Origin of the sequence: Rhizobium aethiopicum (genome assembly GCF_014197535.1) — a bacterium.
Lineage (GTDB): Bacteria > Pseudomonadota > Alphaproteobacteria > Rhizobiales > Rhizobiaceae > Rhizobium > Rhizobium aethiopicum_A.
In genome coordinates this window covers 1-57,671 of the sequence record NZ_JACIFV010000002.1, presented here as the reverse complement: position 1 = coordinate 57,671, position 57,671 = coordinate 1, and the positions used below count along the sequence as shown (strand labels likewise).

General features: G+C 60.3%; 47 protein-coding genes, 1 tRNA gene and 2 rRNA genes (1 of these 50 running past the window's edge). 32 read left to right on the top strand and 18 right to left on the bottom strand.

Annotated features, from left to right (window positions below; translation table 11 throughout):
- From GGD53_RS03430 to GGD53_RS03410, 5 genes are all read right to left on the bottom strand, one after another.
- A protein-coding gene (locus tag GGD53_RS03430) for a sn-glycerol-3-phosphate ABC transporter ATP-binding protein UgpC (RefSeq protein WP_184453610.1) crosses the window boundary here: on the bottom strand, positions 1 to 392 show its start. Its footprint begins 718 nt before the window's first position; the window shows 392 of its 1,110 coding nt (coding positions 1-392); its start codon is at positions 390 to 392; the stop codon falls past the left edge of the window.
- A 12-nt stretch (positions 393 to 404) separates the two neighbouring features.
- Complete coding sequence (locus tag GGD53_RS03425; protein ID WP_184453608.1) at positions 405 to 1,319, bottom strand: ABC transporter permease subunit; 915 nt, start codon at positions 1,317 to 1,319, stop codon at positions 405 to 407.
- Positions 1,320 to 1,329: 10 nt separating this feature from the next.
- Complete coding sequence (locus tag GGD53_RS03420) at positions 1,330 to 2,214, bottom strand: carbohydrate ABC transporter permease (RefSeq protein WP_184453606.1); 885 nt, start codon at positions 2,212 to 2,214, stop codon at positions 1,330 to 1,332.
- A 124-nt stretch (positions 2,215 to 2,338) separates the two neighbouring features.
- On the bottom strand, positions 2,339 to 3,694 hold the full coding sequence (locus GGD53_RS03415) for an extracellular solute-binding protein (protein WP_184453604.1): 1,356 nt from the start codon (positions 3,692 to 3,694) through the stop codon (positions 2,339 to 2,341).
- A 362-nt stretch (positions 3,695 to 4,056) separates the two neighbouring features.
- Positions 4,057 to 5,262, bottom strand: coding sequence for an ROK family transcriptional regulator (locus GGD53_RS03410; protein WP_184453602.1), 1,206 nt, complete (start codon positions 5,260 to 5,262; stop codon positions 4,057 to 4,059).
- Positions 5,263 to 5,488: 226 nt separating this feature from the next.
- On the opposite strand from GGD53_RS03410, the gene GGD53_RS03405 reads away from it, so the two are divergent.
- From GGD53_RS03405 to GGD53_RS03380, 6 genes are all read left to right on the top strand, one after another.
- On the top strand, positions 5,489 to 6,727 hold the full coding sequence (locus GGD53_RS03405) for an extracellular solute-binding protein (RefSeq protein ID WP_184453600.1): 1,239 nt from the start codon (positions 5,489 to 5,491) through the stop codon (positions 6,725 to 6,727).
- A gap of 74 nt (positions 6,728 to 6,801) precedes the next feature.
- Positions 6,802 to 7,686: a carbohydrate ABC transporter permease gene (locus GGD53_RS03400; protein ID WP_184454299.1), complete on the top strand. Its 885-nt coding sequence runs from the start codon at positions 6,802 to 6,804 to the stop codon at positions 7,684 to 7,686.
- Positions 7,686 to 8,531: a carbohydrate ABC transporter permease gene (locus tag GGD53_RS03395; RefSeq protein WP_184453598.1), complete on the top strand. Its 846-nt coding sequence runs from the start codon at positions 7,686 to 7,688 to the stop codon at positions 8,529 to 8,531. The genes GGD53_RS03400 and GGD53_RS03395 overlap by 1 nt, the downstream gene beginning before the upstream one ends.
- On the top strand, positions 8,528 to 9,550 hold the full coding sequence (locus tag GGD53_RS03390; protein ID WP_184453596.1) for an SIS domain-containing protein: 1,023 nt from the start codon (positions 8,528 to 8,530) through the stop codon (positions 9,548 to 9,550). The genes GGD53_RS03395 and GGD53_RS03390 overlap by 4 nt, the downstream gene beginning before the upstream one ends.
- Positions 9,551 to 10,480, top strand: coding sequence for a PfkB family carbohydrate kinase (locus GGD53_RS03385; RefSeq protein WP_184453594.1), 930 nt, complete (start codon positions 9,551 to 9,553; stop codon positions 10,478 to 10,480).
- Entirely contained in the window at positions 10,477 to 11,556 is a 1,080-nt protein-coding gene (locus GGD53_RS03380; protein ID WP_184453592.1) for an ABC transporter ATP-binding protein, read from the top strand. Before GGD53_RS03385 ends, GGD53_RS03380 begins: the two co-directional genes overlap by 4 nt.
- A gap of 21 nt (positions 11,557 to 11,577) precedes the next feature.
- Here the strand turns inward: GGD53_RS03380 and GGD53_RS03375 are convergent, their stop codons facing one another.
- The 5 genes from GGD53_RS03375 to GGD53_RS03355 all read right to left on the bottom strand — a co-directional run bounded on the left by GGD53_RS03375 (position 11,578) and on the right by GGD53_RS03355 (position 17,333).
- Positions 11,578 to 12,405: a glycoside hydrolase family 16 protein gene (locus GGD53_RS03375; protein ID WP_184453590.1), complete on the bottom strand. Its 828-nt coding sequence runs from the start codon at positions 12,403 to 12,405 to the stop codon at positions 11,578 to 11,580.
- Positions 12,406 to 12,454: 49 nt separating this feature from the next.
- Positions 12,455 to 13,936: a lipopolysaccharide biosynthesis protein gene (locus tag GGD53_RS03370; protein WP_184453588.1), complete on the bottom strand. Its 1,482-nt coding sequence runs from the start codon at positions 13,934 to 13,936 to the stop codon at positions 12,455 to 12,457.
- 75 nt (positions 13,937 to 14,011) lie between these two features.
- Positions 14,012 to 15,256 (bottom strand): glycosyltransferase family 4 protein, encoded by a 1,245-nt coding sequence (locus GGD53_RS03365; protein ID WP_184453586.1) that lies wholly within the window; start codon positions 15,254 to 15,256, stop codon positions 14,012 to 14,014.
- The gene (locus GGD53_RS03360; protein ID WP_348647397.1) at positions 15,253 to 16,602 is read right to left on the bottom strand and encodes a glycosyltransferase family 4 protein; all 1,350 of its coding nucleotides are present in this window, start codon (positions 16,600 to 16,602) and stop codon (positions 15,253 to 15,255) included. The genes GGD53_RS03365 and GGD53_RS03360 overlap by 4 nt, the downstream gene beginning before the upstream one ends.
- On the bottom strand, positions 16,599 to 17,333 hold the full coding sequence (locus GGD53_RS03355; protein ID WP_184453582.1) for a Crp/Fnr family transcriptional regulator: 735 nt from the start codon (positions 17,331 to 17,333) through the stop codon (positions 16,599 to 16,601). Before GGD53_RS03355 ends, GGD53_RS03360 begins: the two co-directional genes overlap by 4 nt.
- Before the next feature lie 471 nt (positions 17,334 to 17,804).
- On the opposite strand from GGD53_RS03355, the gene GGD53_RS03350 reads away from it, so the two are divergent.
- From GGD53_RS03350 to GGD53_RS03330, 5 genes are all read left to right on the top strand, one after another.
- Entirely contained in the window at positions 17,805 to 18,506 is a 702-nt protein-coding gene (locus tag GGD53_RS03350; RefSeq protein ID WP_184453580.1) for a sugar transferase, read from the top strand.
- Positions 18,507 to 18,608: 102 nt separating this feature from the next.
- Positions 18,609 to 20,360 (top strand): polysaccharide biosynthesis tyrosine autokinase, encoded by a 1,752-nt coding sequence (locus tag GGD53_RS03345; RefSeq protein WP_184453578.1) that lies wholly within the window; start codon positions 18,609 to 18,611, stop codon positions 20,358 to 20,360.
- Entirely contained in the window at positions 20,357 to 21,373 is a 1,017-nt protein-coding gene (locus tag GGD53_RS03340; protein ID WP_184453575.1) for a glycosyltransferase family 2 protein, read from the top strand. The genes GGD53_RS03345 and GGD53_RS03340 overlap by 4 nt, the downstream gene beginning before the upstream one ends.
- 4 nt (positions 21,374 to 21,377) lie before the next feature.
- Positions 21,378 to 22,757 carry a polysaccharide biosynthesis/export family protein gene (locus tag GGD53_RS03335; protein ID WP_184454297.1) on the top strand — a complete coding sequence of 460 codons (1,380 nt, stop codon included), beginning with the start codon at positions 21,378 to 21,380 and terminating at the stop codon, positions 22,755 to 22,757.
- Positions 22,758 to 22,816: 59 nt separating this feature from the next.
- A complete protein-coding gene (locus tag GGD53_RS03330; protein WP_184453573.1) occupies positions 22,817 to 24,283 on the top strand; it encodes a hypothetical protein in 1,467 nt (488 codons plus the stop codon).
- Positions 24,284 to 24,471: 188 nt separating this feature from the next.
- Here the strand turns inward: GGD53_RS03330 and GGD53_RS03325 are convergent, their stop codons facing one another.
- Positions 24,472 to 24,771: a hypothetical protein gene (locus tag GGD53_RS03325; RefSeq protein WP_184453571.1), complete on the bottom strand. Its 300-nt coding sequence runs from the start codon at positions 24,769 to 24,771 to the stop codon at positions 24,472 to 24,474.
- Between the two features lie 308 nt (positions 24,772 to 25,079).
- Here GGD53_RS03325 and GGD53_RS03320 point away from each other — a divergent pair, with 308 nt between their 5' ends.
- Both GGD53_RS03320 and GGD53_RS03315 read left to right on the top strand, forming a co-directional pair.
- Positions 25,080 to 25,991 (top strand): glycosyltransferase family 8 protein, encoded by a 912-nt coding sequence (locus tag GGD53_RS03320; RefSeq protein ID WP_184453569.1) that lies wholly within the window; start codon positions 25,080 to 25,082, stop codon positions 25,989 to 25,991.
- Between the two features lie 190 nt (positions 25,992 to 26,181).
- The gene (locus GGD53_RS03315) at positions 26,182 to 27,204 is read left to right on the top strand and encodes a glycosyltransferase family 2 protein (RefSeq protein ID WP_184453567.1); all 1,023 of its coding nucleotides are present in this window, start codon (positions 26,182 to 26,184) and stop codon (positions 27,202 to 27,204) included.
- 82 nt (positions 27,205 to 27,286) lie between these two features.
- On the opposite strand, the gene GGD53_RS03310 is transcribed toward GGD53_RS03315, so the two are convergent.
- On the bottom strand, positions 27,287 to 28,471 hold the full coding sequence (locus GGD53_RS03310) for an acyltransferase family protein (RefSeq protein ID WP_246717697.1): 1,185 nt from the start codon (positions 28,469 to 28,471) through the stop codon (positions 27,287 to 27,289).
- A gap of 178 nt (positions 28,472 to 28,649) precedes the next feature.
- Here GGD53_RS03310 and GGD53_RS03305 point away from each other — a divergent pair, with 178 nt between their 5' ends.
- The 16 genes from GGD53_RS03305 (at position 28,650) to nuoG (ending at position 46,524) form a co-directional block, all read left to right on the top strand.
- On the top strand, positions 28,650 to 30,968 hold the full coding sequence (locus tag GGD53_RS03305; RefSeq protein ID WP_184453565.1) for a membrane-bound PQQ-dependent dehydrogenase, glucose/quinate/shikimate family: 2,319 nt from the start codon (positions 28,650 to 28,652) through the stop codon (positions 30,966 to 30,968).
- Positions 30,969 to 31,217: 249 nt separating this feature from the next.
- Positions 31,218 to 31,712 (top strand): DUF305 domain-containing protein, encoded by a 495-nt coding sequence (locus GGD53_RS03300; protein ID WP_184453564.1) that lies wholly within the window; start codon positions 31,218 to 31,220, stop codon positions 31,710 to 31,712.
- Positions 31,713 to 32,138: 426 nt separating this feature from the next.
- Positions 32,139 to 32,639 (top strand): NADH-quinone oxidoreductase subunit J family protein, encoded by a 501-nt coding sequence (locus GGD53_RS03295; protein WP_184453562.1) that lies wholly within the window; start codon positions 32,139 to 32,141, stop codon positions 32,637 to 32,639.
- Entirely contained in the window at positions 32,639 to 32,941 is a 303-nt protein-coding gene (gene nuoK / locus GGD53_RS03290) for an NADH-quinone oxidoreductase subunit NuoK (protein WP_064811214.1), read from the top strand. The genes GGD53_RS03295 and nuoK overlap by 1 nt, the downstream gene beginning before the upstream one ends.
- A 5-nt stretch (positions 32,942 to 32,946) precedes the next feature.
- Positions 32,947 to 34,413 carry a monovalent cation/H+ antiporter subunit D family protein gene (locus GGD53_RS03285; RefSeq protein WP_184453560.1) on the top strand — a complete coding sequence of 489 codons (1,467 nt, stop codon included), beginning with the start codon at positions 32,947 to 32,949 and terminating at the stop codon, positions 34,411 to 34,413.
- Positions 34,410 to 34,664 (top strand): hypothetical protein, encoded by a 255-nt coding sequence (locus tag GGD53_RS03280; protein WP_184453558.1) that lies wholly within the window; start codon positions 34,410 to 34,412, stop codon positions 34,662 to 34,664. The genes GGD53_RS03285 and GGD53_RS03280 overlap by 4 nt, the downstream gene beginning before the upstream one ends.
- Positions 34,657 to 36,432 carry a Na(+)/H(+) antiporter subunit D gene (locus GGD53_RS03275; protein WP_184453556.1) on the top strand — a complete coding sequence of 592 codons (1,776 nt, stop codon included), beginning with the start codon at positions 34,657 to 34,659 and terminating at the stop codon, positions 36,430 to 36,432. Before GGD53_RS03280 ends, GGD53_RS03275 begins: the two co-directional genes overlap by 8 nt.
- 8 nt (positions 36,433 to 36,440) lie before the next feature.
- On the top strand, positions 36,441 to 37,916 hold the full coding sequence (locus tag GGD53_RS03270; protein WP_184453554.1) for an NADH-quinone oxidoreductase subunit M: 1,476 nt from the start codon (positions 36,441 to 36,443) through the stop codon (positions 37,914 to 37,916).
- The gene (locus GGD53_RS03265) at positions 37,913 to 39,352 is read left to right on the top strand and encodes an NADH-quinone oxidoreductase subunit N (RefSeq protein WP_184453552.1); all 1,440 of its coding nucleotides are present in this window, start codon (positions 37,913 to 37,915) and stop codon (positions 39,350 to 39,352) included. Before GGD53_RS03270 ends, GGD53_RS03265 begins: the two co-directional genes overlap by 4 nt.
- 129 nt (positions 39,353 to 39,481) lie before the next feature.
- Positions 39,482 to 39,847, top strand: coding sequence for an NADH-quinone oxidoreductase subunit A (locus tag GGD53_RS03260; RefSeq protein ID WP_184453550.1), 366 nt, complete (start codon positions 39,482 to 39,484; stop codon positions 39,845 to 39,847).
- Positions 39,835 to 40,338 (top strand): NuoB/complex I 20 kDa subunit family protein, encoded by a 504-nt coding sequence (locus GGD53_RS03255; RefSeq protein WP_184453547.1) that lies wholly within the window; start codon positions 39,835 to 39,837, stop codon positions 40,336 to 40,338. The genes GGD53_RS03260 and GGD53_RS03255 overlap by 13 nt, the downstream gene beginning before the upstream one ends.
- Positions 40,335 to 40,871, top strand: a complete 537-nt coding sequence (locus GGD53_RS03250; RefSeq protein WP_184453545.1) for an NADH-quinone oxidoreductase subunit C — start codon at positions 40,335 to 40,337, stop codon at positions 40,869 to 40,871. Before GGD53_RS03255 ends, GGD53_RS03250 begins: the two co-directional genes overlap by 4 nt.
- 29 nt (positions 40,872 to 40,900) lie before the next feature.
- Entirely contained in the window at positions 40,901 to 42,115 is a 1,215-nt protein-coding gene (gene nuoD / locus GGD53_RS03245; protein WP_184453544.1) for an NADH dehydrogenase (quinone) subunit D, read from the top strand.
- A gap of 16 nt (positions 42,116 to 42,131) precedes the next feature.
- On the top strand, positions 42,132 to 42,641 hold the full coding sequence (gene nuoE / locus GGD53_RS03240; protein ID WP_184453542.1) for an NADH-quinone oxidoreductase subunit NuoE: 510 nt from the start codon (positions 42,132 to 42,134) through the stop codon (positions 42,639 to 42,641).
- Positions 42,642 to 42,645: 4 nt separating this feature from the next.
- Positions 42,646 to 43,911: an NADH-quinone oxidoreductase subunit NuoF gene (nuoF, locus tag GGD53_RS03235; protein ID WP_184453540.1), complete on the top strand. Its 1,266-nt coding sequence runs from the start codon at positions 42,646 to 42,648 to the stop codon at positions 43,909 to 43,911.
- A 33-nt stretch (positions 43,912 to 43,944) separates the two neighbouring features.
- The gene (gene nuoG, locus GGD53_RS03230) at positions 43,945 to 46,524 is read left to right on the top strand and encodes an NADH-quinone oxidoreductase subunit NuoG (RefSeq protein ID WP_184453537.1); all 2,580 of its coding nucleotides are present in this window, start codon (positions 43,945 to 43,947) and stop codon (positions 46,522 to 46,524) included.
- 178 nt (positions 46,525 to 46,702) lie between these two features.
- Here nuoG and GGD53_RS03225 read toward each other — a convergent pair whose 3' ends face one another.
- The 3 genes from GGD53_RS03225 to nuoH are packed head-to-tail and all read right to left on the bottom strand — an operon-like array spanning position 46,703 to position 48,767.
- Positions 46,703 to 47,143 (bottom strand): CBS domain-containing protein, encoded by a 441-nt coding sequence (locus GGD53_RS03225; RefSeq protein WP_184453535.1) that lies wholly within the window; start codon positions 47,141 to 47,143, stop codon positions 46,703 to 46,705.
- Positions 47,144 to 47,188: 45 nt separating this feature from the next.
- A complete protein-coding gene (locus tag GGD53_RS03220; protein ID WP_184453533.1) occupies positions 47,189 to 47,755 on the bottom strand; it encodes an NADH-quinone oxidoreductase subunit I in 567 nt (188 codons plus the stop codon).
- A gap of 10 nt (positions 47,756 to 47,765) precedes the next feature.
- Positions 47,766 to 48,767, bottom strand: coding sequence for an NADH-quinone oxidoreductase subunit NuoH (gene nuoH, locus GGD53_RS03215; protein ID WP_184453531.1), 1,002 nt, complete (start codon positions 48,765 to 48,767; stop codon positions 47,766 to 47,768).
- A 644-nt stretch (positions 48,768 to 49,411) separates the two neighbouring features.
- On the opposite strand from nuoH, the gene GGD53_RS03210 reads away from it, so the two are divergent.
- The 3 genes from GGD53_RS03210 to GGD53_RS03200 all read left to right on the top strand — a co-directional run bounded on the left by GGD53_RS03210 (position 49,412) and on the right by GGD53_RS03200 (position 56,525).
- A complete protein-coding gene (locus GGD53_RS03210) occupies positions 49,412 to 55,360 on the top strand; it encodes an AAA family ATPase (RefSeq protein ID WP_184453529.1) in 5,949 nt (1,982 codons plus the stop codon).
- A 51-nt stretch (positions 55,361 to 55,411) separates the two neighbouring features.
- Positions 55,412 to 56,038, top strand: a complete 627-nt coding sequence (locus tag GGD53_RS03205; RefSeq protein WP_184453527.1) for a response regulator transcription factor — start codon at positions 55,412 to 55,414, stop codon at positions 56,036 to 56,038.
- Between the two features lie 271 nt (positions 56,039 to 56,309).
- Positions 56,310 to 56,525, top strand: coding sequence for a hypothetical protein (locus GGD53_RS03200; RefSeq protein WP_184453526.1), 216 nt, complete (start codon positions 56,310 to 56,312; stop codon positions 56,523 to 56,525).
- Positions 56,526 to 57,080: 555 nt separating this feature from the next.
- Here GGD53_RS03200 and GGD53_RS03195 read toward each other — a convergent pair.
- From GGD53_RS03195 to GGD53_RS03185, 3 genes are all read right to left on the bottom strand, one after another.
- A tRNA-Met gene (locus GGD53_RS03195) sits at positions 57,081 to 57,157 on the bottom strand.
- 105 nt (positions 57,158 to 57,262) lie between these two features.
- Positions 57,263 to 57,377, bottom strand: a 5S ribosomal RNA gene (rrf, locus tag GGD53_RS03190).
- 219 nt (positions 57,378 to 57,596) lie between these two features.
- A 23S ribosomal RNA gene (locus GGD53_RS03185) occupies positions 57,597 to 57,671 on the bottom strand; the annotation flags it as partial.

The window sequence follows — 57,671 nt, the reverse complement described above, 5'->3', positions numbered from 1 at the left end:
GGGCGGCGATCGAGGAACGGCTCGAGGCTGAGCGCCTTGGCGACCTCGGAGATGCGCCGGCTACGCTCAGCCTTCGAGACACCTGCCACTTTCAAGGCATAGCCGATATTCTCAGCGACCGTCATATGCGGATAGAGCGCATAGTTCTGGAACACCATGGCGCAGCCGCGCTCGCGCGGCTCCAGCTGGTTGACGACGCGGCCATCGATGGCGATTTCGCCGCCGCTGATTTCCTCGAGGCCGGCGATCATGCGCAGCAGCGTGGACTTGCCGCAGCCGGAGGGGCCGAGGATGACGATGAATTCGCCGGACTGTATCTCCAGGTCGACGCCGTGAACGACGGGATGCTTGCCGTAGCTCTTCTTCACATCACGGATTGAGATCTGTGCCACAGGACTGTTCCTTCACTTCTCGGTGGAGATAAGGCCGCGCACGAACCAACGCTGCATCAGGATGACGAGCAGCAGCGGCGGCGACATGATGATCAGGGTTCCGGCCATGGCGACGTTCCAGTCGGGCAGGCCGAATTCGGACGGGATGAGGGTCTTGAGCTGCGTCACCGCAATGCCGAAATTCGGATCGGTGGTGACGAGCAGCGGCCAGAGATACTGGTTCCAGGCCCAGACGAACATGATGGTGAACAGCGCGATCATGTTCGACCGCGACAGCGGCAGCAATATATCGACGAAGAAGCGGACGGCGCCTGCCCCGTCCATCTTCGTGGCCTCGGCGAGCTCGTCGGGGACGGTCAGGTAGAACTGGCGATAGAGGAAGGTCCCGGTCGCGGTGGCGACGAGCGGCGCCACCAGGCCGGTGTAAGAATTCAGCAAGCCCCATTCGAGCTTGATCTGGATGCCGGACACCCAGGCGACAAGTGCGGTAATTCCCGTGACGTCGAGGATCGCCTGGAACGGCGCCAGCGCATTGGCCGCGATCGAATAGGTCGGCACGATGCGGACTTCGAGCGGCAGCATCAGCGTGATGAAGATGATCCAGAAGATCAGATGCCGGCCGCGGAAGCGGAAATAGACGATCGAGAAGGCCGCCATCGCAGAAAGGATGACCTTGCCGGTGGCGACCGACGTGGCGAAGATGATGCTATGGATCAGCTTGTTGCCGAGATCGGCGCGAATCCAAGCTTCTTTTGCGTTTTCCCAAAAATGTGAGCTCGGCATCAGCGGCAACGGCACACGATTGACCGTTTCCAGATCGAGCGTCGATGCGATGATGACGATGACGAAAGGCAGAAGCGCGATCACCATGCCGAGCGCCAGAAGCGTATAGCAGACGAAGTTGAATATCGGCGTGCGTTCGATCATGTCAGCGACCTCACTTGTAGTGCACCCGCCGCTCAATGAAGCGGAACTGGAAGACGGTGAGAAGGACGACGAGCGCCATCAGGATGATCGACTGGGCGGCGGCGCCCGAATAATCGAGCCCCCTGAAGCCGTCGAAATAGATCTTGTAGACCATGAGCTCCGTCGCCCGTGCCGGTCCGCCCTGCGTCATGACGTCAACGATACCGAAGGAATCCTGGAAGCTTTCGGTGATGTTGATGACGAGCAGGAAAAACAAGGTCGGCGTCAAGAGTGGCAGCTGGAGGTCCCACATGCGGCGCAGCGGCCCCGAGCCGTCCATGGCCGCGGCCTCGATCAGCGAACGCGGGATGCCTTGGAGAGCCGAGAGGAAGAAGATGAAATTATAGCCGATATATTTCCACGAAAAGGCGATGATGACAGCGATCATCGCGTCCTTGCCATCGAGCGCCGGGTTCCAGAGGCCGGGCCATACGTGATTGATAACAGACAGGAGGCCGGCCTCCGGCGCCAGAATGAAGCGGAAGGCGAGGCCGAGAGCGGGAGCAGCGATCGCATAGGGCCAGATGAAGACCGACCGATAGATTTTGTGGCCGCGCAGTTCACGATCCGTCAAAAGCGCCAGGATGAGCGCAAACCCCATGGCAATGATCGTCGAGCTAAAGGCGAAAACCATGCTGCGGCTGATCGATTCCCAATAGATCGGGTCGGTGAGCAATTGCTTGAAATTGTCGAAACCAACCCAGGCATTGCCGCCGCCCCATGGCTGTTCGAGCGTGAACGCCCAATAAAGCGCCTGCGCGCTCGGCCAATAGAAGAAGACGAAGATCAGCAGCAGCATCGGGAATGCGAAAAGGATGCCGATCGTCGTCGAGGAGAAAGTGACACGCTTTTCCATGGGTGGTCGTTTTCGCCCCGGTTTGGTTTAGGCGCGGGCGACGACTTCGCCTCCGCAGCCGGTATGAATGTATAAGGACGCCCCCGGTCCGCAAGGTGGACCGGGGGCGGCTCATATCGATTGATCAGGGAAGCTGAACGTTCTTGTAGGTCTGCTGGAAGCGGCGCAGCAGCTGGTTGCCGCGATCGGCAGCGCCGTCGAGCGAAGCCTGGACGTCGGCGTTGTTGACGAAGATCGCCTGCAGGCTGTTGGCGATCTCGGTGCGAACCTGCAGCAGGCCGCCGAGGCGGATGCCGTGCGGAGCCGTATCATCAGCTGGCGATGCGGTCAGGCTCTGGATGGCGAGCTCGCGGCCGACGTATGGAGCCTTGTCGTAGAAGCCCTGCTTCTTCAGATATTCGAAGCCGGAGTTACGAACCGGGATATAACCGGTGACGGTCGACCAGGTCAGAGCTTCTTCCGGCTTGGCGATGAAGTTAAAGAAGGCAGCGGCCGCCTTGTATTCGGCGTCGGTGTGACCCTTCAAGACCCAGAGCGAAGCACCGCCGACGAAGGAGCTGTGACGGGTTGCATTGCCGTAGGTCGGGAGCATCGAAACGCCCCAGTTCATGCCCTGCTTGGCGGTACGGCCGATATTGCCATGGTCGCCGACGGAGGTCAGGATGACCTGGCAGTCGCCGGCAGCAAAGGCTTCGACGAAGGTCTGGCCAACGGTCTTGTTCTTGATGACGGCGAGCTTGTTGTCGTACCAGGACTTGAGGTCCCTGATGTAGCTGACGAGAAGCGGGTTCTTGTTGAACACCAGCTCGGCGTCGAGACCTTCGAAACCGTTCTTCTTCGTCGCGATCGCTTCGCCGTTGACGGCTTCGAACTGCTCGATGTACTGCCAGACTTCGTTGTTGGAGATATCGAAGGCGAGCGGGCAAGCGTAGCCGGCGTCCTTCAGAGCCTTGAAATCTTCACCGGCTTCCTGCCAGGTGGCCGGTGCATGGTCCTTGCCGATCTTGGCGAAGGCGTCCTTGTTCCAATAGAGCAGAGCGGTCGACGAGTTGAAGGGGAAGGAGTACATCTCGCCCTTCGACGTCGCATAATAGTTTGCGATGCCGGAGAAATAGTCTTTCCAGTCGACCGTGTAGCCCATGTCGGTCATCAGCTGGTTTGCCGGGTAGAAGGCGCCGGAAAGCATGATGTCGAGCGTGCCGGCGTCGGAAACCTGGGCGATTGTCGGCTGCTTGCCGGCGCGGAAGGCGGCAATCGTGTTCTGCAGGGAGGCGTCATAGCTGCCCTGGCTGGTGCAGACGACTTCGTAATCGCCCTGTGACTGGTTGAAGCGATCGCACTGTTCCTGGACACGCTTGGCGATATCACCGGAATTGCCGAACCAGAAATCAATCTTGGTCTTTTCGGCGGCGGCAGCGGGCCCAGCAAGAAACGCTGTGGCGAGAAGGGCGCCAACGGCGCCGAGAAGCTTGGCTTGCATGAGAACCTCCAACGTAGAAAGGGGCGCGTTTTAAGCGCACGCCCATTTAGCTGGTTCAAATTGCCGCTGCCAATGAATATTACATGACATGAAATGTTGCAAATCTAGTCGTCACAAAAGTGACATGCAATCGTTATTCACGGCAGCCACAGAAATATTTAAAGATTATTTCCAACTTCCGCAAATATATTGCCGGACATACGCATTTATATTCGAATAACCGTCAATTTTGCGAGAATGTAACATTTATTTATACTATAGGAGAGCATCGTTATTCGTGCCAGCCAAAACAATGAAACTTGCAAAAACATACGCTTTTTTGCCGTTGCACTGCTGTGCAACGCCCAGTTTCAGCCCTAAAATTACTGGGAATCCTTCAAAATTGCAGCAAAGCGCGGATCGAATGCACGGCTGATCGGTCCGGCGGCCGCCCCGAGCGCCACCGACCAGGAATCGGCCATGCCGGGCTGCAGCCGTGGCAGCATCCGGCCGCGCCTTTCGGCGACCGAGGGCAGCAGTGGCCCGATCGCCGCAATCAGCCTGTTCACCAGCGCTTCTGGCGCGCTGCCGCAGAGGATCACCGTCTGCGGATCGAAAACCGTTTCGATGAGATGGATACTCCAGCGCAGATCGGCAGCCGCCGCCTTGATCCAGGCCTCGATGCTTGGATCCCCTCTGGAGGCGAGGTCGTTGATGCGCGCATGGAGATCGGGATCGGCCGGATCGGCCGATAGGTGCTGGTAGAGCGAGGCGAGCGAGGCGCGGTGTTCGAGCGGCGTCGTTTTGCCGTCGGCAAAGAGCAGCGCCATGCCGATCTCGCCGGCGTTGCCGTTGGCGCCGCGATAGAGCTCGCCGTTGAGGATCAGGCCGGCGCCGATGCCGTAGCCGACGAACAGACAGACGGCATGGTCGATGCCGTGGGCGGCTCCCACCATGCGCTCGGCGGTCGCAGCCGCCGCCGCATCGTTCTGAAGGCCGACATTGAGGCCGGTACCGTCGCTCAGCGTTTCCAGAAGCGGGAACTTCTGCCAAGCCTCCATCATCCAGGGATCGTCGCCGCTGCCTTCCATGCCGAACGGGCCAGGCATTGCGGCGCCGAGGCCGACCAGCCGTTTTTCCGACTGCTGCACGATACCGGCAAGCCTGGAACGAACGCCGGCGACGAGATTGAGAATGACCTTTGTTCCCGTCGACGGACCTCCGGGCGGCAGCCCGGTTTCTGCGCGTACCAAAACGCTGCCGACGAGGTCGACGGCGACCGCCCGCGTCACATGCCGGTCGATCTGCAGGCCGATCGCGAAAGCACCTTCGGGCACCAAGACATAAGGCGTCGAGGGCTGGCCCCTGCCCTTGCGCACAGCCTCCCGCGAACCGACGAGACCATCGCGCTCGAGTTCCTCGATGATATTCGACACCGTCTGCTTGGTCAGCCGCGTCGCCCGTGCCAGATCGGCGCGCGAGAGCGCACCGTTGATCCTCAAGGCATCGATCATCACACGCCGGTTATGGGCGCTGGTGCCTTCGTGATTGGTGCCGCTCTTGGCTCGGATCGGCCTGATGTCGTTCATGTGTCAATTGCCTCTTGACTCCAGTAGAATGTTGGCGAAGTAATAAGTCAATACATTTGACTTAATGAGGGACCGGAGAGTTCCAGGGAACGCAGGAGGCCACAAGGGCCTCCACCGACGCTCCGAGATGATAACCCGGCACGTTTTTTCACGCGTGCCTTCTCGAAAACCGATGGCGGCCAAACCGCCCTCGGCCATGCGTAAATTTCAAAAACTGGAGGCTGCAATGCTGAAATCTCTCAACAAGACGCTTCTGGGTGCGGCCTTGATCGGCGCATCCTTTGCTCCGCATGCTTTCGCCGAAACGATGCTGAACGCACTTTTCATGGCGCAGGCCGCTTACAGCGAAGCCGATGTGCGCGCTATGACCGATGCCTTCGTCAAGGCGAACCCCGATATCAAGGTCAATCTCGAATTCGTCCCCTATGAAGGCCTGCACGATAAGACGGTGCTGGCCCAGGGTTCCGGCGGCGGATATGACGTCGTCCTCTTCGACGTCATTTGGCCGGCCGAATACGCCACCAACAAGGTGCTGGTCGACGTCTCCTCGCGCATTACCGACGAGATGAAGAAGGGCGTATTGCCGGGCGCCTGGACCACTGTGCAGTATGACGGCAAATATTACGGCATGCCGTGGATCCTCGACACCAAATACCTGTTCTACAACAAGGAGATCCTGGAGAAGGCCGGCATCAAGGCGCCGCCGAAGACCTGGGACGAACTGGCCGAGCAGGCAAAGACCATCAAGGACAAGGGCCTGCTCGCCACGCCGATCTCCTGGAGCTGGTCGCAGGCCGAAGCCGCCATCTGCGACTACACCACGCTCGTCAGCGCCTATGGCGGCGATTTCCTGAAAGGCGGCAAGCCGGCCTTCCAGACCGGCGGCGGTCTCGACGCGCTGAAATACATGGTCGCGAGCTATACATCGGGCCTGACGAACCCGAACTCCAAGGAATTTCTGGAAGAAGACGTCCGTAAGGTCTTCCAGAACGGCGACGCCGCCTTCGCGCTGAACTGGACCTACATGTACAACATGGCCAACGATCCGAAGGACAGCAAGGTCGCTGGCAAGGTCGGCGTCGTGCCGGCACCGGGTGTTGCCGGCAAGAGCGAGGCTTCCGCCGTCAACGGCTCGATGGGCCTCGGCATCACCACCGCCAGCAAGCATCCCGACGAGGCCTGGAAGTACATCGCCTTCATGACCTCGCAGGCGACACAGAATGCCTATGCCAAGCTCAGCCTGCCGATCTGGGCATCCTCTTACGATGACCCGAATGTCACCAAAGGCCAGGAAGAGCTGATCTCCGCCGCCAAGGTCGGCCTTGCCGCCATGTATCCACGCCCGACGACCCCGAAATATCAGGAGCTGTCGACCGCGCTGCAGCAGGCGATCCAGGAATCGTTGCTTGGCCAGTCCACTCCCGAGGATGCATTGAAGTCCGCCGCCGAAAACAGCGGTCTCTGAGCCCGGCATGAAACCCCGGGCGGCGCCCGTCGTCGCCCGGCATCCAGAACCTATGAATGAAAAGGGTCGCCTCGATGTCGGGCACTTGGCTGACAACCCGCGCGTGGCTTCTGATGCTGCCGCTTCTCGTGGTGATGATCTCGGTGATCGGCTGGCCTCTGGTCGATACCGTCGGCCTCTCCTTCACCGATGCCAAGCTCGTCGGCACCGAGGGCAGCTTCGTCGGCATCGACAATTACGTGAAGATGCTTTCCGGCTCGAATTTCCAGCGCACCCTGATCACCACCGCATGGTTCGCGATCGTCTCGGTCGCCGCCGAAATGGTGATCGGCGTTCTTGCGGCTCTGCTGCTGAACCAGCAATTCCGTGGCCGCACCGCGTTGCGCGCCCTGATGATCCTACCCTGGGCGCTGCCGACCGTCGTCAACGCCACGCTGTGGCGGCTGATCTACAATCCCGAATATGGCGCGCTGAACGCCGCGCTGATGCAACTCGGCCTGCTCGACGCCTATCGCTCTTGGCTCGGCGAACCGGGCACGGCGCTCGCCGCCCTCATCGTCGCCGACTGCTGGAAGAATTTTCCCTTAGTGGCGCTGATCGCGCTCGCAGCACTCCAGGCCGTGCCGCGCGACATCACCGCCGCCTCGCTCGTCGACGGCGCCGGCCCTTTCGCCCGTTTCCGCTTCGTCATCCTGCCCTATCTCGCCGGCCCGCTGATGGTGGCACTGGTGCTGCGCACGATCGAAGCCTTCAAGGTATTCGACATCATCTGGGTCATGACCCGTGGCGGCCCGGCCAACAGCACACGCACGCTGTCGATCCTGGTCTATCAGGAGGCCTTCTCCTTCCAGCGCGCCGGCTCGGGCGCATCGCTCGCCCTGATCGTCACGCTGCTGGTGACGCTGCTGGCCGCAGGCTACGCGGCTCTTGTCCGCAAGACCGCCGGGAGTGCCGCCTGATGGAACGCCGGAGCCCGCTCTTCTCAGCCTTCATTCACCTCTGCGCCCTACTGCTTGCCGCCGTCATCCTGGCGCCGATCCTCTGGCTTTTCATCATGAGCATCGCGCCGGCTGCAGATCTCGCAGCAAAGCCGCTGCGCTGGTGGCCGCAGGCCGTCGATTTCTCGCGATACCAGCTTCTGCTGTCGACGCTTGAAAACAGCGCCGGCGCTGCCTTTACCTCATCGCTGCGCAACAGCATCGAGGTGGCGGGCATGGCGACGATCGCCGCCATCGCGCTCGCCATTCCGGCCGGTTGGGCCGTGTCGCGCACGCCTTCCGTCGGCTGGTCGCTGTCGATGGTGATCGCCACCTACATGCTGCCGCCGGTGGCGCTCGCCGTACCGCTCTATATGGGCCTCTCCCATCTCGGCATGCTGAACAACGTCTTCGGCCTCGCCCTCGTCTATTTGACGATCCTGGCCCCCTTCACCACCTGGCTGATGAAATCCGGCTTCGATTCCATCCCGCGCGAGATCGAATCGGCGGCGATGATCGACGGCGCCGGCCTGTTCCAGACGCTCCGGATCATCACGCTGCCGCTCGCCGCCCCCGTGGTCGCGACCTCGAGCCTCTTCGCATTCCTGCTGGCCTGGGATGAATTCTTCTATGCGCTGCTCTTCACCTCGGACCAGCGCGCCAAGACGCTGACCGTCGCCATCGCCGATCTCGCCGGCGGCCGCGTCTCCGATTACGGGCTGATCGCCACGGCAGGAGTGCTCGCCGCCCTGCCCCCGGTGCTGATCGGTCTCGTCATGCAACGCGCCCTGATTTCGGGGCTTACCAGCGGCGGCGTCAAGGGATGAACATGACCACAGAAAGAAACCGGCCGGCCGGGCTTGCGGCGATCGACCGCGAAATGGCCCGCCAGCATGCCGATGCGATCGCCTCCTATGAATCGGCGGGGCCGATGGCGGCAAGAGCCGCCGCCTCGCTTGAGAAAACTGGCCGCCTGCTCCTGATCGGCATGGGCGGCTCGCATGCGGTCAACCGCGCTGTCGAGCCGCTCTACCGTGGTCTTGGCATCGACGCCGTTGCCCTGCCACTGTCCGAACAGCTCGGCCAGCCGCTGCCGATCGCCGGCAGGACGATCTTCGTCACCTCGCAGTCCGGTGAAAGCGCCGAAGTGCTACGCTGGTTCAACGAGACCGGCGGAACGGAGGAAACCTTCGGCTTGACGCTCGAAGCCGGCTCCTTCCTCGCCAGAACTGCCCCATCCCTGATCGGCGCTGGCGGCACGGAACTCGCCTTCGCAGCTACCCGCAGCCTGACGGTGACCTTCGCCCTGCATCTGGCCATCCTTTCCGCCCTTGGCGAAGATCCCGCGGCAGCTCTTGCCGTGCTCAAGGCGCCTGAAGACCGCGACATCGCCGCCGCCCTCGCCACGCTTGAAAATGTTGCGACTGTCGTCACCTCGGGCCGCCGCCTGCAAGGCGTTGCCGAAGCATTGGCGCTTGGATTAACGGAGCTGTCGCGCCGTCCGTGCTTTTCTTTGGAGGGCGGTCAGCTCCGCCACGGTCCGATGGAGATGCTCGGGCCGAAGATCGGCGTCGTGCTGTTCCGCGGTCAGGATGAAACCGCCGGCCTGGTGACGGCAATGGCGGTGTCCGCCGTCGAGACCGGCGCTCCGGTCATCCTGTTCGATTCATCCACGGAAGCTGCGGTCGCTGGCGCGATGACGATCCGTTTCTCCCCGGCAACGGGCCTTGCCGCGATCTTCGCCATGCTGCCGGTTGCGCAGCGGCTGATGATCGCCTTTGCCGAAACCCGCGTCGAGAATGCCGGAACGCCGGTCCGTTCAACCAAGATTACCCGGAGCGAATGAATGCGGCCGCTTGCAGTCATCGGCAACGTCAACGTCGACCTGATCCTCGGACCGGCTGCTCCCTGGCCGAAAGCCGGCACCGAGATCATCGTCGACCATGACGAGCTCAGGGTCGGCGGATCGGCCGGCAACAGCGCGCTCGCCTGGCAGGCGCTCGGCGTCGACTTCGAGATCGCCGCCAATATCGGCAGCGACCAGTTCGGCCGCTGGCTGGCCGAAGCCTTCGGCCATCGTTCCGAAAAGTGGCCCGTGCGCCCTGAACAAACGACCCTCTCCGTCGGCATCACCCATCCTGACGGCGAGCGCACCTTCTTCACGACGCGGGGCCACCTGCCGCGCTTCAGCCTGGCCGATGTCTTCGCCGTCATCGACGGCGCAAGGCTGCGCGGCGGTTACGCACTTCTCTGCGGCGGCTTCCTGACCGACGATCTGACCCGCCAATATGAAGCCTTCTTCGACTGGGCCGAGAGCCATGACATCGCCGTCGCCCTCGACACCGGCTGGCCGCTCGACGGCTGGACGGACGAGAATTGCGCTGCGACACGCGCCTGGCTTTCCCGCAGCCGCATCGCACTGCTCAACGAGGTCGAGACGACGACGCTTGCCGGCATCGCCGATCCGATCGAAGCCGCCCGGCACATCAGCTCGCATATGCCGCAAGGTGCGATCGTCGTCGTCAAACGCGGCCCTGAGGGCGCAATCGCGATCAGACCTGACGGCCAACTGGTTTCGGTGATTGCGCCTATTGTGACGGTGGTCGATACCATCGGCGCCGGCGACGTCTTCAATGCCGCCTTCCTCGCAGCGCTGGCAAAGGACGAGCCTTTGATATCTTGCCTGAGAGCGGGAACCGAGGTCGCCTCGCGCGCCATCTCCACCCTTCCCCGCAGCTATGGCAATCCGATCTCTCCTCAGGAGCCGCAGCCATGAGCGCGCTCGATATCGAAAATATCCGCAAGACCTATGGCGACGTCGAGACGCTGAAGGGCATCGATATTTCCCTGGAAAGCGGCGAATTCCTCGTGCTGCTCGGTTCCTCCGGCTGCGGCAAGTCAACGCTCTTGAACATCATCGCCGGCCTTGCCGAGGCGACGAGCGGTGACGTCAGGATCGGCCGCCGCTCGGTGCTCCGCGTGCATCCGAAGGACCGCGACATCGCCATGGTCTTTCAATCCTATGCGCTCTATCCCAATCTGACGGTGCACAGGAACATCGGCTTCGGCCTGGAAATGCGCAAAGTTCCGGCGACGGAGCGCGACAGGGCCGTGCGCGATGCGGCAAAGCTCCTGCAGATCGAAAATCTGCTCGATCGCAAGCCGAGCCAGCTTTCCGGCGGTCAGCGACAACGCGTCGCGATCGGACGGGCGCTGGTGCGCAAGCCGGAGGTGTTCCTCTTCGACGAGCCGCTCTCCAATCTCGACGCCAAGCTGCGCATGGAAATGCGCACTGAGATTAAGCGGCTGCACCAGATGCTGAAGACAACGGTGGTCTATGTCACCCATGACCAGATCGAGGCGATGACGCTTGCAAGCCGCATCGCCGTCATGCGCGACGGCCGCATCGAGCAGTTGGGCACACCGGAGGAGATCTACAACAGTCCGGCGACGCTCTATGTCGCCACCTTCGTCGGTGCGCCGCCAATGAACCTGCTTAAGGCGACGGTGCGTGGCGGCCGTCTGGCGCTTTCAAACTCGGATGCCAGCCTGCCCCTGCCCGCCCGTTTTCGCAATGCCGCCGGCAATATCCGTGATGTCGTCCTCGGCATCCGCCCCGAGGCGCTTCGCACGGGTGGATCCGGGGCTTCGCTCGAGGCAACCGTGGAGGTTGCGGAGTTGACCGGTCCGGAACTCGTCGTCACCGCCCTCGCGGGAAACCAACGGCTGATGGCCTGCCTGCCGCCGCGCACCCCGGTCCGCGACGGCGAAAAACTCACGCTCTTCTTTGACGAGGAGGCGATGCATCTCTTCGATGCGCAAACCGGTCTCAGTTGCCTCCGCGGGGAATAGTGCGGTCAACCGATCGCTCGCTCAATTCGCCGCGTCGGCCGGCTTGCGCTTGTAGACATGGATATAGTCGACGAGCAGGATGGAAGGATTTGGCGTTTCATCGATCGGCCAACCCGAGCCGAGCGCCAGGTTCACCAGCGGATAGAATGGCATATGGAACTCCTTCGGCGTGTCGAAGCTCCACAGGTAGTGGCGATCCAGGTAGAAGGTCGTCTTGTCGGCCTGGATATCGACACCGTAGGTATGATACTCGCTGTTCAAAATTCCATCCTGGACGGTTTTCCAATAGCCGCCATTGGAATTCTCACCGCCCTGGGCCTGGCGCCAGATATGAAAGCCCATGGAGAATTCGTAGGGCGCGCGTCCATAATATTCCAGCACGTCGATCTCAGCGGTGTATTTCGACCGGTCGAGCCCGATGAGCCAGAAGGCCGGCCACACACCCTTGCCCGGCGGCAGCTTCATCCGCGCTTCGAAATAGCCGAACTGCTGCGAGAAGCCCTCACCCTTCGGGTTGACCGCCGAGAGCAGGCCCGACCGCCAGGTTCCATCCTCTCCCTTACGCGCTTCGATCTTCAGGATTCCCTGATCGGTCGTAAACGGAAAATCGGGCGCCGGATCCGTGAAACGGGCGTCGCCGAAATCGCCGTTCCAGGGCGTATGAGCGATCCAACGGGAACTTCTCTCTCCCCATGCCGAGACATCAAGGCTGTCGAAATTCTCCTCGAACGTCAGCTGATAGGCATTCATGTTGATCGGTTCTTGGGCGACGCTAGGCCGGCCGGGCAACGCCCCCAGACCGAGAACAACGAGCAGACCCAAGCTCTTAGAAGATATGCCGTAACGCATTGCGCTCCTCCGAAACCGCCAAAACAATCATTGGACTGCAACGGTCTTTTTATGAAATGAGAATTCTGTTTCGTCGCGGCATGAGCCGGTGAACGACGATGGTCTCGATGCCGTCGGGCCTTCCCAGAATCTGCCATAGCAACAGCGCGAAGCCCCAGAAGATCGTCGCCGCCGCCGCGCCGCAAAGCGCCAGGCCGACGATCAGGCCGAAGCCGGCAGGCATGACGGCGAGCTTGGGGCCTATCCAGAGCAGGAAAGCGATCATCGGCAGGCTCGCGGCCAGAGGCCTGCAAAAGGATTTCAGCTGCGCGGCAAAACTCGCCCCGATCAACCGCCGAGTGATGATAAGCGACGCGGCATAAGCGACGAGAACCGCCACAACCCGCGCGCCGAGCGCACCCGCCACCTGGAAATAGGCAATACCCAGGATGGTGACCGGGACTCTGACCGCGAACTCGGCAAACATCCGCAAGGCGAGGGAACGGGTTTTGTCCATGACCATCGCCAATGCCGGCACTATGTTCGTCGGCAGACCGAGCAGGCTCACCAGGCACAGCCATTGCAGAATTGGTGCGGCGGAGGCCCATTTCTCGCCGACGAGGATACGCACCGTCGGCTCGGCCAGAAAGGCGAGCGCAATAAGAATGGGCGCCGCGACGAAGGTGATTGCACTCGTTGCCTTCAAATAGGCGGCAACCAGGTTGCGACGATCTTCGACAGTGGAGAACGCCGCCATCAGCGGGCGCAGCAACGGGCCGACAAAGGTCTGATAGGGAATGCCGGCGATATTGTCGGCGACGCTGAAGGCGCCAAACGTCGATAACCCGGCAAAACGCGGCAAAAGCAGCCGGTCGAGCTGCCAATTAATCGCGCTCAGCACCTGCGATACGGTATTCCAGCTGATCATATCCTGGAAACGCTTCCATTCCGACAGGCTGAACTTCGGCTGCATCGGTGCAAAGACATAGGAGGTGATCATCGCCGCGGTCGGGCCGGCGACCGCCCCGACCGCGAGCCCCCAATAGCTGCCCGTCGCCACGGCCACCCCTGCCCCGAACAGCAGCGTCGATCCTTTGGTGATGAGATCAAGCGCAAACTCGCGTTTGAAATCGAAATGCTGCATGAAAAGGACCATGCGAGGACTGATCATGCTCCGCATGGCAGGCGCGATCGAAAGCACGGCGACAAGCGCAAAAAGTCGAGAATCGTCGTAGATCACGACCATCGGCCAGGAAATGATCATCATCAGCAGGCTGATGGCCAACCCTCTCAACAGGCTCAACGTGAAAGCCGTCGCAAACATCTCGTCGGAAGGGGACGGCTGACGCATCAGAGCCTGCGTCAACGGCAGGTCCAGGATCGCCTCGATGATGACCAAAACCGATGTCGCAATGGCGACCAATCCGAAATCCGCGGGACTCAACAATCTTGCCAGGACAAGCAGACTGACGAAATCCAGCAGTCGCGCGAGGAATTTTCCGCTGATCGTCCAGATGCTCGCCGTCGCCGTCCTCTGAGATAGGCTTGACATGATTTGTCTATTCCTCGTCGGCAGATTGAGACGGTTTCGATCGCGGCAGCAAGACAGGCAGCTCCAGTCTTGCCCTCAGACCGGCCGTCTACTGAAGGCATCGACGGACCGGTCGGCATGGGTGGAGAGCTGTTGCTCGATGAGCCCGGCCATCCGATTGCGGAAAACTGCCGAGGAGAATTTCAGCGAATGCGCGCGGATGGCTTGCGGATCGATATCGTCCTCCACCTCTTCGAACGCCGCCATGGTTTCCAGCAGGGCTTCGGTGGTTTGCTCAGCAAAGCGAAAACCGACCTGCGGCGAAGATACCGTTTCCCTTGCGCCGCCGGCGTCGAAAGCCAGGACAGGCCGCCCTGATGCCATGGCTTCGACCGGCAGGATGCCGAAATCCTCCGTGCCCGGAAACAGCAGGGCGCGGCATCGCGAGAGGTGATCACGCAGGACATCAAACGGCTGGTGGCCGAGGAATTGGACGGTCGTGCCGGCGATCGATTTCAGATAAGGCAACTGTTCTCCCTCTCCGATCACGATGAGCTTACGCCCGGCCTCGGTACAGGCGCGAACGGCGATGTCCGGCCGCTTGTAGGCCGTCAGCTGACCGGCATAGAGATAGAATTCGCCCTTCCCCTTCCCGACCGAAAAATCATCGGTGGCAACCGGGGGATGGATGACGATGGAGTCCCGATCGTAGAAGCGGCGAATGCGGTTTGCGACATAGTCGGAATTGGCAACGAACACGTCGACGCGGGACGACGTCGTCACATCCCAGGCGCGCAGCATCGGCGCGGTGACCGACATCAGGGCACGCCCAACCCAGGGCAGGCCATGGCGGTAGACGTGGAACTGATCCCAGATGTAGCGCATCGGCGAATGGCAGTAGCAGACATGGAGAGCGTCGGCGCGGGTAATGATGCCCTTGGCAGGCCCGGATTCGCTCGACAGCACGAGATCGTAGTCCTGCAGATCGAATTGCTCGAGCGCGAAGGGCATCAGCGGCAGCATCTTGGTGTAATGCCTCTGCGCGCCGGGAATCTTCTGCAGAAAGGACGTGCGGATGTTGCGCGTCTTGAGAAAATCGCTGATGCGATCCCGGTTGCAGACAAGCGTGAAGATGTCGGCCTGCGGAAACATGCGGCACAATTCTTCGACGACCTTCTCGCCGCCGCGCATCGAGACGAGCCAGTAATGCACGATGGCGACGCGCAGCTGCCTGGTTTCCTTGACGCTTTCCGCCTCGGCCGTGCGTCTTTTCGCCATCACGGGCGCATCGCCGAGAAATGCCCTTGCGTCGGAAAGAGAGGTTGTTGCTTTAAAGGTCAACGGAATACTCCTTGTGTCGCCACACGGTCTGTGAGCTCGGGAACCGCATTCGTCGAAAGCAGGCTGTAATATTCGGCAAGGAGCGCGTCGCGCCATTGCTCATGTGTCGAGGCGAGAGCCGGCGACATCAGGAAGGCCCGCTCGCTCATGGCGCGGATTTCGTGCCTCGGCATTTGGCTGAATCGCGTCAATGTGTCGGCAAAGGCGGTTTCATCAGCCGTGTCGCACGCAAACGCCATGCCGGCTCGTTCCATTTCCTCGGCAAGAAAGGCGCTGCGTGACATGATGACCGGCAGACCGCTTCTGGCCGCTTCGATCGCCACGAGGCCGAAAGGCTCGGGATAACGCGAGGGCATCAACAGGGCGCGGGCCTTGCGGATGGTGGTGCCGATCTCCGCGTGCGATTGCCAGCCGACGGCCCTGACGTGATCGCCGGACGCTGCGACCAACGGCATCAGCGGTCCGTCTCCGATCACGCAGAGCCTGGCGCCGGCTCTGCGTGTGGCGGCCACGGCGTCCTCCACGCCCTTTTCCTCGTCCAGCCGACCGATGAAGACGAATTCATCGTTCGCCTCCGCCTCGATGCGCTCTATCGACAAGGGGGCGACGGGATTGCGGATCGTCGTCAACCGTTCGGGCCGATAGCCGGCGCCGACGAGAAAGCCAGCCATCTTCTCATGCAGCAGGATGATCCGGCCGAAATCGGCTTCAGCCCTCAGCAGCCGGAGGATATTCGAGCCGCGGGCGAGCCGCCACAATTTGTGCGGATAACTTCTCTTGTCGCAAGCCGTCGCAATGCAGCCCGCACCGAGCGGACGCCGAAGGCAGATCTCTTGCGTCTGGTAATCGAAAAAGGCGCCGTTGGGACAGGCGGTGAAGAAGTCATGCGCGTGAACAACGCACCGTCCCGCGACCGGAGCCAATGCCTTGAAAAGCGCAGGAGACAGGATCTGATGCCAGCCATGGACGTGATAGACGGTATTCGCCGTATCGTCCGCGGCAACCCAGTTCGCGACCATGCGAGCAGCCGCACCATTGTGAATGCCGGTCACGAAAGCCTTCGCACGCTCAGCGCTAAGCAGGTCGCGGCTGTTCAATCCGACCATCGAGATGCCGAGCGCAGCAAGCTCCGGATTGGCGGCGTCATCGCCGCAAATATAGGTCACTGGAATATCCAGGCTGCGAAAAAGCTTGGCCGACAGCACCGCCAGCCCCGTCGCCCCGCCCCTGGCCACCGAGTAGTCGTCGATGACGACCACGCGATCGATCCTCGTCCTGCCCCGGCCGGGAAAGCGGCTGACATTTGAGGCGGATCGCAGGGCTTCGGGAAACGGCGGACGCATCACTTCACCGAAAGCGCGCCATTCGCACAGGCCTCGAGCGCCTTGCGGTTCAGAATTCGGATCCTGCCCTGCCCCCCGTCGATAATCTTGCATTCCCGCAGACGCCGCAGGCATTGATTGACCTTCTCGCGGGACGCCGGCAGCGTTGCGGCCAGATCATTTTGCGAGATAGTCAGTTCGTTGCCGCTGTTTGCGGAATCCTTTCCGTAAACAGCCGAGAGCCGCAGCAACGTGCTCGCCAGTCTTGCCTGCAGGGTCGACGCCGCATTGGCGATTATTCTATTTTCAAGCTCCGAGACACGCGCCAAAGCCCTTGAGAAGACTTTTTCGCGGAAGCACGGATCGGTGGCATACATGTCGCGCAGGAGCCGGCCCTCGAAGAAGTGCAGCTCGCAATTGGAGCTGGCCCGGTATTCGAGGTTCAATGTCTGCCGGCGCAAGACCTCGAGCTCGCCGATCAGACCTGATTTCGCAATGATCTCGACGATGAATTCCCTGCCGTCAGGCAACATCGTACTTGCACTGACCACGCCCGAATGCACGCGAGCGAACATGTCGACAAGGATGCCAGCCCCGGCAATGATCTCGCCACGACGGAAACGCCGTATGCTCGAGCGGCAGGAAAGGAATTCGTCTTCGATGATAATGCGACTGTTCAGGTGAATGCCGCTGGCCGAGATCGCGGCTTTGCTGATGCCGGGCCTGCGATCAGATGCATGTATGATGCCGTCCATGCAATTCACTCCTAATACTAGAATGGTGTCTCACCTATGCTGCATTGCATCAATTATATTGGATTAACACATTAGTCAAATAACATCGGAACGATCCCAACTAAAATTTAAGTCTACCTTCACACAAACGCGAATAACTTCTCACATAAAATAGACAATTCTAAAATACGCGAATAGTTTCTATGAAATCATCACAAGTTGCTTATAAAAAAGACTTACTGATTTAAAAATGATCAATTATTGATATTACGATATCAACACGACTGGTTGAATTAGCACGAAAAATGATCATTAACAGCAGATTATAGAGCCAACTAAAAGAATTGATGACACAGATCTGTAGTCGGAAATCTGTGTGCGGTTTCCTAGCATAAAGAATTAATTAACGATTATGACCTTGGTAACAGACAATCTGGGTGCGGCGCAGCAAGCTTTCAACGGTTGTTGACGGGCAATGTTTTGGAGACCGCGATGGCATGGGAAGCACATAGTTTTGAGGCTTGGTCACGCGTCGGACGGGCTACTAAGGGTGACGATTCACCCGATTCCCGGCCTCGCGCCGCCGCCAGGTCGTCGAAGCGTGCGATAGATCTTCTTGTCGCAATCACCGCTCTGATCCTGCTCTCTCCGCTTCTGCTGATGGTCGCGATCATCGTGAAGCTCTCCGACCGCGGCCCTGTCTTCTATTCCCATATGCGCATTGGCTTCGGCGGAGCGCCGTTCGGATGTCTCAAATTTCGAACGATGAAGCCCGATGCCAGCGCTCAGCTCGCGGAATTGCTGCAAAACAACCCGGCCGCCCGCAGCGAATGGGAAGCGACGCGCAAGTTGAAGAACGATCCCAGGATTACAGCTGTCGGCGACATCCTCAGGCGCTCGAGCATCGACGAGCTTCCCCAGCTGATCAATATCGTGCGTGGCGAAATGAGCCTCGTCGGGCCCCGGCCGGTCACAGCCGAGGAACTGCCGCGTTACGGTGAACATATGTGGGCCTACATGGCGGTCCGTCCGGGGCTGACCGGTCAATGGCAAACCAGCGGACGCAATGACGTCAGTTACGAGTACCGGGTTTCGCTCGACGTCCACTATCTCAACAACTGGTCGCTCGCCCGAGACTTCGTCATCATCGCCAAGACCATTCCTGCGCTGTTTTCCCAGCGCGGATCGTACTGAGCGTTCAGGGGAGACCGCCGACCGTGCCCGAGATGCGATGCGCCTCTCCCGTCTCCTCCAAGCTGACATTTACCTGGTGAATTCCCCTTTCCGGATTATGACATGACCTCCAGCACGATCTTCAGCGGTGTCTCTCCCATATCCCTGCCTGCAGCAGCCACAGGCGGCGGGAATTCGCCGCTGACCCTGCGGGATATGCTCTTCTTTTTCAGAATGCGCTGGCACTGGATCGTCGCGACGACCATCGCTTTCCTGGCGATCGCCGGAACCTATCTGCTGACCGCCGAACCGACTTTCGTCGCCAGCACGCAGCTCGTGATTTTCCCCCAGGTGAGCGGCTCTGAAGCACAGAGGGCTTTCGCCGAAGATGCGTTCATCGAAGGACAGCTGGAGATCGCCAGATCGAGCGACGTCGTCGGCGGAACGGTAGCGGCGCTTGATCTCGTCCATGATCCGGAGTTTGTCGATCAGACGCCTTCGCTGCAGGGCAGAGCAAAGAATTGGCTGATGGGGCTTTCCTCACAACTGGATACGCCATCGCAAGACGCAGCGGGCAAGGGAACGATCGAAGCGCAGACGGAGGAGGAGCGGCTCCACGACTGGGCAACCGCCAAACTGCTGAACATGATGGACATCCGCCGGATCGGAAGCTCGACGATCATCGAGATATCGGCTGCGGCATCGACCCCCCAGAAGGCCGTCGACATCGCCGACACGCTCGCCGGACAATATATCCAGAAGAATATCGCGATGAAGGCCAACGCCGCCCGCCAATACAGCGACTGGCTGGCGAAATTCATAGCCGAGCAACAGCGAGGGCTGGCGGAAGCCGCCAGCGCCCTGGCAAGTTTCACCAGCAATCCGCGCGACCAGTTCAAGCTTGCGGAGTTGCAGAGCGCAACGGACGCCCGACGCTCTCTCTATGAAAGCACCTTGAACCAGCTGACCGAAGCAAAGCAGCGCATCACCTATCCGATGTCCGATGCCACGATCGTCTCGCAAGCCACGCTGCCTCTTTCGAAGGCGAGACCGCGCAGCACGCTCATCGCCGCCTTTGCGGCGGCTGTCGGCCTCGGTGCAGGTCTCGCACTCGCGATGATAAGGCACGCCAGCGACCGCCGGCTCGTCCGCCCGCATCAGATCGCAGAGACCTGCGATCTGCCCTTCGTCACGGTGCTGGCGACATCGAAAAGGATTGGGAACGGCGACCCGGCTCGTTTCCCCGCCGGCATGGGCAGCAGTACAGCCGCCTATCCGGTTATTCCAGGCATGACGGAGCTGAGCGCAACGGTTGTCGGGCTTCGGCGCAAACGCCGGATCGTCATCGGAGTGGTCGCCGTCAATCCCGGCAACGGAGCATCAACCATCGCAAGCGAACTTGCCGTGCTGTCGTCGGTATCTGGAGCGAAGACACTTCTGATTGATGCGGCCGCGCAGAAATCATCACTGAGCAAGGCGATCGCGCCCGATAGTGCCAGCGGCCTCGTCGACGTCCTCGACAACGGCGACCTCTTCCAGACGGCGGCCCTCCCGCTCACCCCGACGCTGAAGTTCCTGCCACTCGGCAAGGTGGATGCGGTAACACCGGCCATTCGCCTGAGTTCCCGCCGCACCCAATTGAGCTTTGCCGAGCTGAAAAAAGAGTTCGACACCATATTCGTCGACATTTCCGCATTCTCCGAGTCACCGGATGCCAACGCGATCGCGCCGGAGCTGGACGGTGTTCTCGTGGTCGCCTCGCACGGACGCACATCGATCGACGACGCCATGCGCGTCATCGAGACGATGCGTAACGTCGGCGCGGAGATCCTCGGCGCGATCATCAATCACGCTCCGAGGAGCATGCAGCCATGATCGCGCATTCGGCAAAAGCGACCAGGCAGGACGGCTTGAGTTCGGCGCCTGTGTCTTGCGACGCGGGAGCGACGGCGCGGCGCGCGAGCCGGCCATTGCGGATTGCCGTCGGAATTGCTTCGGCGGGACGTCCTTCGATCCTGCTGGAAACGGTCGATTATCTCGTCGGCCTGCCGGTCCAGCCGCAGCGATTGATCGTCTGCGTGCCGGCGAACGACGATGCGGCCGGGCTCGCCGACCGTCTCGACGTGGAAGTCATTATCGGCAGCCGCGGCCTGACCTCCCAGCGCAACAGCATCATCCGGGCGTCCGCCGCCGACACAGATATTCTGATCTTCCTGGACGACGATTTCATTCCGGCCGCAACCTTCCTGGCGCGGATGGCAGCCGTCTTGGCAGCCAATCCTGACGTCGCGATTGCCACCGGTGAGGTCCTGGCCGACGGCGTCCTCATTGGGGGGCTCGACATGTCGAAGGCCCTGCAGGTCCTTCACACTGCCGGCGAAGGGTCCGAGCGGGTGACGGATGTCTATAATGCCTACGGGTGCAATATGGCAGTTCGCCTCGCCCCCGTTCTCGAACACGCGCTGGCGTTTGACGAGCAACTGCCGCTCTATGGCTGGCTCGAGGATGTCGATTTCAGCAGGTCCATCGCCCGCTACGGCAGATCCGTGCGCGTTGAAGGCGCCCGCGGAGTGCATCTCGGCGTCAGATCCGGGCGACAGCCCGGCCAGAGACTCGGCTATTCGCAGGTTGCCAATCCCGTCTACCTGATCCGCAAAGGCACGATGTCGAAAGGCCGGGCGATAGCGCAGATCGGCCGCAACATTCTGGCGAACGCATCGGGCATAGTGTTCAACGATCGGCTGGTCGACCGATGGGGACGTTTGCACGGCAATTGGCTGGCGCTCATCGATCTCCTTGCCAGCCGCGCGGCACCGTCCCGCATTCTCGAATTCGGCAATCCGCCCTCCCGCGCGCCCTCGCCGCCAATCGCAACGAAACGGAGATAGATCAATGCAGTCCACATTCTTGCTCGATCGCGTTATCTCCGCGGCCCTCGCCTTGCTGGTTTTCTGCTGCCTGACCGGCTGGAGCGTCGCCCATGCACAAACATTCACCCTCGTGGCGGAAGACAAGGTCAGACTTCGTGTCGTCGAATGGCGCTCAGCGGATTCCCGCTATGCCAGCTGGGAAGCTGTCGATGGCGTCTACACCATCGACGATACCGGCGACCTGTCGATACCGATCGCCGGCCATGTACAGGCGTCTGGAAAAACATCCGAAGAACTCGCCGATGCTATCGCCAGCGCGCTCGCCGAAAAGGCGGAACTTCCTGGCAAGCCATACATCGCCCTGGAGGTTGCCGAGCATGCGCCGATTTTTGTGACCGGCACCGTTCAAACTCCGGGACGCTACCCTTTTGAACCGCGGATGACGGTCATGAAGGCCGTCAGCATCGCTGGCGGCTTTCTGCGGGAACGCGAGGACAATACTTACTTCGAGCGCGACCGGATTCAGGCAGCCGGGGCCTATCGAACCGCCGTCCTCAACCGGCGTGACCTCTTGATGCGCCAGGCGCGGCTGCGGGCGGAAATCGCGGGCGAGCAGAGTTTTGAGGTTCCTGCCGAACTCGTGGAAACGCCTGATATGGACAAGCTGAAGGCGCAGGAATTGAACCTGATGCGGCTGCGCCGTGTCGATATCGACAGTCAGATCGAAGCGGCGAATGACCTCGCCCGCCTCTATGGCCAGCAGGTCGAGTCGCTCGAGGCCAAGATCAGCTCGCAAAAGCGGCAGATTGACCTTGCCCAGAAGGAACTGGACAACGTCAACAGTCTGGTGAGCAAGGGGTTGGTCAGCAATTCCCGCCAGGTTTCTGTCGACCGCTGGGTTGCCGATGCGCAAGGTACCCTGATCGATCTCGAAGTTGCCCTGACCACGGCTCGCCAAGGCCTCAGTGAGGCCGACCGTTCCAAGATCAATATCGTCAACAGGCAGAATAGCGAAAATCAGGAACTGCTCAACCAGGTCAATCTGGCGATCGGCAGGGCAGCCATCGATATACAGGTGGCCCAGCTTCTGGGCGAACAGGCCGGCTACGACGCTCAGCTTGCTCAGATGAACACGGACGCGCCGGGAATTGGCAGAACGCAGAAGAACTACAGGATCGTGCGCCGCAATAACGACGGAACCTCCAGCAACATCGTGGCCGACGAGCAAACCGCATTGCTGCCGCACGATCTCGTCGAGGTCGGTTTGGACACCAACCTTCAGGCGCCGGCGTCGCCGCTGCAGCCCGCACCCCAGACGCAGAGCTCGACACTCCCCTCGTCTGATGTGGCCGGGGATAATCGAGCCGGCCGCGGCTGGATGTCCCAGACGGGATCGAATTAGGAGGCGATGATGATCAGCGAAGACAGCTGGCGGCTTTCGCCTCGCCCAGGATTAGATGCATGTCGATAGAGCCGCTCGGTTTCATCGTTCTCCTGCTTGGCCTGCTCGCCATGGTCAACGGCGCTCGTCTTGCGGTGACGACCCTCTGCCTGTTGACGCTGCTGGGAGCCGCGGCGGCTCTGCAATTGCCTGCGCTCGGCGGCAGCAGTATTCAGCCAAGCCATCTTCTGCTCTTGTTTATCGTCGCCGCCACCTTGTTGCGTCCAGTCCAGACGCAAGCGGCGCTGGCGAGCATCGCTTATCCGGGTCCCGGCTTCTGGTTTGCCGCCTATATCCTGTTTTCCGTCGTGTCGTCATTTTTCCTGCCGCGCATTTTTGCAGGCGCGACCCTCGTCTACTCCTCTGCGAGGGATGCGACGGGCATGATGTCGACTGTCGCCGCGCCCCTGGCGCCAGGCTCATCCAATCTTAGCCAATCTGTCTATCTGCTTGGCGACCTCGCCTGCTTTGCCGTGGTCTCGGGACTTGCAAGGCTCGGATATCAGCGTTTCATCGCACATCAGTTGATCGTCGCATCAATCGCGTGTTTTGCGCTGGCCTTGCTTGATATCGGAACGTTCCTGACCGGCCAGTCCTACCTGCTCGATGTCATCAGAAACGCGAATTATACCATGCATACGGCCGAGACGATCAGCGGCTTCAAACGCATCGTCGGCACCTTTCCCGAAGCAAGCATATACGGGACGGTCGCACTGGCTTATTTTTCGTTCACGCTTCTGCTCTGGCTGGAGCGTGTTCGAAGCCGTATGGCCGGTATGGCAACGCTTCTCATCGGCCCGACGATCCTGCTCTGCACATCGACAACCGCTTATATCGCCGGGCTTTTCGTTGTCTGCATGCTCGTGCTGTTCTGCTGCAAACGTATGATCGCAGGATCGGCCAAGACCTCGCACGTGACTTTCCTGGCGATAACTCTCTTCCTGATCCCTTGCGCCATCGTCGCTCTCAGCCTTGTCCCTGATGCGTGGAATTCCATCACCAGCCTCGTCAACACCACCGTGTCGGACAAACTCCAATCACAATCCGGCGAAGAGCGCACCGCCTGGAACACGCTGGCATTGATCGCATTCGTCGATACCGCAACCTTCGGCGCCGGCCTCGGAACGGTTCGAGCGTCGAGTTTCATCGCCGCATTGTTGTCCAACGTCGGATTGACCGGCACGCTTCTCTTCGTCGCGTTCCTGTACAGCCTTGTCAGAGCCTCCGGCCGGCACGTCTCCGGCGATCGGGAGACGCATGCCATCGGAAACGCCGCCATTCTGGCGTCGATCTCGCAGATCGCCTCTGCGGCGATTTCAGGAAGCGGCACCGATCTCGGCCTGCTGTTCAGCACCACGGCGGGTTTGGCTGCCGGTTGCCTGGCCACCCCCTATGTGTCGCGGCATCGGGTGGCCCGACCTCTCGCAAATCGGCATCTGCCGGAGGCATCGGCATCTCTCAGGAGAGCGCCGGTGTTTGCAACGTGATGACGTCAGCCGCAAATTTCGTTCAGGGTCGAGGACGGCACGCCGTTGCGGCCATGCGCCTGCCCGGGCGGATTCGCAGCCAATCACCCGCGCCGCATATGTCAGGAAATGCTGGTGTTAACGGCTCGGAGGGATGCGGTTCCGCACCCCCCTCCCGGGAAGCACGGGCTGCCGATTCTGTTTCGGCCTCAGCTCTGCTGGCGCTCGCTGGTGGCTGCGACGCTATCAGCGGCGGAATTGTTTTGTCGCAGCCTGGCGCTGCGCCGCGCGAAACCCGACAGGAAGACGCCTGCCAGGTAGCCGATTTCCATGAGCACGAGGAAAGCGATACCGGAAACGATCGCCCCAATCAGCGAGGACCCGTCGGCGAAAGCCACGCTGCCGAAGCCGATTGCCACAAGGATTGCGAAAATCGCGAAGGCCCAGGCGCGGATCGAAGCGCCGGCAGCTATCGAAATCACGGCCGCCACCAAGGTGGTGATCAGCATGACGATCTTCCCTCCCTCTGCATTTCGATCAGAGTCCCGGCATCAGTCGTCCTGCCGCAGTTCAAGATGTCGAAACACAGCCCTGTGACAGGCACGGCATTCTTCATGATGAGCGTCTCAACAATGGAACACACAAAAACCGTCGGCGGCCGGATGCCGTTTCAACAAACGAGCGGTCCGGCGATCCGCAATATATACCGAACCGGACTGTCATACGACAGGCCTGCCGGATCGATCAACAACTGTTCCCTCACCCCTGAAGAGAGCAGCCATTCACTCGCATTGAAGACAACCGGAAGGATGATGACATGAACAATCAGTGCGTTGTCTACGTCACGGATGTCGAATATTCATTTCCAACTATTCTTTCCGCGCTCCAGGCTCGCAAATTCGCAAGCTCCGCAACCGACGTTTGCGTACTTATGTCTGAACGTCTGGATAATTTCAGCGAGTTGAAAGCCCTGCTCGCCGCGAGCGGGGTCGAATTGGCAGATGCGACCGACGCACTGCAGGACTCGCTCGGCAAGCTCGACAGTTCGCATTTTCAGGGGCGCATCAGCGTCAGCACGATGGCCAAACTGGTCCTTTGCGAGATCCTGCCCGCGCATTACAGCCAGATCATCTATCTCGATGGCGATACCCAGATCGTCAGCGATCTCGGCAAACTCGAAAACGCCACCGTGCCCGAGGGCCGGTTTTTCGCGGCCCGCGATTACACGGCAATTCAGGACTTCCTCAACACTGGAAAGGATAACCACTACTTCAATGCGGGGGTCCTGAAATTCAATCGCAACGGCTGGATCGGACAGGAGGCGCTTGCGCTTTTTGTCAAAAATCCGGAGGCTTGCGAGGGCAAACACGACCAGGGTGCATTGAATTATGTCTGCGGTTCGTCGCTCATTCTTGTGTCCAACCGCTGGAACTTTCCCAAGCAGTTTCTGCATCTGGTGAACATGTCGTCACTGGCGATCGTCCACTATATGGCGCATCCGAAGCCATGGCATGGAACCTTTTTTCCATGGACTGATCGGGAAAGCCAAGTCTATGTCGATCTGCGCAAAGCCCATCCGATTTACAACGCGCTCTATCGCGGAATAGGCCTCGATCGGAAGATACTCTATAAATATCGGTCGATGCGGGCACGTATCGAACACGCGATCGAGAGGAACGGCCCCCACCCGCGGGTCCAGAGCCTGCTGGTTGGCGATTACGCCGTATGATGGCCGCATATTGTTCCCACCCGAGAATGAAGATCAGCGCTATGGAACTCAGCCTGATCAGCCCGAAAGACTATATCGTCCTCTTTCGCGCAGCCCGTGACCGCCAGCGGAAATTGCTCTGCGCTCCGTCCGTCGGGCTTTACGCAGCAAGCCTATCCATTCCAGGAATGGATAATGTTCAGGATGAAATATGAGTTATCGCGCTTCCGTCGCCAGTATTTCGCATTACGCAAAAGCCCGCCTGCGCCGGTCGCTCAAGGCTCGGCAGCTTCGTTACGACCTGCTGCGCAGCGGGCTCAGGCAGGCCCGCCACGTCGTCATCTGCGTCATCCGTGACGAAGGCCACCGGCTGGCATTCTTCCTGCAATATTATCGTGATCTCGGCTTCGAACATTTTATCTGCATCGACAACGGCTCGACGGACGGAACGGCCGAATTGCTATCCGGCTTCGACGATGTCTCGCTCCTATCGGCTTATGGCTCCTACAAGGCGGCGAGGTTCGGAAACGACTGGATCAACGAGGTCATCAACCGGTACTGCCGGGAGAAATGGGTCCTTTATGTCGATGCAGACGAGTTCTTGGTCTATCCCCATTGCGACACCTGCCCGATCGATCAGCTGACCGCCTATATCGAATCCACCGGCGGTCATTCCCTCCGCTCGGTCATGATCGACATGTACAGCCCGCGTCCCGTTCTCGAAAACATCTGTGAACCCGGCCGCAATCCTCTCGAGGTCTGCAATCTTTTCGACCGATCCGGCTATGTCGCTCATTTCGACGAACGCAACGCGACGATATGGATCAAAGGCGGCGTTCGAGGACGCATCTATTTTCGTGATCGGCTCTGGGACGGGCCGGCACTCAACAAGATCCCTCTCGTCTATGTGACAGGTGAACGGCTGTTTCTCAAATCGTCGCACCAGGTCTGGCCGCTTTCCCTGAATCTCGGCGACATGCGCGGCGCGCTCGGCGTATCCGGCGCCCTTCTCCATTTCAAATTCCTATCGACCTTCGTACACAAGGTTGCCGATGCCGCCCACCGTTCTCAGCACACGGAAGAATACACCGTTTACTCCTCCGACAAGGACATGGGCGACTTCGTCCATGACGATACGGGCACTTACACGAGCTGGAAGGACTTGTCCGATCACGGGCTCATTCAGGGCGAAGGCTGGAAAAAGTGGAAAAATATCTCCGGGGACGGAATCTAGACAGCTCTAGCAATATGTGCAGCGGGTTTGGCGCAGCGACCGCAAACCCCGGTGATCTCTTTGCTGAGCCGGGCATCTTCGCTCAATGACCAAAGTCCCGGATGGGTCGCCGAGAAGCCTGTTTCGAAACCGCGCCGGCCAATTCCCGTCTTGTGCCGCGCTGCAGGTAGAGGTTCTCGAGCCAGTTCACCTGCTTCCTGAATTCCAACGCCGGCTTTTCGATGAATCGCCATGAGAAGGCGGCAAAACAAGTGACAACGAGGCTGCAGACGATCCCATTCAGCCACCAGTTATGCGCCCAGGGCCCGAGCGCGACGAAGGCCTGCTGGATGGGATAGCCATAGAGGAATACGCCGTAGGAGTAGTCGGCCCCCTGAAGCACTCCGAGCTTGCGGGGCGAAGTGAGGCCGAGAAAGACCGTTACATATCCGATAGCCGGAATGGCAACGAAGTCCCCAAAAGAGGTGAACCAGTAAGCCCACAATACGACGGCAACGGAGGCGATGAAAATGCGGACATCCCACAGAATCTTGTCCTTGTAGAGATAAATGGTCACGCCCACGAGGAAGGCGCCGATCAGCAGATTCCCCGAAGCGGTCGTTGGCATGGACGCCCAATTGCTTTCATGCTTCCAATATCTCGCAAGCCCAAAACCCACGATCAATACTGTCGTTGCAACGAGCGCGAGCACGCGCCGCCTGACCACGCCGAGCAGGAAAAGCACGGCGATCGCGACGTAGCATTCAAGTTCGAAGGGCACGGTCCAGAGCTGCCCGTTCACCATCGCGGCGTCGGGATTGTTCAGGAACACCCCCGGAAGATTGAAGTGAATGTGCCCGGTGACGTTGAGGAGATATGTAAAAAATTGAGGGTCGGTGAAGTAGTTACTGAGGTCATACTCGGTATAGATCGCTCCCAGTATAAAAGCAGCCAGCAACACTTCCACTGCAAGAGCGGGATAAATCCGGATAAATCGATTGCCAAGAAAGGAGATCAACGTCTTCGACCGCGCGAGACTGCCGGCAACCAGGAACCCGCTCAGGGCAAAGAACATAGGCAGCACCGACTTGAGAAATGGACGCAGGGCCGTCTCCCACAAAAACAGATCATCGCCATAGGTGACGCGCGCCGTATGGATCCAAAGCACCGAAAAGGCCAGCAGCAATCGCATATAATCGAATCCTGTCGGCCGCCCCTTCGCCAGATCAAGTTTTTCGCCGAGAACCATCTGTGCCCCTTTCAGAAGTTTTGACGCAATCGCAAGCATCTTCGCCGGCTCGGGGACACGTGTCAGTGACCACAGCTACATCATGAAATTTTGAGGGGACTGCCTGTCTTCGGGACGAACACCTAACGATCGGTCCAACGCCCTGTGCTGCCGGAGGCGCCGTTCGATGGTCGGAGACGAATGCGGGCTATCGCGCAGCGAATTGGATGAGGAGACGATGAAATTACTGGCCGCTCTGTTCTGTATCGTTCTCGCCTTTATCGGATTGGGCCTGATGGGAGGCGGCGCCTTGCTGCTCAGCCTCGGCGGCTCGCCCTATTACGCAATCACAGGACTTGCCTACTTCGTTGCGGCGGTTCTGCTGTGGCGCCGGAAGCCTCTCGGCGCATTCATTGTCCTGCTTGTCGCCGTTTTCACTCTTCCCTGGGCGTTATGGGAATCGGGCACCAATTTTTGGGCACTCTTCGCACGCTTGATGTCCCCCATCGCACTTGCGGGATTTGCGTTGCTCTTTGCACCAGCGCGCTTGCCGACCGTCGACCGAAAGCTCTTCCACGGCGGCGCCCTGCTTGCCGCCATTCTGTTTGCCGCGGGCTTTGCCCTTGCTTTCACGCCACATGAGGTGATCCGCCCCTCCGGCGATATTCCTGCCTACAAGACGGTCAGAGGCGACAACTCCCCCTCCGATTGGACATCCTACGGCCGCAGCACGGCAGGAGATCGCTATTCCCCATTCGACCAGATCAATCGCGGCAACATTGCCAAGCTTGACCTTGCCTGGACATATCGCACCGGAAGAGGCGACGGCGTCGACCAGAACACGCCTTTGCAGATCGGCGATACGGTCTACACCTGCACACCGACGGATGTAATCGCAGCCCTTGATGCCGATACCGGAAAACCCCGCTGGACCTTCGATCCGAAGGCGTCGGCGCCTTATTGGCAGCGTTGCCGCGGCCTCGGCTATTACAGGATGCCGGAGGAGAGACGATCGCCCGATGGCCTCTGCAGCGAGCGCCTGATACAGACGACGATCGATGCCCGCCTCATCGAGATCGACAGCAGGACCGGCGCGCCATGCACGGACTTCGGCGACAACGGCACCGTGCAGCTCTCTCAGGGCATGGGTGAAATCAAGACCGGCTACTATTTCCAGACATCGGCTCCGCTGATTGCCCGCAACCTGATTGTCATCGGAGGCTGGGTCACCGACAATCAGGAGGTCGGCGAGCCGTCAGGCGTCATCCGCGCATTCAATGTGGTCACCGGCGAGCTCGAATGGGCCTGGGATCTCGGCAATCCTGCGATCACCAAGCTTCCGCCGGCAGGCGAGACCTATACGCGCGCCACGCCCAATATGTGGACGACAGCCGCCTTCGACGACAAGCTCGGCCTCATCTATGCCCCGCTCGGCAATACCACGCCGGATTATTACGGCGCCAATCGCCAAGCTTTCGCCGATCAGTACAACGCGACATTGGTGGCGCTCGATGTGACGACGGGCCGGGAGAGATGGAAGTTCCAGACCGTGCATCACGATATCTGGGACTATGATCTGCCGGCCCAACCGCTGTTGATCGACCTGCCCGATGGCAATGGCGCCACCGTGCCGGCCATCTTGCAGACCACCAAACGTGGGCAGCTTTTCCTGCTCAATCGCCAGACCGGCCTTCCCCTCGCCGAAGTTCAGGAAAAGCCGGTGCCGCAAACGGGCGGCGCGCCGGAGGAGAAACTGTCACCGACACAGCCTTATTCCGTCGGCATGCCGACGATCGGTGCGGAACGTGTCACGGAGCAGCGGGCCTGGGGCCTGACTATGTTCGATCAGCTGGCCTGCCGCATCGCCTTTCGCAAGATGCGCTACGACGGCGATTTCACCCCGATCGGCACGCATCCCGCACTTCAGCAGCCGGGAAATCTGGGCGGTCTCAACTGGGGAAGCGTCTCGGTCGACCTGCCCAACAACCGCGCCTTCATGAACGACATTCGAGTCCCCAGCATCTTCGCCCTCGTTCCGCGGGCCGATTACGTCGATTTCGCCCTCGTCACGACCGCGCACGGCCCCTCCGCCCCACAGCGCGGCACACCTTATGGTATGACGACCGAGAAATGGACGTCGAGACTGCGCATTCCCTGCACGCAACCACCATGGGGCACGCTGACAGCCGTGGATCTGAACACACGCCAAATCGCATGGCAGGTGCCGGCCGGGACTGCTGAACAGCTCGGACCGTTCAAGATCAAGATGAATTTACCCATGTCGATGGGCCTGCCGACCTATGCTGGCACATCTACGACTGCCGGCGGCGTCGTCTTCTTTGCCGGCTTCCAGGACTATTACATCCGCGCCTATGACGCCGAGAACGGCAACGAGCTTTGGAAATATCCTCTGCCGGTCGGCTCGAGTGCGACGCCGATGACCTACATCTCACCGAAGACAGGCAAACAATATGTTCTGGTCTCGGTTGGCGGAGCAGCAAATTCGACTGACATCAGCGACTATGTACTCGCCTTCTCTCTCAAAGACGGGGATTAGTCAGCCGATCACACGAAGCCACCTGGCACGCCTGATCGTGTCTTACTGGCGACCGGGGAACCAACCCGCCTATGCAAGGTTAAGGCGATATGCCTCCGAGTTGTTGCCTCGGAAACATCTACCTTTGGAATTACGCAATTCCCGGCAAAGGCGCTTCGCGCTTTGCCTAGGAAAACGGATTCGCACTTTTCCTGGAATTGCTCTAACCGCCTTCCAACTCCGTTCGAAGGCCGGAAGGAGAAGCCAGCGATGCGCGACCACCACAATTCCCGACATGAGGGGATGAGCAGGCATCCCTATTCCATGTTCGCTGTCAACATGATCCTCAGCCTCATCGTCATGTACTTCGTGATGTTCTCGATGATCGACGGCTGGAGCGATTTCCGGCACAACCTCAACATGCTCTACATGGCGCTGACGATGGTGGCCCCGATGGGCATCATCATGCTCGCCACCATGGGCGGCATGTACGGGAACAGGAAGCTAAACGCCGCCATCCATGTCGGCCTGGTGATCTTGTTCGTCGCGGCCTTTGCAGGCACTCGCACACAGGCTCTCATAGGCAACCGCCAATTCATCGCCTCGATGGTGCCTCATCATTCAGGTGCAATCCTCATGTGCCGCGAAGCAGCCCTCAACGATCCTGAACTGGTAGCGCTCTGCGCCAACATCTCGCGCGGCCAGCGTGCGGAGATCGAGCAGATGAACGCGATCCGCACGCGCCTGGATCAGGGTGCGCGGTAAGCGCCCACGGATGTCAAGAAGGCAATCGAGACAGCCGCTCCAGCCTCATCGACCACCATTCAACCGCGAGACGAAGATGGCCTGCAAGAGGAATTTCTCGCCCGTCCATGCTCTACCTTCTCGGCCCCGAGCTTATACCAATGCGCCTATTGGCGGGCTTGGGGAATGTTGATTTGGGAAGCAGGATTTGTTGTTTTCTGTCCCGCGTCGTCGGCTTCGCCTGCTTGCAGGCCCCATCGAAAGCGCGCGCTTGGCAAGCGACCTTCGCCACATCCGGACCGACTCGATCTTGCTCCCCCGATGACAATAATCTTGTGAAAAATCCGATACTAGGGCACAATTTGCGAAGGCATCTGAAGTTGCGGCGCAGTCTCGAATCCGGCCGTCTCGCGCCGAGTGGCAGTTCGCGTCGGAGGGTCGGCGTCGATGGATCAGGGGTTCTTTCTTCTGTTCGCTGCGGTAGCCGTGATCACGGCCCTGACGGTGGTCCTGGCGCGCAATCCGGTTCACAGCGCATTGGCGCTGATGGCGTGTTTCCTGCAGGTCTCGGCGATCTTCGTCTTGCTCGAGGCACCGTTGCTCGCGGTCATCCAGATCTTCGTCTATATCGGCGCGATCATGGTCCTGTTCCTGTTCGTGATCATGATGATCGATGTGCGCGAAGCAGTGTTGCAGCGGTTCTTGCCGGGCGGCAACCTCCCGGCTCTGATACTGCTCGTCCTGCTCGGGGTCGAGATGCTCGTGCTGGTGCTCTGGAGCGACCGCTTTTCGGTCGTGGAGCCCGTCGCCATGGGCGGCGGCGATGACGTCAGGCAGCTTGGCACAGCACTTTTCGCCGACTATCTCCTGCCGTTTGAAACCGCCTCCGTAATCCTGCTGGCGGCCTTGGTCGGCGCCATCATGCTGGCGCGGAAGGAGCAGGGATGATGGTTCCGCTCTGGTGGTATATTGTGCTCGGAGTGGTCCTGTTCGTGATCGGAGCGGCGGGCGTGCTGCTCAGGCGCAATATTCTCGTCGTACTGATGTCGCTGGAGCTGCTGCTCAACTCGGTCAACATCAATTTCATCGCTTTCGGGCGTTACCACGCCGATTTTCGCGGGCAGATCTTCGCGATCTTCGTCATCGCAATCACCGCGGCGGAAGTTGCCGTCGCCCTCGGCATCCTGGTTGCCCTCGTGAGGAACAAATCCACCCTCAAGATCGACGACGTGACGGTGATGAAAGGATAGCGGCTTTGGACCCGGTTGTATCGATCCGGCCGTTGCTTGCCATCGCCGTCGCCGGTCTGGCGGCCCTTGCAGTTCTCCTTTTGAATAACCGCGAGAGACTTCGCGATCTGGTCTCGCCATTGGCCGCGATCGCCATGTTCGCGATTGTCATGTCGATGGCGCCCACGGTGCTGGCGGGCGGGACGGTCGAATTGCGCCTGTTCGAGATTCTGCCGGGGATCGACTTTGCTTTCCGGGTCGATGCGCTCGGCATGGTGTTTGCCACCGTCTCGTCGCTGCTGTGGATCGTGGCGGCGATCTATTCCGTCGGCTACATGCGGCATTTGAACGAGCATGCGCAGACCCGGTTCTTCGCCTGCTTCGCCAGCAGTCTTGCGGCCGCCGCGGGAGGCGCCTTCGCCGCCAATCTGTTTACGCTGGTGATCTTCTACGAAGTGCTGAGTCTAGTCACCTATCCGCTCGTGTACCACCACGAGGACGAGGAGGGATGGAGGGGCAGCCGCAAGTACCTCGTCTATCTGATGGGCGCCTCGAAAAGCGCGCTGCTCGCCGCACTGGCGCTGACCTACCATATTGCGGGGTCGCTCGATTTTGTCGCGGGGGGGCTGTTGGCGGGGAGTGATGCGTCGGCGGCGCTGCTGACGGTCGTCTATTTCTGCTATCTTTTCGGCTTCGCCAAGGCCGCGGTGATGCCGATGCACGCCTGGCTGCCCGCCGCGATGGTCGCGCCGACACCGGTCAGCGCGCTTTTGCATGCAGTGGCAGTGGTCAAGATGGGCGTGTTCTGCGTGCTGCGGGTGGTGTTCCATGTCTTCGGCATCGGACTAGTGGCGGGGCTGGGTCTCGGCATCGCCACGGCCTATCTGGCTTCGTTCACGATCCTGATGGCGTCGGTTTACGCCCTGACGCGGGACGACCTGAAAGCCAGGCTCGCCTATTCGACAATCAGCCAGCTCTCCTACATCGTGCTGGGCGCGGTTCTGTTATCGCCGGTCGCGATGGTCGGCGGGATCATCCACATCGCGGCGCACGCATTCTCCAAGATCACGCTCTTTTTCTGTGCCGGCTCGATCTATTGCGCGTCCGGCAAAAGGAACATCAGCGACATGGCCGGTATCGGCCGCAGGCTGCCCTGGACGATGGGGGCATTCTTCGTCGCCTCGCTCAGTATGATCGGGATACCGCCAACCGCGGGCTTCGTCAGCAAGTGGTATCTGGCGGAGGGCGCCGTAGCGGCGGGCGAGACCGCGTTCCTGGTCGTGCTCCTTGTGAGCTCGATTCTGAACGCCGCCTATTTCCTGCCGATCAGCTATGCTGCCTTCTTCCAGGTGGAGAAGCAGGAGGAGAGCCGGACGACGATCCGTGAAATTCCGCTGGTCACGATTCCGCTGGTCGCGACGGCGATCCTGTCGGTGCTGATGGGCATTTTCCCGGGCTATTTTCTCACCCTGGCAGATGGAGTGACCCGATGATCAAGCGTGTCGTCGACTTCTTTGGTGCCGAGCAATATGCGAGACCGCGCCGCCGACTGTTCTACCTATTGCTCGTCCTGATCGTCGTCGCCGACTTTCTGGTCTCTCGCGAACACGCCGAATATCTGTGGGACAGTCTGCCGGGCTGGTCCGCCGTCTACGGATTCGTCTCCTGTGTCCTGCTGATCTTCGTTTCCAAGTTTCTCGGCCATCGGGTCGGGCTGATGCGGCGCGAGGACTATTATGACTGACTTCATCCATCCGTCTCTGCTCTTTATTCTTGGCGCCCTGCCGATCCCTTTCCTCAGCGGGTCGGTCCGCAAGGCCTATCTGCTGCTGATCCCTGCGCTGGCAATCCTTGCCGTACTTGCCATGGAACCGGGCAGCTATGGCGAAGCGCGATTCATCGGGCAGGAGATCCTGATCGCGAAGGTGGACAAGCTCAGCATCGTCTTCGCCACCGTTTTCACCATCATGGCGTTGATCGGCATGGTCTACGCGCTGCACCTGACGGATGCCGGCCAGCACGTGGCCGCATTCGTCTATGTCGGCAGCGCGCTTGGCGTGGTGTTTGCCGGTGACTACCTGAGCCTTTACCTGTTCTGGGAGGGCATGGCATTCGCCTCCGCCTATCTGGTCTTCGCGCAGCGTGGTGGGCCGGCGATCCGGGCCGGGTTCCGTTACCTCATGGTCCATATCACCGGCGGTGTCGTCCTGCTCGGCGGCATCATTTCCCACGGGCTCGCCACCGGTTCACTGCTTTTCGGCCCGATCGTGGGGGCCCTCACCAACGGAGGAATGGGGGTCGGCGACTACCTGATCCTCGCCGGCTTCATCCTCAACGCGGCCGTGCCGCCGCTCAATGCCTGGCTGACCGATGCCTATCCGGAGGCGACCGTCACCGGGGCGGTGTTCATGAGCGCGTTTACCACCAAGACCGCCGTCTATGTGCTGGCGCGGGCGTTTCCAGGGACCGAGCTCCTTGTCTGGCTCGGCACCATCATGGCGCTCTACGGCGTCATCTACGCAGTGCTGGAGAACGATTGCCGGCGGCTTCTCGCCTATCACATCGTCAGCCAGGTGGGCTATATGATCGCGGGTATCGGCATCGGGACCGAGATGGCAGTGAACGGAGCCGCCAGCCACGCCTTCGCGCATATCCTCTACAAGGCGCTGCTGTTCATGGGTGCCGGGGCAGTCATCTACGTCACCGGCCGACGCAAGCTCACCGAGCTCGGCGGGCTTTACAAAACCATGCCGCTGACCGTGGCGCTTTACATGGTCGGCGCCTTCGCGATCTCGGCCTTCCCGTTCTTCTCGGGGTTCGTTACCAAATCGATGGTGATAGCGGCTGCAGGAGCGGATCACCGCGCACTGGTCGTGCTGGCGCTGACCATGGCATCGTCCGGGACGTTCCTGCACACTGGCCTCAAGCTTCCCTATTACATGTTCTTCGGGACGGACCGGAAACTGGAGGCGCGGGAGCCGCCGCGCAACATGCTGATTGCCATGGGCATGGCGGCGGTGCTCTGCATTGCGATCGGGGTGTTCCCTCAACCGCTTTATGCGCTTCTGCCCTATCCGGTGGATTTCGAACCCTATACGGGCCAGCATGTCATGGAGAGCCTCGGACTGCTGATGTTCACCGCCCTGGGGTTCGTGCTGTTCCTCTGGGCGCTCGATCCCGAGAACACGATCAGCCTCGACACCGACTGGTTTTATCGCAAGGGTGCGCGGGCCTTCATGTGGCTCGCCGAAAGGCCGCTGGCGCGCTATGAGCAGGCGGTGAGCAATGTTTCCGAGACGGCGGCGCTGCCCTTGCTGCACGGCGCGGCGCGGGCAGGACTCCGGCTCGATCTTGCCGGCGTGGATGCCGTCGTGAATGGCATTGCCCACTCGATCCTGCACGGCGGCGGGCGGCTCAGGCGGCTCCAGACGGGTGTCGTGACCCATTACGTGCTGGCGATGATCGTCGGCCTGATCGCAGCCACCGCCGTCTTCGTCGTGGCGTGGCGGTAGGGGGTGCCATGGGCTTCCCGCTGCTCAGCCTCATCATATTCACACCCGTTGTCGGGGCCGCGGTTCTGATGTTCCTGCGCGGTGACGATGCGGTGCGGTGGACTGCGCTCTCTTTCACCGTCCTCGACCTTGCTCTCTGCATCGCCATGCTGGTCAGCTTCGACACCACGACCCATGCCATGCAGTTCACCGAGACGCGCTCGTGGGTGCCTGCCCTCGGGATCAATTATGCGCTTGGCATCGACGGAATCAGCGCGCTCTTCGTGTTCCTGACCGCATTGTTGGGGTCGATCTGCGTGCTCGCCTCCTGGGTCGCGATCGACCGTAAGGTAAAGGAATTCATGATCTGCCTGCTCGCCATGCAGGCGCTGATGCTCGGGGTCTTCTGCGCACTCGATCTGTTCCTCTTCTACGTCTTTTGGGAGGCGATGCTGATCCCGATGTACCTCATCATCGGCGTCTGGGGCGGCGAGGGTCGGGTCTATGCGGCGATCAAGTTTTTCCTCTACACGCTGGCAGGTAGCCTCCTGTTCCTGATCGGTGTCATCGTGCTCTATTTCTACGGTGGAAGGACCTTCGATATCCTCGCTTTGACGGAACAGGACTTGCCGTTCCGGATCCAGTCCTGGCTGTTCTTCGCCTTCCTGATCGCTTTTGCGGTCAAGGTGCCGATGGTGCCGGTCCATACCTGGCTGCCGGACGCCCATGTGCAGGCGCCGACGGCGGGCAGCATTATCCTCGCCGGCGTGCTCCTGAAGATGGGCGCCTACGGATTCCTGCGGTTCTCGCTGCCGATGCTGCCGGAGGCATCGACGTATTATTCGCCGCTGATGCTGGCGCTTTCGGGGCTTGCGATCGTCTATGGCGGGTTGCTCGCGCTGGCGCAGGACGATCTGAAGAAGCTGGTGGCCTATTCCAGCATCAGCCACATGGGCTTCGTGACGCTGGGGATTTTTGCGCTGAATCTCCGCGGGCTCGAGGGCGGTATCCTGCAGATGTTCAATCATGGCGTGACGACAGGCGCCCTATTCCTGTTCGTCGGGCTGATTTACGAGCGGACCCATACCCGCAGCATCGCCGACTATAGCGGGTTGATGAAGGTGGCGCCGGTCTACACCACGTTTCTGGCACTGTTTACCCTGTCGTCGATGGCGCTGCCGGGAACGAATTCGTTCGTGGGCGAGTTGCTGGTGCTGTCAGGCGGGTTTGCGGCCAACCTGGTCGCCGGCTCGGCCGCCGTTTTGGGCGCATTGCTCGGGGCCGCCTATCTGCTCGGCATGTATGGGAAAGTCGCGCTCGGCCCGGCCAGCGTCGGCGCCCGGTTGAAGATACGCGACGTGAACGCCCGTGAGATGGCTGCGATTCTGCCGCTGGCCGTCTTCGTGCTCTGGGTCGGGCTCTATCCGAAACCCTTCCTCAACGTCATCGATGCCTCGGTGAAGCATCTGCTGACACACGTGCACAGTAGGGGGAGCGGCCAATGACCGCCGCCATGCTTTTCCAGTCGGCCCTAGCGAGCCTGCCCGAAATCGTGGTGATCACCGGAGCCTGCATGCTGCTGATCCTGGGACAGTTTGTGCGAAGGGGACAGGAACATTTGCTTGTCTGGGCGTCGCTCGCGATCGTGTTGATTGCCGCCTTGGCGACACTCATGCTGGCGAGCGAGGTACGCCCGGCCTACACGGGCATGTTCGTCGCCGACCGCTTCGCGGTCTTCTTCAAGTTCGTTTTCTACCTAGCCACCGTTCTGACATTCCTCCTTTCGCGAAAATATGCCGATATCGAAGGGATCGCGAGCAGCGAATACTATGTCCTGCTGCTCTTTGCGCTTTCGGGCATGATGATCATGGCCTCGGCGACCGATCTCCTGTCGATCTATGTTGGCCTCGAACTGATGGTGATTTGCACCTATGTGCTGACCGGCTTCCTGCGGCGTGAGCGGCGGTCGAACGAAGCAGCGCTGAAATATGTAATCCTTGGCGCGGTCTCGACCGGGATTTTCCTTTACGGCGTTTCGCTGGTCTACGGGCTCACCGGCACAACGCAATTGGACGGGATGGCTGCGGCCGTGACCGCCGGTCCGCTCGATCCAGGATTGTTGCTGGCGGTGGTCTTCATCGTCGCGGGGCTGGTCTTCAAGGTCGGCGCGGTTCCCTTCCACATGTGGCTGCCGGACGTCTATGAAGGCGCGCCGACAACGATCACCGCCTTCATGTCGGTTGGCCCCAAGGCGGCGGGATTCGCGGTGATCCTGCGGGTGTTCCTCAACCCTCTGGTCGCAGCCTCGGACGTCTGGATCATCGTCGCCGTCATTGCGGTGGTGACGATGGCGCTCGGCAGCTTCGTGGCGCTGGTGCAGGATAATTTCAAGCGTCTCCTGGCCTATTCCAGCATCGCCCATGCCGGCTTCGCCATTTTCGGCGTGGCCGCTGGCGGCGCCGATGGGATCGCCAGCGTGATGCTCTATCTGCTGATCTACGCCTTCATGAATCTCGGCATTTTCGGCGCCGTCATCATGATGCGGAGTGGCGATTTCTCGGGCGAGGTCATCGAAGACTATGCGGGTTTCGCCAAGTCACATCCGGGGCTGGCGCTTCTGATGCTGCTCTATCTCTTTTCGCTGGCCGGCATTCCGCCGACCGCCGGGTTCTTCGCCAAGTTTTACGTGCTGGTCGCCCTCGTCGAGCATGGTTTCGTCATGCTGGCGGTCATCGCAGTGCTGTTCAGCGCAGTCGCCGCCTATTTCTACATCCGCATCGTCATGGTGATCTATATGCACGAGCCGAAGAGGGCGTTCGCCCCGGCGCTGACGCCTCTGGTGGGCGCGACACTCGCCGTCACCGCTGCCGGCACCATCGGCATCGGCCTATTTCCGTCGTGGTTTCTGAAGCTTGCCCAAGATTCGGTTTTTGGCGGGTGAGCGATTGGATTTGCAATGATCACACCGACGGAATAAACTTGAAGGCGGAGGAAGGATTGCCCAAGTCGCCCCGCGGCGTGACCGATCTACCGGTTCGCGATGAGGTCGGTGGGCAACCGGTGCAGTGATATGACTGCAATGGAATTCTTGCCGGTTCTTTTCATGATCGCCGGAGTCGTTCTGGTGGCGGGGGTGACGTTGTTCGTTTCCTCGCTGCTGCGCCCATCCAATCCCTATCCCGCCAAGAACATGCCTTATGAATGCGGCATGGACGCCGCGGGCGAGGCGGCGGCGGGCCGCTTCAGGGTGCCGTTCTTTATTCTCGCGATCCTGCTGGTCGTTTTCGATGTCGAAGCGATGTTCCTCTTTCCCTGGGCCGTCGTCCTGAAAGAGATCGGGCTGGTCGGCTATATCGAGATGATCGTCTTCATATTGCTGCTTCTCGTAGGCTTCGCCTACGCCTGGCTGAAAGGAGCGCTGGAATGGGAGGCGTAAACAACGCGATCCGCGACAGCGTGCTGTTCACCACGGCCGACAGCATTATCAGTTGGAGCCGGAGATCGGCGCTATGGCCGGAGACCTTCGGCATCGCCTGCTGCGCCATCGAGATGATCTCCGCCGGTTGCGCCCGCTACGATCTCGACCGGTTCGGCGTGGTGTTCCGCCCTTCGCCGAGACAATCCGACGTCATGATCATTGCCGGCACGGTGACCCGGAAATTCGCGCCCGTCGTGCGGCGACTCTATGACCAGATGCCGGAACCGCGCTGGGTGATCGCCATGGGCACCTGCGCTATTTCGGGCGGGGTCTACAATACCTATGCCGTGGTGCAGGGATCGGAAACCTTCGTACCCGTCGATGTGCATGTGCCTGGCTGTCCCCCCCGGCCCGAGGCGCTGATGCACGGCTTTCTCATGCTTCAAGAAAAGATCAAGAGGTCGCGGGCGCTCGCCGGCACACCTCTGGATCGGGTTATAGCGTCATGAGTGTGGAGCCGTCCCTCAATCGCGCCCCGATCATGGAGCGCTTCGGAGAAACAATCGAGGACCTCGGCACTGCGCACGGTATCGACGTCTTTGCCGTCCCGCCCGAGAGGATCGTTGAGTTCTGCCGGTTCCTGAAAGAGCATCCGGCGCTGCAGTTCAATTTCCTTTCGGACATTTGCGGCGTCGATCATTATCCCGAAACGCCGCGGTTCGAGGCGGTCTACCATCTTTATTCGCTGCCCAACAGGTGGCGGGTCCGCATCAAGTGCCGACTTGGCGATCCTCCTGAAGTGCCTTCGGTCACGGGAGTCTGGCGTACCGCCAACTGGCATGAGCGTGAGGCCTGGGACATGTATGGTATCCGGTTCGAGGGACATCCCGATCTGCGCCGGATCTACATGTGGGAAGGCTTCGAGGGCTTCCCACAGCGCAAGGATTTCCCCCTCAGGGGCTATAAGGACAAGTTGAACCCCTTCGGTGCCGAGGGTCCGCCGCCAACGCAGCCCGACCTTGCCACCAGAGACATTCCGTAAGGGAGGCCGTTCTACGCCGGAACGTTGAGATGACTGAAGTCACCGAGCTCAGCAGGCCTGAGGGTGAAGCGCTCAATACCAGAGAAGTGCTTCTCAACCTCGGTCCGCAGCACCCCAGCACCCATGGGGTTCTTCGGCTCGTCCTCGAACTGGACGGCGAGTTCGTCGAGCGCGTCGATCCGCATATCGGCTATCTCCATCGCGGCACCGAAAAACTGGCGGAGAGCTTCACCTATACCCAGATTTTCCCGCTGACGGATCGGCTCGATTATCTCTGCCCGCCCTCGAACAACCTCGCCTTCGCACTGGCGGTGGAGAAACTCCTCGGCATAGAAGCGCCGATCCGGGCGCAATATATCCGCGTGATGATGGCCGAGCTGGCACGGATCTCCGGTCACCTCCTGATCACCGGCGCGCTGCCGATGGACCTCGGCGCCATGACCGCGCTGCTTTACGTCATGCGCGAGCGCGAAATGATCATGGATCTCCTGGAAATGATAACCGGTGCGCGCATGCACACGTCCTTCTGCCGGGTCGGCGGGGTGCGCGAAGACCTGCCTGACGGGTTCTTCGCCAAGATCCGGGAGTTTTGCGACATCTTCCCGAACCGGATCCGCGACTATGAGCGACTGCTCGAAGATAACCGGGTGTTTCTCAATCGCACGAAGGGGATCGGCGTGATCTCCGCAGAGGATGGCATCGATCTCGGCCTCAGCGGCCCGAACCTGCGTGCTTCCGGCGTCGACTGGGACATCCGCCGCGACGAGCCCTACGAGATCTATGACCGGCTCGCGTTCAAGGTCATCACCCGTGACGAGGGTGATTGCTATGCACGCTGGCGATGCCGCGTCGATGAGATGCGCGAGAGCATAAGGATCATCGAACAATGCATCGACCAGATGCCTGAGGGGCCGTTCCAGATCGACATGCCGACAATCGCCTTCCCGCTGGACAAGGATCGGGTGCACTGCTCGATGGAGGCGCTGATCCAGCATTTCGACCTGTCGGCCTACGGCTTCAAGGTGCCGAGGGGCGAGGTCTATTCGGCAATCGAGGCGCCAAAGGGCGAGCTTGGCTTCTACATCATCAGCGACGGGTCGCCAAAACCGTTCCGCATGAAGGTGCGGGCCCCCTCGTTCGTCAATCTTCAGGCCCTCTTCGGGGTCACCAACGCCCGCTATCTGGCGGACATGATCGCCGTGCTCGGCAGCCTCGACCCTGTGATGGCGGAGGTGGACAAGTAGCAAGGATTTGAATGCGATGACCATGCGCGAAAAGATCGAAGAGGCGGCGGCGCGGTATCCCGACCAGCGCTCTGCGATCATGCCCGCGCTCCTGATCGCGCAGCAAGAACATGGCCATCTGCCTGGGCCGGTGTTGGAAGAGGTCGCCGACATTCTCGGAGTCGAGCGGATCTGGGTCTACGAGTTGGCGACCTTCTATACCCTCTTCCATACCGAACCGGTGGGGATGTTCCACCTGCAACTCTGTAACAATGTTTCCTGCATGCTGTGCGGATCGGAGGACCTGCTAGACCATCTGGAAACAGTGCTGGGGATCAGGAAAGGCGGCACCACCCCGGACGGGCTGTTCACGCTTTCGACCGTCGAATGCCTCGGCGCTTGCGAGATGGCTCCGGTGATGCAAGTCGGCGACGATTACCACGCCCACCTTGATGTGACGCGGATAAACGCACTGCTGGACAGCCTGCGGGCGATAGCGGGAGCCGCGAGCGTCGAGCACATCTCTGCGCGGCTGCCGGGGGAGTAGCGCCATGTCCGAGCCGGTTCTTCTCAAAAATGTCGATGTGGCGGACGGTCATTTGGTGTCGACCTACGAGGCTGGAGGCGGCTATCAGGCGCTGGCGAAGGCGCTGCGCGAGTACACGCCTGACGAGGTTATCGACCTCGTCAAGCGGTCCAACCTGCGCGGTCGCGGCGGTGCCGGATTCCCGACGGGCATGAAATGGGGTTTCGTGCCGAAGCGCATGGGCAAGCCGACATATCTGTGCTGCAACGCCGATGAGGGCGAACCGGGCACGTTCAAGGACCGGATCATCATGGAGCGTGACCCGCATCAACTGATCGAGGGGCTGGCGGTAAGTGCCTACGCGATTGGGGCCGAAACCGCCTATGTCTACATTCGCGGAGAATATGTGAAGGCGATCCGTCGTCTGGAGCAAGCGATCGCCGAGGCCCACGCAAACGGCTATCTTGGAAAGCGCATTCTGGGCTCGGATTTCAATTTCGCGGTACACATCCACTGCGGCGCCGGCGCCTATATCTGCGGCGAGGAGACTGCGATGCTCGAGTCGCTCGAGGGCAAGCGGGCGCAGCCGCGATTGAAGCCACCATTTCCGGCCGTGGCCGGGCTCTATGCCAGCCCGACTGTGATCAACAATGTCGAGACGCTGGCTTGCGTGCCGCACATCGTTATGCGGGGGTCGGACTGGTTTCGGGGAATCGGCCCGGACAAGAGCCCCGGCCCGAAGCTCTACTGCCTCAGTGGGCTGGTGCGCAAACCCGGCCTCTACGAGTTGCCGATGGGCATACCATTGCGCGAACTGGTCGAGGAACATGCCGGCGGGGCCTTGCCGGGACGCAAGATCAAGGCAGTGATCCCGGGCGGGGTCTCTGCGCCGGTCATCCCTGAGCCCGGGCTGGACGTGAGGATGGATTTCGACTCGCTGGCTGCCGCCGGCTCGATGCTCGGTTCGGCTGGCGTTATCGTGATCGACGATAGCACCTGCATGGTCAAGGTCGCCACCAGGATCGTCGAGTTCTTCCACCATGAGTCCTGCGGCAAGTGCACGCCCTGCCGGGAAGGATTGAACTGGGTCGTAAAGGTCCTGCGTCGGGTTGAAGGCGGGGATGGCGCACCCGGCGATCTGGAGCAGCTGGAGATGCTCTGCAAAGGCATTTTCGGCAACACGTTTTGTGCCTTGGGTGACGGTGCAGCGATGGGATTGCGGGCAGCACTCGCGCATTTCCGAGATGAATTCGTCGCCCATGTCGAGGAGCGGAGGTGCCCGTTTCACTGAAGGAGTGTGCTGGATCAGGGTTGTGAGGAAACCATGCTTAAAGTGACAATCGATGGACAAACGCTGGAAGTTGAGGCTGGCTCGACAGTGTTGCAGGCCGCCCGGCGTTTGGGCATCGATATCCCGACCTTTTGCTATCTGAAGCGTCTGCCGCCGCTGGCCTCCTGCCGCATGTGTCTGGTGGAGATCGAGGGCCTGCGCCGGCTGCAGCCGTCCTGCGCGACTGCGATCACCGATGGCATGATCGTGCGGACGAATACGCCTCTGATCGAGGAAACGCGCTCTTCCATGCTCGACATGCTGCTCGCCAACCACCCCCTCGACTGCCCGATCTGCGACAAGGGCGGCGAATGCGAGCTTCAGAACATGGTCATGGCCTATGGGCCCCGCGAAAGCCAGTTCCGCGATGACAAACGTGTGTTCCACTCCGAGGACATTCGCCTGAGCCCGGTTATCATCATGAACGTCAACCGCTGCATCCAGTGCCAGCGCTGCGTCCGGATGTGCGAGGAGGTCGTCGGCGCGGTGGCGCTGGGTACCGTCGAAAAAGGCATGGATACCGCCGTCACCGGCTTCGAGGGCAGTCTGGCGAGTTGCGACCAGTGCGGCAATTGTGTCGAGGTCTGCCCGGTCGGCGCGCTGATGAGCTTCCCCTACCGCTACAAGGCGCGCCCCTGGGATCTCGTAGAGACCGACACGATCTGCCCGCATTGTGGCACCGGTTGCCAGTTGACAGTGGGCACGCGCAAGGGCGAGTTCATGCGGGTGCGCTCGAAGTGGGACGAAGGTGTCAACCACGAAACTCTCTGCGTGCGAGGACGCTTCGGCCTCGATTTCGTTGCAAGCCGGGACCGGATCAAGCAGCCAATGATCCGACAGGATGGCGCCCTAGTTCCGGTTTCCTGGGACGAAGCGGGGGATTATCTGCGCCGGCGACTGTTGGCTGTCGAGAGCAAGGATGCCGGCGGGCTGGCCTCGCCTCGCCTGCCCAACGAGGTGCTCTATCAGTTCCAGAAGCTGATGCGAACAGTATTCCGGACCAACAACATTGATTGTTCGTCACGCTGGGCCGCGCCCTTCGATACGCTCGGCCCGCTATTGGGAACTTTCTACAGCCGCACACCGCTGGACGACGTAATCGGCAACGACTGCGTGCTCGTCGTCGGCGGCAACGTGACCGAGGAGAATCCCGTCACCGAATACCTGCTGCGAGACGCCGTGCGGCGGCGGCAGACCGGATTGCTGATGCTTTCGGCGCGGCCCTCGCGTCTGGACGCCGATGCCAGGGTGGTGGTTCGCGTGCCGCCGGGCGGAGAAGAGGCGAGCCTTGCGGCGGTGGTAAGCGCGCTCATGGCGGCGGCCGGTCAGACCTTGGCGGGCGACGCATTTGTGGACATCGGTACGACGATCGGCAGGACGGCAGCGGGCACCGGCAGCAACGGGTCGGATCATCTGGCCACCGCGCTCAATGAAGGCCATAGCGTCACCGTGCTTGTAAGCGTCGACCTCCTGAGATCCCCCGAAGCGCGCGCGACACTGCAGCAGATCAATAACCTGCTGCAGGTTCTGCGCCTGCTCGGCAAGGGTCTGGCGATGCAGTTCCTCTTCGACCGTGCCAACCAGATGGGCGCCTGGGACATGGGAGTTCTGCCGGCGGCTCTGCCGGGCCTGCGGGCGGTCGCCGACGATGTGGCGCGCACAACTCTTGCGCGGGACTGGGGCGCCGAAATCCCAGCTGAACCCGGCGCGGATCTCGACGCCATTCTGGAACTCTGCGTCGGCGGGCGGATGGGCGCACTCTATATCGTCGGAACCGACCCCCTGATTGCCTATCCCGACAGGGATTTCGTAACGCGGGCGCTTGTCGCCGCCGATCTCCTGATTGTGCAGGACGCGTTCCTCACGGATACGGCGGGCCTTGCCGAGGTCGTCCTGCCCGCGGCAGGTTATGGCGAGGAAACCGGCACGTTCACCAACAACGAGGGCCGGATCCAGAATGTTCGCAAATTCCGCGAACCCGCCTTCGAGGCGCGGAGCAATCTGGCGATCTTCGACTTCGTCGCGGCGCTTTGCAACCAGGCACTGCGGCCATCGACGCAAGGGGAAATTTTCGCCGAGATTGCCCGCCTGGTTCCAGCCTATCAGGGATTGATGCAGGGCGAACTTGGCGCTGGCGGCGCATTTACCAAGGCGGTGCCGACGCCACCTGTGACGAGGTTCTTTGCGCCGCCGTCCGTTCCAGCAGCAGCCGACCGGCTCATGCTGATCACCGGCGACTGCCTGTTCCACAACGGGTATCTTTCCGAACGGTCGGACATGCTGAACACGGTCGCCAACGACCCCTATGTTGCGATGAGCGCGCAGGATACTGCGGAGCTTGGCCTTTCGGATGGCGATCAGGTAATCGTGCGTTCCGGCCGTGGCGAACTGACAGCGCAGCTCAAGGTCGACAGGCGGTTTCCCAAGGGCCTCGTCTTCGTTCCGGAAAACTATAGAGCCTTGCGTCTCAACAGCCTGCTGCGGCGGGGCGAATATCCATGCGCGGTGGAAGTCCAGAAGGCGCATGCCACTCCTGACGTCGACCACCCAGGCCGGATCTGGCGTGGGGTTTGAAGATTTAGAGCGGTTCAGGTTTTCACGGAAGCGCTGAACCGCTCTAACTTTCTGTTTTTACGCAATTCCGGACGGAAAACCGCTTCGCACTTTTCCTGGAATTGCTCTAGGATCGGGGCACCGCAAGGCTCCGCGGCAAGCTGCCCGCCCCCAGCGTCATCCCATCGAGTTGACGGCGTCAGTGATACCTGGTCCCGCATATGTAATCCTGCAGCTCCTGCTCTGTACGCTGCGCTTCGTCGAGCCTGTGCTTAACCACATCTCCGATGCTGACCACGCCGACAACGTTGCCTCCATCCGTGACCAACACATGGCGCGTACGCCGCTGGGTCATGATCCCCATCGCAACGGGCAGCAAATCTTGTGTCGAACACATCGCCACATTGCGGTTCATGATGTCCGCGACCCGCATCGCCGCCGCCTTGGCCCCGTATTCGGCCATCGCATTGCAGCAATCCCGCTCCGACAGTGTACCGAGGTATTTGCTGTTCGAGCGGCTCACGACGACGAAGCCGATATTATTGTCTCGAAACAACCTCAATACCTCCACCATCGTCTGATCGGGAGCGACTGCGATGACACCGGCACCCTTGTTCTTCATGATTTCACCGACAAACATCTGAGCCTCCTGTTCGAGCGCTTCGGTTTGATGGCTGGTGTGCGTTCATGTTCGCCGGATATTCCGCCACCAGTTATAGCCCTGCGTCTCTTTCGTCTGCACAAGTACGTCCTTCTTCGTATTCAGGCGCGCGGCAACGACGCCGCCGCCGGTTGCCGCCTTACCCGGCTTGACGAGCAGATCATCGCGCCCAATCACCAGGTCAGCGGAGGAAAAACTGGAAAATTCGTATTGTTGCCCAAGGGCGATTGCATCCGCCGGGCAGGCGTCCTCGCACAACCCGCAGAACAGGCAGCGTGCTGTGTCGATTTCAAATTTCGCCGGGTGCCGGTTGCCCTTCTCGTCCTCGTACGGGACGACTTCGATGCAGTCGCAGGGACAGATCCGCGCGCAGAGTTCGCAGGCCACGCACTTGATCTCGCCCTCCTCATCACGCTTCAGAAAGTGATGCCCTCGGTAACGCGAGTAGGGCAACCATTTTTCGTTGTCCGGATACTGCATGGTGACGGATTTGGCGAACAGATATCCGAAGGTCAGAGCCAAGGCATTCGCCAGATCGGCGAAGAACGCCCAGCCAATCCATGTTCCAACTCTGTCCTGCGCGCGCGACATCGCCGCCTCGCTATGGGGCCGTCACGGCCCCTAAAAGTACGCCAGTTATAATTATGTTCGCCATCGACAGAGGAAGCAAGACTTTCCATCCGATCGCCATCAACTGATCGTAGCGGTAGCGGGGGAAAGTGAAGCGGAACCAGATGAACACATAGACGAAGAACGCGACCTTGAGAGCAAACCACAGGAGTGGTGGCAAGGGAATCAGAACTCCGTTCCAGCCGCCGAAGAACAGAATCACCACCAGGGTCGACACAAGCAATACGATGGCATATTCGCTGACCATAAAGAAGGCAAAGCGGATACCGCTGTATTCGGTATGGAATCCGGCCCCTAGATCGCCTTCCGCTTCCGCCAGATCGAAGGGGATGCGTTGCGCTTCGGCCAATCCGGCGACGAAGAACACGAAGAATCCGACCGGTTGGTAGACGATGTTCCAGACATTGGCCTGCGCCCGCACGATCTCGAGAAGGCTCATGGATTGCGCCAGCATGACCACGCCGATGACCGCGAAACCCATCGGGATTTCGTAGCTGATCATCTGCGCGCACGTTCTGAGGCTGCCCAGGACAGCGTATTTGCTGTTGGAGGCCCAGCCGCCGAAGATGACGCCATAAACCTCGATCCCGATCACCGAGAAAACGAAAAGGAGCGCCACATTCATGTTGGAGGCGTAGAGCATGATCCCGTGGCCGAGGACCGAGACAGTTTCGCCGAAGGGGATGGCGACGAACACCACAAAGGGCGGGGCGAGTGCCAGGATTGGCGCCAGTTTGAACAGGAACCGGTCGGCCTCGGCCGGAATGTGATCCTCTTTCGTCAGGAGTTTGATTCCGTCCGCCACCGGCTGCAACAGCCCGTGCCATCCCACGCGCATCGGCCCCATCCGCTGCTGCATGTGCCCGGCGACCTTGCGTTCCAGCCAGGTGAGCGGCAAGGGTAGCAACAGCAGGATCGCAATCAGGAACGCGACCTTCAAGACGATCAGGCCAAGGGCGACGATAAGTTCCACTATCCGAACTACTTATTCATCGGGTTGAAGCGCGCGACCGGGCTTTGGTTCCGGCTCTACAATGAGCACTGCGCACGCTTGTCAAACTACATGGTACAACGGCAACGCACCTCATACAATGCCGTCGCCGTTATGCCGCAGCTCGCTGCCGATAGCCTCCAATTGGATCCGCCGGCATTGAATGCTAGCGGCTGGGTGATCAGCATGAAAAAGGGCGACCTGATACAACCGGCAGGGTTGGTCCGGTTTAGGAAATCGGGCGAAAGGGCTAAACAAATATACTTTGGCATAATAGCGAGGGTGCTCCAGGCAGAGTTAATGTGGCAACGGCCCTAAAAGAAACGCCCTCCCATCACGGGCCGACTTGCCGCGCCGGCGTTTTGCTTGACCGCGAGACCTTCACCCTGCCGGCGCGGCGCCTCTTACAGCATGAAACCGCATTTGCCGAGCTTTGCTCCTGGCGGAACTGCCTTGACAACATGCACTGGAACTTTCGGAGGAGGAGGATCAGCAGAGATGCGACCGCCGCAATAATCCGAAGCATAGGCTCGTTGACATGAGAGGAAAGTCGGTGAAGCTTGATTGGATCTGCGATGCCTGCACCTCAGATGGTATGCGGGCAGCATCGAAGCGAGCGGTGTGCCATGGACGACACGGTCAAAGATGCGCAGGAGACCAGGAAGAACATGTTCGGACGGAAGCGCGCTCTCGCTTCCATCGGCCAGCAGACTTCGACTGACCTTCGGTACCACGAGCCACAATCCTCCTGGAGTGACGGCGATCGCATTTTTACACGAGAGCTGATCCGGAGCGGCAACGGCGCATCAAAAGCCGTTCTGAGGGTGCAGCTTGCAGCCGAACATCCCAGTCGAACCAGCCTCGATAGACTGGCCCACGAATATCGCCTGAAAGACAAACTCGACCGGGAGTGGGCAGCCAAACCGCTGGATTTCACAACGGAAAATGGTCGTATGGTGCTCGTCCTCGAAGATTGCGGCGGCGTGCCCCTCCCGCAGTTGATGGCACGGCACAGCCATGGCATGGCCGGCGAACTCACTGTCTTTCTGCGTCTTGCCAAGGGCATTGCGGCGGCAGTCGGCAAGGCTCACGGATGCGGCCTCATTCACAGGGACATCAAGCCGGCGAATATACTGGCGGACGAGGCGGAAGGGCGGGTCCGTCTCACGGGCTTCGGAGTGGCGTCGCATCTTTCTCGTGAGCGCCAGGTCGCCGAGCCCCCTGAGGTCATTGCTGGCAGCCTCGCATATATGGCGCCCGAACAGACCGGTCGCATGAACCGATCGGTGGACTCGCGTAGTGACCTCTACGCCGTCGGCATCACGCTCTACGAAATGATCACAGGCCAGTTGCCGTTCACTGCTTCGGAGCCGATGGAATGGGTGCACTGCCACGTTGCCAAGCGACCGGTGCCGCCGTTCGAGCGTGCAAGAGAGCTACCAGGGGTTATCTCGGCAATCGTGATGAAGCTGCTCGCCAAGAACGCAGAGGAACGCTACCAGACGGCCGCGGGGCTAGAGGCGGATCTGCGACGTGCCCTCGTCGAGAGCGAGAAGTATGGGCGGATCGCAGAATTTCCGCTCGGGACACGCGATGTGCCGGACAGACTGGTGATTCCCGAGCGGCCCTACGGTCGCGAACGCGAGATCGCCGCACTAATCTCCGCATTCGACCGGGTCGTCGCGGGCGCTGGGCCGACGCTGGTGCTGGTTTCGGGTCATGCCGGCGTGGGCAAATCGATGGTCGTGAATGAGCTCCACCGCGCGCTCGTACCGCCGCGTGGGCTGTTTGCCTCCGGCAAATTCGACCAGAACCAGCGTCACATTCCTTATGCGAGCGTAGCGCAGGCCCTGCAAGGCCTCGTCCGAGTGCTGCTGGGCAAGAGTGAAGCCGAACTCGCGCCCTGGCGCGCTGCTTTAACCGAAGAACTGGGCGCGAGCGGTCGGCTGCTGGTAACGCTTATTCCGGAACTTGAATCTCTCATCGGCCGGCTTCCGGCGGTTGCGGATCTGCCGCCTCAGGATGCCAAACGCCGCTTCCATTTGAACATCAGGCGCCTGCTGGGAGTATTTGCCACGGCAGAACATCCGCTTACGCTGTTTCTGGACGATCTCCAATGGTTGGACGCAGCAACACTCGATCTGCTTGAAGATTTGTGCACCCAGCAGGATATGCGTCACCTGCTGCTCATTGGCGCCTATCGTGACAACGAAGTATCGTCCACCCATCCGCTGATCCGCCGGCTGACAGCGATCCGGGAGGCCGGTGGTCAAGTGCATGAAATCGTACTGACACCGCTTAGGCTGGAAGATCTGACCCGGATGCTGGCAGACGCTCTTCATTGCGGAAGCAAGCGTGCCGAGCCGCTTGCGCGGCTAGTGCACAAGAAGAGCGGAGGCAATCCTTTCTTCGCGCTCCAGTTCCTGAGCACGCTGCCGGACGAAGGCCTGCTCGAATTCAATCGCGAACACACGCGCTGGGATTGGGATCTCGATCGCATACGAGCCAAAGGCTATACCGATAACGTCGTGGATCTTATGCTAAGCAAGCTGCGGCGCCTGCCCGATACCACGCAGGCTGCCCTGAACATGCTAGCGTGTCTCGGCAATCACGCGGCGGTTGATTGCCTGGCTCTGATCAGGAGCGAAAATCACGACGCGGTTCATGCAGCCTTTTGGGCCGCGGCGCGCGCCGGACTCGTGCTGCTTGAAGAGGGGTCATCATACCGCTTCCTGCACGATCGCGTTCAGGAGGCCGCGTATGAGCTGATCCCTGAAGATGAGCGGGCGGCAGCGCATCTTTCCATTGGCCGCCTCCTGCTGATGCATACGCCGCCGCAGGCACTTGAGGAGAATATTTTCGAGATTGTCGGCCAGCTCAACTGCGGCGGCGCCCTCATCGCGCCGGGTGAAGAGCGTGAGCGTCTCGCGGACTTGAACCTGCTTGCCACTCGCCGCGCCAAGGCGTCGGCTGCATACGAATCGGCGCTGGCCTATGCCGGCACGGGTGCGGCTTACCTGCCGGATGATGCCTGGGAGCGCCGATACGAACTCGCTTTCGCCCTCGAACTCCACAGGGCCGAATGCGAATTCTTGACCGGGGCACCGGCGGAGGCGCAGGCCCGCCTCGCGGAATTGGCAAGCCGAGCCACCAGCCTCGCCGATCTGGCCCGCGTCACGCGCCTGCGCGTCGACCTTTACATGAGCCTGGGTCGGAGCGATCAGGCCATCATATTTGGCCTCGATTACCTGCACCGGGTCGGCATTTCGTGGTCGTCCCACCCAACCAGGAGCCAGGTGCGCCAGGAATACGCGCGGCTTTGGCGACAACTCGGGGGCCGCCCTATCGAAACGCTGCTTAACTCGCCCCCTATGTCGGACCCGGTCGCGCTCGCGACCATGGACGTTCTGACTTCACTTGTTACTCCGGCCCTGTTTACCAACGAGAATCTGCGCTGTCTCGTTATCGGGCGAATGGGCAACATCAGCCTCAAGCACGGCAACAGCGACACATCGCCTTATGCCTTCACTGCTGTGGGCACGGTGCTCGGGCCCTATTTTGGCAACTATGAAGCCGGTTTTCGCTTCGGCCTGCTCGGACTGGACCTGACGGAACAGCCTGGAATGGAACGCCTGAAGGCACGAGTCTACCTCGCCTTCGGTAACCTTGCGAAATCGTCATCGCGTCATGTCCGCATCGGCCGTGCGCTTGCGCAACGCGTATTCGAAACGGCACAGCAGGTCGGCGATCTCACCTACGCCGTCTTAAGCCGGAATAACCTTGTGACTTATCTTTTGGCTGCTGGCGAGCCCCTCTCGCAGGTTCAGCGCGATGCGGAAGCCGGCCTGGACTTCGCGCGTCAGGCCGGCTTCGGAGTCGCCGTCGGTTTCATCAGCGGGCAGCTCCAACTCATCCGAACGCTTCGCGGGCTGACGCCGATCTTCGGAAGCTTCAACGATGAAGGGTTCGACGAGCAGCAATTCGAACTTAAGACCGACGGCAAGCCGGGCAGTTGCCTGTACTGGATCCGCAAGCTACAGGCATGTGTATTTGCCGGGGATACCTCCACAGCACTTTCGGCAGCGGCGAAAGCAGAAAGCCTCCTCTGGATGACGCCCGCTATTTTCGAGCGGGCGGAATATCACTTCTACACCGGCCTTTCATTGGCCTCTGCTTTGCAAGGATCGACCACTGAAACAGCTCTTTATCGCAAGGCCATACGCGCTCACCGCCGGCAGCTCGACACTTGGGCCGCGCACTGCCCGGAGATTTTCGCAAGCCGCGCAACATTGCTTGGCGCAGAGATCGCCCGCTTGGGAAGCCGTGAGTTGCATGCCGAGCGCCTCTATGAACAGGCGATCCAGTTGGCGCGTGCGCATGCGCTCCCACACGACGAAGCGATCGCGTATGAGCGCGCTTTCGCCTTTTACCGGGCGCGCGGTTTCGATCAGATTGCTCGGCTCTATCTTCAAAACGCACGTCGGTGTTATCTCAGTTGGGGAGCCGACGGCAAGGTGCGGCAGCTCGAAGGAGCCTATCCCCAACTGCGGGATGGACAATCGGCGCCGGCTGCAACAAGCACGATCGAAGCGCCGATCGAGCATCTCGACCTCGCCACCGTCATCAATGTGTCGCAAGCAGTCTCCAGCGAAATCGTCGTCGACAAGCTGATCGATACGGTGCTGCGAATGGCCGTCGAGCAGGCGGGAGCCGAACGTGGTCTTCTGATCCTGTCGCGTGGCGGCGAACCGCGGATTGCCGCTGAGGCGACGATCCGTGGCGAAGCGGTCCTCATAGAGTTGCGTAATGAGGCCATCACCGGCGTGATGCCGGAATCAGTTCTCAATTACGTTCTGCGTATGCGGGAGATCGTCAGCCTCGACGATGCGTCGGCTGAAAACGCCTTTGCAGCCGATCCCTATATCCGCCATCGCGCGGCCAGATCCATTCTCTGTTTGCCGCTGATCAATCACGCGAAGCTGATCGGTGCGCTGTATCTGGAAAACACTCTGGCGGGCCGTGTCTTCGCGCCGGGGCGCATTCCGGTGTTGAAGCTGATCGCCTCGCAAGCCGCCAGCACGCTCGAAATCACCGGACTTTACCGCGACCTGGCAGAACGTGAAGCGCGAATAGGCCGGCTTGTCGAAGCGAACATCATCGGAATTTTTATCCGGGATATCGAAGGTCGGATTATCGAGGCCAACGAGGCGTTCCTGCAAATGGTGGGCTACAGCCGTGACGAACTCTTGGCGGGTCAATTGCTGGATAAAGAGCTGACACCGCCGGAATGGCGCGAGCGTGACGACCAAGCCGCGACCGAGCTCAGAGTGACCGGCAGCGTCCGCCCCTTTGAAAAGGTGTACCAGCGAAAGGACGGCGGTCACGTACCCGTGATGATCGGTGAGGCAAGTTTCGAGGGGGCCGGGAGCCAGGCCGTGGCTTTCGTGCTCGACCTCTCCGAGAGCAAGAAAGCAGAGGAGAGACTGCGAGCAAGCGAAACTCGTTTTCGGACCTTCGTCGACCACGCCACCGATGCCTTTTTCCTCCATACCGACGATCTGACCGTCATAGACGTCAACCGCCAAGCCTGTGAAAGCCTCGGTTACAGCCGGGAGGAATTGATTGGCATGCACCCGCGCGACTTTGACGGAGCTATCGACGAAAAGGCGCTTGCGACATTGGTGGATCGCGTCGATGCAGGACAGCCAATGACTTTCGAAACGCTCCACCGGCGTAAGGACGGAACAACGTTTCCGGTTGAGGTTCGCGTCGGTAAATTCCGACAGGAAGAGCAATGGTTTCGTCTTTCGCTGGCGCGTGACATCACCGACCGCAGGCAGGCCGAGGATGCTATTCAGCTTGCGCGAGCAGAACTTGCCCATGTAAGCAGGCTGACCACTATGGGCGAACTTGTAGCCTCCATCGCCCACGAGGTCAGACAGCCGCTCACGGGGCTAGTCAGCAGCGGCAATGCCTGCCTTCGCTATCTCGACGCGGATCCCCGTGACATCGTCTCCGCCCGTCGCGCCATCGAGCGCATGATCAACGACGCTTTTCGTGCATCCGCGGTCATCGACCGGATTCGGGCAATGGCGAAGAAATCACCCGAGCGCAGGGACCGGCTGAATATCAACGACATCGTGTCCGAGACGATTGCGCTGGTGTCCACGGACCTCGAACGCAGTGCGGTGTCGCTTCGTACAAACCTCTCCGACGGCCTGCCCCTGGTCGTAGGGGACCAGGTGCAAATCCAGCAGGTGATCCTGAACCTTATCATGAACGCCAACGACGCGATGGCGACGATGCCAAAGGGAGCGCGCGAACTCATCGTAAACACTGAAAAGGCAGCACCCAATACCGTTGTAGTGGCAGTCCGCGACAGCGGCCCTATTCTCGACCTGGCGAAGATCGGCGATATATTCGAGGCGTTCTACAGTACCAAACCCAAGGGTATGGGCATGGGCCTGACGATCAGTCGTTCGATCATAGAGGCTCACAAGGGCCAACTTTGGGCCACGCCAAACGCGCCGCACGGTGCCATTTTTCAGTTTACATTACCAACCGAGGAGAAATAATGGATCCATGTCCGGGGCGCCGCCTGACCGGCGCAAAATTTGGGGACATGGATGAAGGAGATTGTCTACATCATTGATGATGACGCATCTGTCCGCGAAGGCCTCGGCGATCTCCTGCGCTCGGTTGGACTTGAGGTACTGACATTCGCTTCCAGCCAGGAATTTTTGGATAGTAAGCGCCCTGACGTACCGGGCTGCATCATTCTCGATGTAAGGCTGCCGGGGAGGAGCGGCCTGGAATTTCAGAGCATGCTCACTTCCCTTGGAATTGAGCTTCCGGTCATTTTTATCAGTGCCCACAGCGACATTCCGATCTCTGTGCGGGCGATGAAAGCCGGCGCTATCGAATTCCTGACAAAGCCGCTGCGCGAGCAGGAATTGCTCGATGCCGCCTATGCCGGGATCGAGCGCGATTGCGCTCGCAGGCAGGAAGTCGCGCTCATTGCCGAGCTTCGGTCCCGCTATGATTCCTTGACCCCGCGCGAGCGCGAAATCATGAACCTGGTGGTCGCGGGCAGCGTCAACAAGCAAATCGCTGCTCAAGTGGGCCTGAGCGAGGTAACCATCAAGGTTCATCGCGGCCACGTCATGCAGAAGATGCAGGCGAGATCTCTCGTTGACCTGGTCCGGATGGCGGACAGCCTCGGATTGACGACGAAGCCGGCGTGGGTCAGGTAGGCTCACATATCTAGACCAAAGTATCGGGCGCCTGCCACGGGTGGATAGCCGGGGTGCCAATTCGGCTGGTCGCTTATCTCATTCGGCAATACGTTCCGAAGCCCGTCGGCTCTATCCTCTTACCAGCTGAAAGAACATGCAGAGACAGGACGGATGTTATCGCGTCTCGTGCAAGAATCTGCGTCGGGTCCGCGCCTCCCCACCAATGGACGGACATCATCGATGTTGATGCAACGCGCGAGTAAACGGAAGACTAGGAAAGGTATCATTCATGCAAAACCAGAGATACGCCCTGCAGAAGAACCTCAACATCTACTGGACGGTAATCGATACGGTTTCAGACCGAAAAGCTCTCGTCAATGGCTTCGTTATGGACATGCTTACCGCCGATGAGGCCGAAGAATTGGTCAACACGCTGAACCGTGCAGAATCCCATGCTATCCTTGCGCCCGCCCAGAGGGAGCACCACGATCGAAGACGACAGTAACTCTCCGATCGCCATCTAGCCAACCGCTCGTCCTATAGACTGTGAGGAGAGGACGATTGAGGGCGCTGACTCTCTAAAGGTGCCTCGGATAATGGTAAGTTGCAAACAAAGCTAGCTGGCCTTGCAACCTGACGTGCCACTTTTGCCAGCGGCCGCACGCATCTGATGCAGGGTGCGGTCCATCTGGTGCTTTTCCTGGCCTACGTCCTGCTGATTTTCCAGCAATGATGACCGTTGCGCGAGAGCGGACAGCAAAAGTGCTCTGCGCCTTGACGACCCATCATGTGCCCAAACGAGAAAAGTCCCGGCGGCTTGAGTGGCCTGGTTTTGTGAGCTTCATCAGGCCTTCGCCGACCACATTCATTGAGGTCTGCTGGAATCGCAAAGTCCGCCGGATTGGTGAGCAAATGCATTGCAGACGATTCGGCCCGCGGAATTCCTGGCCCGCAACGAGCTGAACGTGAGGGATCGGACTCCGGCGCCGTTCGCTGAACGTATGTTTTGAGGTCCCGGAAAAACAAAAGCCCGCCATATCGGCGGGCTTTTGGGAAGATTTGGTTGCGGGGGCAGGATTTGAACCTGCGGCCTTCAGGTTATGAGCCTGACGAGCTACCGGGCTGCTCCACCCCGCGTTATTATTTTACAGCAGAAAGGGCCGCTTGCGCGACCCTTTTGTGTTGGCGTTGGGCCGTTGGATTGTGATGAGAAGATTTTATCAACTGAGTTGCGTTTAGCAGACCTGGCAGCGACCTACTCTCCCGCGTCTTAAGACGAAGTACCATGGGCGCAGGGGCGTTTCACGGCCGTGTTCGGAAAGGGAACGGGTGCAGCCACCCCGCCATAACCACCAGGTCGGCAAAGCGCAACTTATTGATTTGAGAAGCTGGTGCAGGCCGAAGGCCTGCTTGTTTAAACACGTCTTTCATGACCTTTCGCGTGGCACTTTCGGCCGTGGGCCGCAAGCGCAAGGCGCGTCGCCAATCGTTTGGCGGGCCGTCCGCAGCGCCCTTGGCGCGTCAGGACAAAGGTCAGGCATCATCAGCCTTTGGCTGATGAGCATGAACAATGAGAACGATCAAGCCGATCGAGCTATTAGTACCGGTAAGCTTCATGCGTTGCCGCACTTCCACACCCGGCCTATCAACG

What these genes read in the sequence shown, in the direction of transcription:
- GGD53_RS03425 (WP_184453608.1), bottom strand. Translation starts at nt 1,319, where the DNA reads ATGATCGAACGCACGCCGATATTCAACTTCGTCTGCTATACGCTTCTG.
- GGD53_RS03420 (WP_184453606.1), bottom strand. Translation starts at nt 2,214, where the DNA reads ATGGAAAAGCGTGTCACTTTCTCCTCGACGACGATCGGCATCCTTTTC.
- GGD53_RS03415 (WP_184453604.1), bottom strand. Translation starts at nt 3,694, where the DNA reads ATGCAAGCCAAGCTTCTCGGCGCCGTTGGCGCCCTTCTCGCCACAGCG.
- GGD53_RS03410 (WP_184453602.1), bottom strand. Translation starts at nt 5,262, where the DNA reads ATGAACGACATCAGGCCGATCCGAGCCAAGAGCGGCACCAATCACGAA.
- GGD53_RS03405 (WP_184453600.1), top strand. Translation starts at nt 5,489, where the DNA reads ATGCTGAAATCTCTCAACAAGACGCTTCTGGGTGCGGCCTTGATCGGC.
- GGD53_RS03400 (WP_184454299.1), top strand. Translation starts at nt 6,802, where the DNA reads ATGTCGGGCACTTGGCTGACAACCCGCGCGTGGCTTCTGATGCTGCCG.
- GGD53_RS03395 (WP_184453598.1), top strand. Translation starts at nt 7,686, where the DNA reads ATGGAACGCCGGAGCCCGCTCTTCTCAGCCTTCATTCACCTCTGCGCC.
- GGD53_RS03390 (WP_184453596.1), top strand. Translation starts at nt 8,528, where the DNA reads ATGAACATGACCACAGAAAGAAACCGGCCGGCCGGGCTTGCGGCGATC.
- GGD53_RS03385 (WP_184453594.1), top strand. Translation starts at nt 9,551, where the DNA reads ATGCGGCCGCTTGCAGTCATCGGCAACGTCAACGTCGACCTGATCCTC.
- GGD53_RS03380 (WP_184453592.1), top strand. Translation starts at nt 10,477, where the DNA reads ATGAGCGCGCTCGATATCGAAAATATCCGCAAGACCTATGGCGACGTC.
- GGD53_RS03375 (WP_184453590.1), bottom strand. Translation starts at nt 12,405, where the DNA reads ATGCGTTACGGCATATCTTCTAAGAGCTTGGGTCTGCTCGTTGTTCTC.
- GGD53_RS03370 (WP_184453588.1), bottom strand. Translation starts at nt 13,936, where the DNA reads ATGTCAAGCCTATCTCAGAGGACGGCGACGGCGAGCATCTGGACGATC.
- GGD53_RS03355 (WP_184453582.1), bottom strand. Translation starts at nt 17,333, where the DNA reads ATGGACGGCATCATACATGCATCTGATCGCAGGCCCGGCATCAGCAAA.
- GGD53_RS03350 (WP_184453580.1), top strand. Translation starts at nt 17,805, where the DNA reads ATGGCATGGGAAGCACATAGTTTTGAGGCTTGGTCACGCGTCGGACGG.
- GGD53_RS03345 (WP_184453578.1), top strand. Translation starts at nt 18,609, where the DNA reads ATGACCTCCAGCACGATCTTCAGCGGTGTCTCTCCCATATCCCTGCCT.
- GGD53_RS03340 (WP_184453575.1), top strand. Translation starts at nt 20,357, where the DNA reads ATGATCGCGCATTCGGCAAAAGCGACCAGGCAGGACGGCTTGAGTTCG.
- GGD53_RS03335 (WP_184454297.1), top strand. Translation starts at nt 21,378, where the DNA reads ATGCAGTCCACATTCTTGCTCGATCGCGTTATCTCCGCGGCCCTCGCC.
- GGD53_RS03330 (WP_184453573.1), top strand. Translation starts at nt 22,817, where the DNA reads ATGTCGATAGAGCCGCTCGGTTTCATCGTTCTCCTGCTTGGCCTGCTC.
- GGD53_RS03325 (WP_184453571.1), bottom strand. Translation starts at nt 24,771, where the DNA reads ATGCTGATCACCACCTTGGTGGCGGCCGTGATTTCGATAGCTGCCGGC.
- GGD53_RS03320 (WP_184453569.1), top strand. Translation starts at nt 25,080, where the DNA reads ATGAACAATCAGTGCGTTGTCTACGTCACGGATGTCGAATATTCATTT.
- GGD53_RS03315 (WP_184453567.1), top strand. Translation starts at nt 26,182, where the DNA reads ATGAGTTATCGCGCTTCCGTCGCCAGTATTTCGCATTACGCAAAAGCC.
- GGD53_RS03310 (WP_246717697.1), bottom strand. Translation starts at nt 28,471, where the DNA reads ATGCTTGCGATTGCGTCAAAACTTCTGAAAGGGGCACAGATGGTTCTC.
- GGD53_RS03305 (WP_184453565.1), top strand. Translation starts at nt 28,650, where the DNA reads ATGAAATTACTGGCCGCTCTGTTCTGTATCGTTCTCGCCTTTATCGGA.
- GGD53_RS03300 (WP_184453564.1), top strand. Translation starts at nt 31,218, where the DNA reads ATGCGCGACCACCACAATTCCCGACATGAGGGGATGAGCAGGCATCCC.
- GGD53_RS03295 (WP_184453562.1), top strand. Translation starts at nt 32,139, where the DNA reads ATGGATCAGGGGTTCTTTCTTCTGTTCGCTGCGGTAGCCGTGATCACG.
- nuoK (WP_064811214.1), top strand. Translation starts at nt 32,639, where the DNA reads ATGGTTCCGCTCTGGTGGTATATTGTGCTCGGAGTGGTCCTGTTCGTG.
- GGD53_RS03280 (WP_184453558.1), top strand. Translation starts at nt 34,410, where the DNA reads ATGATCAAGCGTGTCGTCGACTTCTTTGGTGCCGAGCAATATGCGAGA.
- GGD53_RS03275 (WP_184453556.1), top strand. Translation starts at nt 34,657, where the DNA reads ATGACTGACTTCATCCATCCGTCTCTGCTCTTTATTCTTGGCGCCCTG.
- GGD53_RS03270 (WP_184453554.1), top strand. Translation starts at nt 36,441, where the DNA reads ATGGGCTTCCCGCTGCTCAGCCTCATCATATTCACACCCGTTGTCGGG.
- GGD53_RS03265 (WP_184453552.1), top strand. Translation starts at nt 37,913, where the DNA reads ATGACCGCCGCCATGCTTTTCCAGTCGGCCCTAGCGAGCCTGCCCGAA.
- GGD53_RS03260 (WP_184453550.1), top strand. Translation starts at nt 39,482, where the DNA reads ATGACTGCAATGGAATTCTTGCCGGTTCTTTTCATGATCGCCGGAGTC.
- GGD53_RS03255 (WP_184453547.1), top strand. Translation starts at nt 39,835, where the DNA reads ATGGGAGGCGTAAACAACGCGATCCGCGACAGCGTGCTGTTCACCACG.
- GGD53_RS03250 (WP_184453545.1), top strand. Translation starts at nt 40,335, where the DNA reads ATGAGTGTGGAGCCGTCCCTCAATCGCGCCCCGATCATGGAGCGCTTC.
- nuoD (WP_184453544.1), top strand. Translation starts at nt 40,901, where the DNA reads ATGACTGAAGTCACCGAGCTCAGCAGGCCTGAGGGTGAAGCGCTCAAT.
- nuoE (WP_184453542.1), top strand. Translation starts at nt 42,132, where the DNA reads ATGACCATGCGCGAAAAGATCGAAGAGGCGGCGGCGCGGTATCCCGAC.
- nuoF (WP_184453540.1), top strand. Translation starts at nt 42,646, where the DNA reads ATGTCCGAGCCGGTTCTTCTCAAAAATGTCGATGTGGCGGACGGTCAT.
- nuoG (WP_184453537.1), top strand. Translation starts at nt 43,945, where the DNA reads ATGCTTAAAGTGACAATCGATGGACAAACGCTGGAAGTTGAGGCTGGC.
- GGD53_RS03225 (WP_184453535.1), bottom strand. Translation starts at nt 47,143, where the DNA reads ATGTTTGTCGGTGAAATCATGAAGAACAAGGGTGCCGGTGTCATCGCA.
- GGD53_RS03220 (WP_184453533.1), bottom strand. Translation starts at nt 47,755, where the DNA reads ATGTCGCGCGCGCAGGACAGAGTTGGAACATGGATTGGCTGGGCGTTC.
- GGD53_RS03210 (WP_184453529.1), top strand. Translation starts at nt 49,412, where the DNA reads ATGGACGACACGGTCAAAGATGCGCAGGAGACCAGGAAGAACATGTTC.
- GGD53_RS03205 (WP_184453527.1), top strand. Translation starts at nt 55,412, where the DNA reads ATGAAGGAGATTGTCTACATCATTGATGATGACGCATCTGTCCGCGAA.
- GGD53_RS03200 (WP_184453526.1), top strand. Translation starts at nt 56,310, where the DNA reads ATGCAAAACCAGAGATACGCCCTGCAGAAGAACCTCAACATCTACTGG.